Source organism: Methylobacterium sp. J-072 (genome assembly GCF_022829425.1).
In the GTDB taxonomy this organism is placed as follows: Bacteria; Pseudomonadota; Alphaproteobacteria; order Rhizobiales; family Beijerinckiaceae; genus Methylobacterium.
Genome location: NZ_JAKSYK010000096.1, coordinates 1 through 55,737, shown reverse-complemented (window position 1 = coordinate 55,737; position 55,737 = coordinate 1). Strand labels below are relative to the sequence as shown.

The window sequence follows — 55,737 nt, the reverse complement described above, 5'->3', positions numbered from 1 at the left end:
ACGATGACCGACGACACGCCCGCAGGACGGTCCCCGTCCCGCCGGACGCTCCTCATGGCTGGCCTCGGCGCTGCGGCGCTGCCCTTCGCGTCGCCGGCCGTGCATGCGGCGGCGCGCGAGGTGAAGATCAGCATGCAGCGTTCCTCGGTGCTGTTCACGGTCCTGAAGGTGAAGGGCACCCTGGCCGAGCGCCTGGCGCCCCTCGGGTTCACGCCGACCTGGCACCTGTTCACCAGCGTCACCGAGCCGATGAATGCCGGGGCGGTCGATATCCATGCCGACGTCGCCGACGCGGTGCCGATCTTCACCCAGTCTGCGCGGGCACCCCTGACCTTCTACGCCCGCGAGCGCGGTGCGCCGGCCGCCGAAGCGATCATCGTACCGGCGGATTCGCCGATCCGCACGGTCGCCGACCTCAAGGGCCGCACGGTGGGCGTCGCGCCGGGCTCCGGGAGCCACTACGTGCTGGCCGCGGCCTTGAAGCGCGCGGGCCTGCGCTTCGACGACATCCGACCGGCCTATCTTCAGGCGCCGGAGGGTGCCGCAGCGTTCGAGCGAGGCAGCCTCGATGCCTGGTCAATCTGGGACCCGTTTCTGGCTTTCGCCGAAGCCAAGCGCCCGGTGCGCACCATCGCGGACGGAACCGGGCTGACGAGCTACCACCGCTATTACTTGGTCAATGACAGCTTCGTCGCCGCGCATCCGGAGGTGGTCGCCACGGTGTATCAGGCGTTGGTCGAGGCGGGCCAGTGGGTGAAGGCCAATCCGGACGCGGCGGTGGCGCTGCTCACCCCCGTCTGGGGCGACCTGCCGCCCGCCGTCGTGGCCGCAGCCAATGCCCGGCGTACCTATGTGGTGGAGCCGGTGGAGCGGGCGCAGCTCGGCGAGCAGCAGGCGATCGCCGACACCTTCCTCGAAGCCAAGCTGATCCCGCGCCGGATCGACGCCACCGACGTCCGGATCTGGACGCCGCCGGCGGTGAGGGGCTGAGGCGATGGCCGACGCACCCCGTTTCGGCATCTGGGCCGCCGTCCACGGCTCCCGCGCCGCCCATCACGATCCCGACGAGCCGGACGACGCGAGCTGGGAGCGCAACCGCGCCCTTGTCCTTGAGGCAGAGGCCCTGGGCTTCGACTCGGTGCTGGTCGCCCAGCATACGATGAACCCCTACGACGCGAGCCGCGACCAGCTCGAAGCCTGGACCGCCGCATCCGCCCTGGCGGCGCTGACGACGCGGATCGAGATCATCGCCGCGATCAAGCCGGGGCTCTACCACCCGGTGGTGCTCGCCAAGATGGCGCTGCAGATCGAACACGTCAGCGGCGGCCGCTTCGCCCTGAACCTCGTGAATGCCTGGAACCGGGCCGAGTTCGAGCGGGCCGGCCTGCCGTTCCCCGCCCATGACGACCGCTACGCCTACGGGCGCGAGTGGATCGGCTTGGTGGACCGCCTGATGCGCGGCGAGCGCGTCACCTTTTCGGGCGCGCATTTCCAGGTCGAGGAGTACCAGCTTCGCCCCGCCGGCACCTATCGGCCGCGGCCAAAAATCTATCTGGGCGGTGAATCAGAGCCGGCCCGGGCGCTGGCGGCGGACCACGCCGATGTCTGGTTCATCAACGGCCAGCCGGTCAAGGATGTCCGCGGGCTGATCGGCGACGTGGCCCGCCGGCCAGCGGCCAACGGGCTCCTGCGCTACGGGCTCTCAGCCTTCGTCATCGCCCGCGAGACCGACGCGGGGGCGCAGGCCGAGCACGCCCGCCTCCTCGCCCTGGCACAGCGCGACGCTGCGTTGCGCGCCGATACCCGTGCCCGGACCGACACGGCGAGCGTCATGTTCGCCAAGGTTGACGCGGCGGCGACCCGCCACGTCGGCACCAACGGCGGCACCGCGGCCGGTCTGGTCGGCAGCTACGAGACCGTGGCGGCCCGGATCCGCGCCTTCCACGAGGCCGGCATCGACCTGTTCATGCTGCAGTTCCAGCCCTTCGAGGCCGAGATGCGCCGGTTCGCCGAGCATATCCTGCCGCGCGTCCGCTGACCTGCTCGGCCCGACCCTCCCGGTCTCGAGCAGGTGGCTTGGACGCCCGTCACCGGCCGTCGTTGATACATCCCGGTCCGTCACCCTTGGTATCGGATCAGGGTGTCACGGCCTAACCTCCCCTGTGGCCCGTTTGGCGCGTAACGACCGCGCTTAGCCGGCTCATGTGCCTGGCGCGAGCGATCGGGTCGGCTCGCTTCGGGGCTGATGGGCCGGTGTCGGGATTATGGACGGTCACCCGCTCGACCATCCCAGCAAACATTTCCTTCTGCGGAGCGGTGGGGATCGGCGACCGGGCGTTCACAAGGAAGATCGTCTCGGGCTGGCGCCACGGGAGCAAAAACTGATTGGTCCGATCTCTGAATCGCCGGATCGATCGGCGACGCCGCATCGACTTCTCGAGGCTGTGAGCGCCGGCCAAATCCGATCGGATCGGTTGGACACGGAAACGCTCATCGCGGCACTGCTCGCCGATGTCCCCGCCGAACGGCAGTCGGCGCAGGCCGTCGCGGCGGCGCTCGCCGCTTCGAAGCTGTGGCCGAAGGAATACGCGTTCCTTCAATCGTGGTTCGAGCCGAGCGACGCCACGCCCGGCACCAAAAAGCAGCGCGAGGAGGCCGTCCTGAGCGATATCATTCCCGCGCGGCGGGCGCGCTGGGCCGAGCTTCTCGCATGGACCGCCAAAGCGGCCGAAGACGAAGTCGAAGGCGAGGAATGCATCGCCTTCGCACTGGTCGCCCGCGAACTGCTCGGTGATCGCCCGCTCGCGGTCTGGATCGCGAAGAACACGGTCGCGGCATCAGCAAAACGTTAGCCACAGGTCTGCGGCAGGAACCGATGCCGACACCAGTGCTTGGCCCCTCGCTGGCGCTAGGATCAGTAGGAGGAACGATATGTCGAGCGACCACGAGAAACACCAGGACCTCCTCCGCGCCCTGAGAGCTTCACAGGGCCAGCGCGACGGCTCCTTCGACGAGGCGGTCACCCGCGCCTTCGAGCACGTCTTCGAACACCTCGGGCGCCTGAATTCGCATGTTTCCCTCGGCGGTCCCGAGGGCGAGGATCGTCATCTGAAGGCCGGCGAGTCACCGACGCTGCGATGATTGCAGGGCTGGGCTTCCAGATCAGCCTCGGCGACGGCATCGCGGTGACCGGCGAGTATCGGGGCCAGATCGGAGGCAACCTCCGCTCGCATGCCGGGACCGCATGCATGCAGCTGCGCTTTTGAGGGGGCCCGCGGCGCGTCTGCGCCGGGGTCGTGACTTGGGTGTCGAGACCGTGAAGCTCGACGCACCGGACGGATCGCGGTCAAACAGGCTCCGAGAAGCTTCTCGCTGCCCATGCACCGCGCGCCCGCCAACGCGGTCGTTCCGGCAGTTCAAACTTTTCTCACTCGGCGGCTCTGCCCGACCGGCGGACATCTGAGGGCGTCAGGCCGAAGCGCTTGCGGAAGGTGCGGTTGAAGTAGGACAGGTCGCCGAACCCGACATCGAAGGCGATGGCGCTGACGGGCCGGGCGTCCTCGATATCGGTGAGGCGCTGCATCGCCCGGTCGAGGCGGCGGCCGAGGACGAAGCCGGAGAAGGTCTCGCCCTCCGCCTGGAACATCGCCTGGACTTGCCGGCTGGAGATCTGCTGCGCCTGCGCGACCGCCTCCAGGCTCAGGTCCGGCCGGCCGAGGCGCTGCTCGACCTCGGCCTTCAGCGCCTGGATCCGCAGATCGCGCCGGCTCAGGCCGGGCGAGACCGTCACGGGGGCCGGCTCGCGCACCGTGAAGGCGAGGAGCTCGGCGAGATGCGCGCGGACGAGGTCCGCGATGCCGGCGGAGCCGACCGGGATCAGCCCCCGCAGGAGGCTCGCCCCGTAGACGGTCAGGGTCTGCAGGCCGGGATGGTCCCGGCCGATCCGCCGGACAAGCCCGGTCTCCAGCGCGGCGAGCGGGCCGGTCAGCCGATCCCGCTCGATCGCCAGGAGGTCGATCCGGTCGACGCCCAGCGCGTCGAAGACCGCGCCCCGGCTCGCGGCGACAAGCAGCGCGTCCCGGGAGCAGCAGGCGACGCTGCGGCCCCCCAAGGTCACCTGGAGGCGTCCGACCGCGGGCCGCACCAGCAGCAGGCGTTCGCCCGGACCCTCGTCGCGCCAGCGCCGGGACGGCTCGAACACCGAGGCGATGCCGAGATCCGGGACGAGGCGGATCGCCGTCCGACCCCGGAACGGGATGGAATCGGGGCCTTCGACCGTCCGCGGGACCGCGCCCCCTGCCGCATCACCGGATGCGGAGCGCGGCGGCGCGGTCATCGCGGTGCCGAGCATGGTTGTTCCATCATCGCCCCCCCGATCACCGTGTGGCTGCGCAGCAGTCCGCACGCGATCGCGCCAGAGTCCAAGCTGATCTGAGATCACCATGCTAGAGCCCCATGGCGATGTCGAGAGTTGTTCCGTCTTCGACTGGGCGTCCCGGCATCCGAAAGCGATCTGATATTAAATTAGACAAGTTTTAAACTGGACGTCGAGCGATCCTCTTGTGCGTTCTACGCGCGAGAGAGGGTTCGGCAGGTTCGGACGGCGTTCCAACGCGGACGCGCAGGGGTGGGTCTGACAATCATGCGTACGCTTCGTCTCGTCGCGATCCTCGGTGCGGGGACGGCCCTGGCCGGCGCGGCTCGGGCCGAGACGGCGGCCCCCGCCGTCGCCCTGGACGAGATTTCCGTAACGGCCACCCGCGCGCCGCGCCGGATCGAGGACGTGCCGCAGAGCGTCCAGGTCGTCGATCGCGACCAGATCCGCCAGCAGCTCGCCCTGACCCCGAACCCCTCGGCGGTGCTCTCGAAGCTGGTGCCGGGCTTCTCGGTGCCGAACGGGACGATCTCCAGCGCCTCCGAGAGCTTCCGGGGCCGCAATCTGCTCGTCCTGATCGACGGCGTGCCGGTGAACACGCCGCTGCGCGACGTCTCGCGCATCCTCAACCTGATCGACCTGAATTCGGTGGAGCGGATCGAGGTGGTGGCCGGCGCCTCCAGCCTCTACAGCGCGGGCGCCACCGGCGGCACTGTCAACTTCATCACCCGGCGCCCGACGGACGGGGCCCCGATCGTCACCGTGAACACGGCGATCCGGACCTTCACGGCCGATCCGGTCCACGGCGTCGCGCCCGAAACCTCGATCAGCGTGACCGGCAAGGTGCCGGACGGCGTCGATTACGCCTTCACCGGCTCCGGCCGATTCGCCACCCGCACCTATGACGGCAAGGGCCGGGAACTGCCCTCGGACGGCCAGCTCGGCCAGGGCGGCGGCGACCGCTTCCAGCTCGGCAACATCAACCTGCGGCTCGGCTACGACCTCGACCTCGCCAAGCGCGTCGAGTTCGGCCTCACCCAGATCCTGCTCAACCAGGATCCGCGCTACCTGACCGATTACAGCGGGGCCTTCGCCCGGCCGAACTACGCGCAGCCCTATATCGGCCTGCCGGTCGCCGAGGATACGCGCTCGCTCTACCTGCGCTATACGGACCGGGATACGCCGCTCGGCAGCCTCTCGATCCTCGGATTCTACAACGACATTAACAAGCGCTTCAATTATACGCAGTTCGCCTATCCGGCGAACCCGTTCGTCACCTACTCGTTCAATCCGACCGCGCCCACGAGCCTCGCCAACCAGACCGCGCTCGCGACCGAGCGCGGCGGCGTCAACCTCACTCTCGATACGGACCTCAGCGCACTCCTGCCCGGGATGAAGCTGACCTGGGGCTCCGACGTGATCACCGAATCCACCCGCCAGCGGGCGCGGGACGGCTCTGACGTGTTCACGCCTCTGCAGCAGAACAGCTATGCCGGCTTTGCCCTGCTCCAGCTGCCCATCGGCGAGCGGCTGACCGTGCGCGCCGGCATGCGCTACGAGCACTTCGACCTCGACGTGGCGGGCTTCACCCGGCCGACGACCTTCGCGGCGAGCGCGGCCCGCAACGCGCTGGGCTACTCGACCTTCGTGCTGCCGGCCCTCAACGTCACCGGCGGCAAATTCTCCTACTCGGCCCCGACCTTCAACGCGGGGGCGACCTTCAACCTCCTACCGGGCATCGATCTCTACGGCGGGTTCAGCCAGGGCTATGCGCTCGCCGATATCGGCGCCTTCACGCGGCGGGCCGGCCTGTCGCTGGCATATGCCTGCCCGATCACCCGTCCGTTCTGCCTGCCGGCGGGCACCACCATCGCGTATTCCAGCATCGCCCCGCAGGCCCAGATCGTGAACTCCTATGATTTCGGCATCCGCGGGCGGAGCGGGATCTTCTCCGGCAGCCTCGGCGGGTTCGTCTCGACCTCCGACGACGGCACGACCTTCGACCCCCTCACCAACCGGCTGAGCCAGCAGAAGGAGATGATCTACGGCGTCGAGTTCACCGGGAACGCGCAGGTCACCGAGCAGCTGAGCCTCGGCACCGTGCTCGGCTACCGCGAGGGCCGCTACGACACCAACAAGGACGGTCGTCTCGACAGCTACCTCCCGAACAACCGCATCGGCGCGCCCTTCCACGGCACGGTCTCGGGGACCTACCTGTTCGCGAACGGCGTCTCGCTCCGGGTGGAGGGCGAGGGCTTCAGCGGCCGCGACGCCCGCATCGACCTCGTCGGCACCCGCTACCGCCTCAAGGACGCGTTCACGGTGAACGCCGCGGTCGGCGCGCCGCTCGCCGGGGGCGAGCTCTACGCCTCCGTCGACAACCTGTTCGACCGCGCCTACTGGAACCCGACCGCGACCTCGGTGCGCAACCTGACCGTCTACGGGCTCGGGCGCACCGTCACCGTCGGCTATCGCCGGACCTTCTGAGGATGGTGGACCTCGAAGAGACCGGCGACCTCATGGTCCTGCGCTATCTCGGGCCGCCCGAGCCCGGCGACGAGGCCGCCTATCTCGACGCCCTGGAGCAGGTCGGGGCTCGGTCCGCGCCGTTCGCCCTGATCCTGGTGCTCGGCGGCATCGGCAAGCTCTCGGCCGCCGCCGAGCGGGCCCAGGCCGTCTGGTTCAAGCGCACCCGCGCCGATCTCGACCGGCGCTGCCGCGGCCTCGTGATCGTGCGGCCGGGCTTCGAGGAGGCGAGCGCCGATGTGTTCCGCCGGCTCTGGACCTTCCCGATTGCGATCGCGCCCGACGAGGCCGCCGCGCGGACCACTGTCCGGACCTACCTGGCATGAGCGCCGCCCCCTCGGTCCCCACCGCCGTGGCCGTTCCGGCCGCAGGCCGCCGCGAGCGGATGTCGCTCTTCGCGGTGCTCGCCGCCCTCTACATGGCGCAGGCGATCCCCTCCTACCTGATCGCCGCAGCGCTGCCGCCGATCATGCGCGAGTCCGGCGTATCCCGGGCGGCGATCGGCTACCTGAGCCTCCTGTTCCTGCCCCTCGTCCTGAAATTTCTCTGGGCGCCGCTGATCGACCGGGTGCGGCCCTTTGCGCGCGCCCACCGGGCGGGCTGGGTGGTGCTGACCCAGATCGGCGTGATCGGCTGCATCCTCGCGATGCTGCCGCTCGGCCCGACCAACGTGCCCGGGATCATCGGGATCGGCTTCCTCGCCGCGCTGCTGATCGCGACGCAGGACATCGCCACCGACGGCTACGCCGTGAAACGGCTGCGACCGGAGGATCGCGCCGTCGGCAACGCCATACAGGGCGGCTCGGTCGCCCTCGGGGTGGTGGTCGGCGGTACGCTGAGCCTCGTCCTCTACCACCATGTCGGCTGGGCCGGCATGCTGCTGACCGCGGCCGCCTTCTCGGTTCCGCCGCTGTTTGCCGCCTTCGCCATGCGCGAGGGGGCGCCCGAGACCGGCGCCGCCGCGCCGCGCCCCTCGATCCGGGCGTTCCTGCGACGGCCGGAGGTGCGCACGATCCTCTGGGTCGCGCTCACCTACCGGGTGAGCGAGGGGCTGGTGAAGGCGATGGAGGGGGCCTACCTCGTCGATGCGGGCGTGCCCCTCGACCAGATCGGCTACCTGTCCGGCGTCTCGGCGATGACGGCGGGGCTCGCCGGCTCCGGCATCGCGGCGCTGCTGGTCCGCCGCTACGGCACGGCCGCGACCCTCGGCCTGCTGGGCGGAATGCGGACCCTGTGCTTCGCCCTGTTCGCGGCGCATGCCCTCGGGGCCGTGGTCGGCCTGGGACCGCTCTTCGGCGCGGCCGGGTTCCAGACCCTGATCCGCTACATGGAGATCGTGGCGCTCTACAGCCTGTTCATGGCGGTCTCCTCGGCGGAGCAGCCGGGCACCGACTTCACGATCCTCGCCTGCGCACAGCTCGTGGTCTACCTCATCGGCGCGCTCATCTCGGGCAAGCTCGCCGACCTCCTCGGCTACGGCGCCCTGTTCGGTCTCGCGACGCTGCTCTCCGGCCTCGCCACCGTGGCGACCGTCCGCCTGCTCAGGCCCGGCCGCGCCGGTCAGGCGGCCGGATGACGGGGATCGTCCGGCCGAAGCCGCGCCGCGGCGGCGATCAGGGCGAGCCCCAGGGCCGCGCAGGTCCAGAACGGCAGCGCGGGCGCGATCCGGAACGCCGCGCCGCCGCACAGGGCGCCGATCCCCTGGCCGAGCACGTGGACGCTCGCGAGCCAGCCGGCGGCCGCGGCCTGAGCCTGCACAGGCACCCGGGCGACCAGGGCGGCGGTGTAGTGCGGGGTCGCCAGGGCGATGCCGGCGCCCGCCAGGACAGCCCCGAGCACGGCGAGCCAGGCTCCGGGCGCACAGGCGATCAAACCGGTGCCCACCGCGAAGCCCGCGAGCCCGAGGCCGAGATTGCGCCGCAGGTTCGGGCCGAGGCGCGGCACCAGGAGCAGCTGCGTCAGGATCATCGTCACCGCGACGAGGGCGAAGGTCGCGCCGGCCAGCCCCGCGGCACCCGCCGCATCGAGGCCGAAGCGTTGCTGCAGGAACAGGCCGAGCACGATCTGGATCTGACCGAGACCGAGCGTAAGGGCGAAGCCAATTCCCATGAGCGGCGCGGCCGCGCGCAGGACGCCATCGCGGCGCGCTTCGGCCGGCTTGGCCTTGGGGCGGCCGACAAGGTCGGGGGCGGCCAGCAGCAGCAACGGGCTCGCCGCCAGCGCAATCAAAGGCGCGGCCGTCCCGAAGATCCCGACGGTCGTCACCAGCGAGCCGAGGATGCGCCCCGCCGACAGCCCGGCGCCGAGCCGGCCGAGCGCCGCCGGGCGCGCCGCCTCCGACACCGCCGCCACGAGGGCGGCCTGGGCGTGTGGCATCACCCCGGCCGCGCCCGCCCCGTAGGCGATCCGCGACGCGACGAGCAGCGCTACGGCCGCCGCGGCGGGCAGGGCCGGCCCCGCGAGGGCGAGGGCGAACAGGCCGTGACCCAGCGCCATCAAGGCGGCGAGCGCCGCGAACAGCCGGCGCAGGCGCCAGCCGGTCCCCCAACGCCCCCAGGCGGGGGCGCAGACCAGGAACGCGACCGCCCCCGCGAAGGCGACGGCCCCGATCGCGGGTGCATCGAGCCCCGTGCGCTCGGCCATCACGGGCACCAGGGCGAGCACCGCCGACTGTCCGAACCCCACCGAGGCCGCGGCGAGCGATAGCCGCCCGGCCGCCCCAGACCCGGGAGCCTGCACGTCGATCGGAACCATGTCCCCTCCATAAGCCGGCGGATCCTATCCGGCCGATCGCGGGGCTGGCAATCATCGCGTCGCAATGTTAAAATAATTCCATAGTATGTCTTCGGCATTGCGCCGTACATCATCGTTGTTTATGCGATCTCTTGCGCGATGAAGAAAGTCGAATGATCGAACCCGACATCTCATGTGCCGACGTTGCTTGCCAGATATCGGCGCGCAGCTTCCTCAACAGCCTGATGCGGGAATGGGCCGGCTGGACCCTGGTGCCTGCCGGGGCGAGCGAGGGCGATCCGGGGCTTTCCCTGTTGCGCGTCCCGCTGCCGGGCCGGGCCTCGGTGGTCGAGATCGCGCTCACCCATGTCTCGTCCGTCGGCCAGCACGTGTTCCGGCTGCCGTTCCGTGAGCGGCGCGCCGGCCAGCCGCCCCGCATCATCGCCTTCGCCGAGTTCGCCGCCGCCGTCGCCAACGAGCCGGCCATCGTCGGGCCGGCCGCCCCGCAGGCGGCGCCGACCTTCCTGCGTCGGCTTTTCCAGAGCCTCGCGACCGTCGAGGATATTCTCGCCCACGCCCCCGCGCCCGGCATCTTCCTGAGGCGCGACCCCAGCTTCCGCGAAGCCGAGCGGGCGCTCCGCTTCGGCCATTCGGTGCACCCGACCCCGCGCAGCCGGGACGAGTTCACCCTCGCGGATTCGCGCGCCTTCGCGCCGGAATACGGACGGGGCTTTCCCCTGCGCTGGTGGTCGGCCGAGCCGGAGGCGGTCGTCCAGGGCTCCGCGCGGTCGGAAAGCGCCGCCGACCTCTGCGCGGGCCTCGCCGCGGAGGACCCCGCCTTCGATCCAAAAATCCGCGCCGCGAGCGAGGGCCGCGTGCTCCTGCCGATGCATCCGTGGCAGGCGGCCCGCCTCGCGCTCGATCCCGAGATCGACGCCCTGTTCCGCGCCGGACGCCTGCGCGACCACGGTCATGCCGGCGCGTTCTGGTACGCGACCACATCCCTGCGCAGCCTCTACGCGCCGCAGGCGCGCTTCATGCTCAAGCACTCGTTGAGCCTCAGGCTGACCAACTCGCTGCGCCTCATCAAGGACATCGAGTGCAAGCGCGGCCTCGTGGTCGACGCTGTGCTGCGCGGCCCGGTCGGCGCGGAGATCGCCGCGCGCTGGCCGAGCTTCCGCGTCCTCGGCGAGCCGGCCTATCTCGCGCTCCGCGGGGCCGATGGAGCGCTGCTGCCGCAGACGATCGTGGCGCTGCGCGACAACCCGTTCCGCGGGGCGGAGGAGCGGCCGGCCGCCGTGCTGGCCGCCCTCTGCGAGCTCTATCCCGACGGGCGGGGCAGCGCGCTGGCCGACACGATCCTGCGCATCGCCGAGCGGGAGCGCGCATCCGGGGCGGGCCCCGTCGAGGCCGTGGCCCTGCGCTGGTTCGAGCGCTTCCTCGCCGTCACCGTCGGGCCGATCCTTGAGATCCAGTGCACGCTGGGCCTCTTGTTCGGCGCGCACCAGCAGAACCTCGTCCTCGGGCTGGCGGATGGCTGGCCGGTCGAGACCTTCTTCCGCGACTGCCAGGGCACCGGCTTCGTGCGCGAATTCCTGCCAACGCTCCGCGAGGCCGCGCCCGGGCTCGACCTTGAGGCCGGGCACCTCCTCACCTCCGCGGAGGCCGCGCGGATCATGGCCTACTACCTCGTGGTCAACAGCGTCTTCGCCGTCATCGGGGCGATCGGCATTGCCGGGCTGGCGCCGGAGCAGGTCCTCACCCGGGCCTTGCGCCGTTGCGTCGAGGCGCTCGCCGAAAAGGACCTCCGGGACAGGACCTGCCTGCGCCTGCTGCTCGACGCCCCGGCCCTCGGGAGCAAGGGCAACTTCATGATCTGCTTTCGCAACATCAACGAGAACACCGACGTGACCGATCCCCTGGCGAGCTACGTGGATCTTCCGAACCCGCTCGTGGACCCGGCCGCCGGCGCGGAGGTCCGGCCATGACCCTGCGCGCCCGCATCGATACCGTCTCCAGGACAGCACCACTGGACGGCTGGACCGGGACGAGCCGCCACTGGCCCGTCGCCGGCGAGGATCTGACGGTCGAGAGCCTGCCGCGCGGCGCCCACACGGCTCGGCTGCGCGCCGCGCGCGCTGGCGATCCGATCGCCGAGGCGGAGCTGCGCTCCGGCTCGGACGAAGCCGTCCTCGCCCTGACCGGCGCCGCGGGGCGCCATCCCGCCGACGCGCCCCTCGTGGCGGCCCTGATCGAGGCCGCGTTCCAGCGCTGCCCGGATGCGCGAAGGCTGCGCGTCGCCGGGCTCGGTGGCGCACCGGCCCTGCTCGGCCTCGCGGCGGAGGTCGAGGCGGTTTCGGAGGCGCCCGACGCGATCGTGGAGCGCGCCCTGTTCTACCAACTCCCCCTGCTGTGGCTGACCGCCGGGACGCGGGCGGCCTACCCGCTGATCCGCTCCCAGGTCGGACCGCAGGATCGCCTGCCGCCCCTGCGCCCGCCGCAGCCGAACGGTCCGTTCTACCGGCGCTGGCTGCCGCATCTCGGCACGACCCTGTCGTTTCGCGCCATCGACCGGCGGCACGACCTCGCCCTGTTCCACGGCTGGATGAACCAGAAGCGCGTCGCCTATTACTGGGAGCTCGCGCAGAGCGAGGCGGAGCTGGACCGCTACCTCGCCGACCAGGAGGCCGACCCGCACCTGTTCGGGGTGATCGGCAGCTTCGACGACGTGCCGGTCGGCTATTTCGAGTTCTACTGGGCCAAGGAGGATCGGCTCGGGCCCTATTACGACGCCGAGGATTTCGACCGCGGCTGGCACGGGCTGATCGGCAATGTCGAGCACCTGGGACGGCCGAAGACGCTGGCCTGGTTCACGGCGGTCACGCACTACCTGTTCCTGGACGAGCCCCGCACCCGCCGGATCATGGGCGAGCCGCGGGCCACACACCGCAAGATGCTGAGCTACTGCACGGATGCCGCCTACGAGACGCTGAAGGAGTTCGACTTCCCCCATAAGCGGGCGGCCCTGGTCTGCTGCGAGCGCGCGCGCTTCTTCCGCGAGGTGCCGTTGTGAGCGCCGGCCCGCTGCCGGGCGGCGCGGCGGTGACGGCGCCGCTCTGGCTCGATCTCAACCGCGCGCTCATCGCCAAGACGATCGCCGAACTCGCCTTCGAGGAAGCGTTCGCGCCGGAGCCGACCGACCGGGACGGCACGCAGTGGCTGCTGCGCCTCGAGGGCGGGATCGCCTACCGCTTCGCCGCCGAGCGCCGGATCTGGGGCAACCTCGCGATCGATCCGGCCAGCCTGTTCCGCATCGCGGACGCCGTCGTCAGCCCGGCCGGCGACGCGGCGGGTTTCCTCGTGGATGCGAGCCGGACGCTCGCGATCGAGCCCGCCACCCTCTGCACCTATGCCGGAGAGGTGCTGAGCACGCTCGCGGCCGACGCCCGCATCGCCACGATCGGCCGGGACATGACCGGGCCGGATTTCCTCGCCTTGAGCGACCGCGTCCTGCAGGCCTATCTCGACGGCCACCCGAAGGCGCCCGCGAGCAAGGGGCGGATCGGCTGGGGGCTGGCCGATTTCGCGGCCTACGCACCGGAATTCCAGCCCGAGATCCGGTTGTTCTGGGCCGCGGCGGACCGCACCGCCTGCCGTCTCAGCCTGGAGCCCGGCCTCGCCGAGGCCGACCTCGTGGCCGATTGCCTTGACGGGCTCGAGCGCGCCCGGCTGGAGGCGGCCTGCGCCGCGCAGGGCGTCGATCCCGCGACCCACCTGCTCCTGCCGGTCCATCCCTGGCAGTGGGACAACAAGATCGCGCTGCACTTCGCGGGCGAGATCGCGGCCCGGCGCCTCGTCCCCCTCGGGATCTTCGGCCGCGCCTACCGGCCCCAGCAATCGCTGCGGACGCTCGCCTGCGCGGACGCGGACGGGCGCCTCGACGTGAAGCTCGCGCTCACGATCCTCAACACTTCGGCCTGGCGCGGGGTGCCGGGCAAGTACATGGCGATCGGCCCGGCCTTCTCGGCCTGGCTCGCGGACAAGGCCGCGCGGGACCCGGCGCTCGCCGGCACGGTGATCCTGCGCGAGCGGGCCGGCGCCTTCTATCCCCACCCCGTCTACGAGCGGATCGCGGACGCGCCCTACCAGTACCGCGAGATGCTCGGGGTGATCTGGCGGGAGGGCATCGCTGGCTTCCTCGAACCCGGCCGCTCGGCGATGATGATGGGCGCGCTCCTGAAGGCGGATGCCTCGGGCCGTCCGCTGATCTCCGGCCTGATCGCCCGCTCCGGCCTCGACCCGGAGGCGTGGCTGGAACGGCTGTTCGATCACGTCGCGGTGCCGCTCTACCATTTTCTCAGCCGCTACGGCGTCGGCTTCATCGCCCATGGCCAGAACGTGACGCTGATCCTGGAGGACGGCGTGCCCTGCGGCGTGGCGCTGAAGGACTTTCAGGGCGACGCCGACCTCGTGGACCAGGACTTCCCCGAGGCCGCAGACCTGCCGGCGGGGGTGCGGGAGACCCTGCTGCAGCGGCCGGCGGCGCATCTGCTGCAGCACCTGCAGACCGGCCACTTCGCCAGCCTGCTGCGCTTCGTCTCGGACGCGCTCCTGCGCAGCGACGGGCTGCCCGAGATTGCCTTCTACGGCGCACTCGCGCGGGCTCTGCGCCGTTATCAGGCCCGGCACCCCGACCTCGCCGACCGGTTCCGCCAGTTCGAGCTGTTCGCGCCGACCGTGCCGCGGATCTGCATCAACCGCGTGCGGCTCAGCCTCGGCTACGGCGACTCCAACCTGCGACCGGTGCCGCGGCTCGGCAGCCCGCTGATCAACCCGCTCCATCGCGCAGAAGCCGCCGCGCTGGATGAGGCCGGCATCGCGAACGACATCCGGACAGGCATACAGGCAGGATCCCGCGCATCATGACGGACCGCCCGCTCGACCTCGCCGGTATCGGCATCGGCCCGTTCAACCTGAGCCTCGCGGCGCAGCTCGACGCGGTCGACGATCTCGACGCGCTGTTCTTCGACCGGGCGCCAGCCTTCGACTGGCACCCGGGCATGATGCTCCCGGACGTCGCGCTGCAGACCTCGTTCCTCAAGGACCTCGTCACGGCGGTGAATCCGACGAGCCCCTGGAGCTTCCTGGCCTATCTCGTGGCGCAGAAGCGCTTCTACGAATTCCTCAACGCCGAGTTCGAGGCGGTGCCGCGGCGGGAATTCGCGCAGTACCTCGCCTGGGTCGCGGCCCGGCTGCCGAGCCTGCGCTTCGACACCGTGATCCGCGAGATCCGCTTCGAGGGACGGGCCTTCCGCCTCGATAGCGACCGGGGAACCGTGCGCGCCCGCAACCTCGCCCTCGGGGTCGGGCTGCAGCCGTGCCTTCCCGCCTTCGCGGAGAAACTCGACCCGCGCGACCATGTCCACAGCTCCCAAGCCGCCTTCGTCCTCGACCGGATGGCGGGCAAGCGGGTCGCGGTGATCGGCGGCGGCCAGAGCGGCGCCGAGATCGTGCTGAACCTGCTGAACCGGGATGCGGACGCCCCCGCCGCGCTCACTTGGATCAGCCGGCGCCCGAACTTCCAGCCGATCGACGCGACCCCGTTCACGAACGAGCTGTTCACGCCCGGCTACGTCGACAGCTTCCACGCCCTGCCGGAGGCCCGCCGCCGCGCCACGGTGGCACGCCAGAAGCTCGCGGGCGACGGCATCTCCGCCGCGACCCTGCGGGCGATCTATCAGCGCCTCTACGGGCTCCGGCACCTCGCCGAGAAACCGCTCGCCACGAGCCTGCTGCCCCACCGCACCGTGCTCGATGTCGATCGGGTGGGCGGCTACCGCCTGATCATGCGCAACGGCTTCGACGGGGGCATCGAGGTCGCCCATGCCGACCTCGTCATCCTGGCCACGGGCTACCGCTACACGCTGCCGCCCTGCCTCGACCCGCTGCGCGACCGCCTGACCCTCGACGCGGACGGCCGGCCCGAGATCGGCGCCGACTTCGCCGCGTCCTGGGACGGTCCGGCAGGGCACCGCATCTTCGTCCTCAACGGCGGCCTCGTGAGCCACGGCATCGCGGAGCCGCAACTCAGCCTCATGGCTTGGCGCAGCGGTGTCATCGTCAACGCCCTGGCGGGGCGCCCGGTCTTCGAAATCGCTCCGCCGGCGCCCCCGCTGACGTGGTCCACCACGCACCCCGGGCGGGTGTTTCACGAGGGCGAAGGCTGCCTGTAGAGCTGGAGGCCCCCGGTTTGGTGAACGTTAGCGGGCTTGGCTGAACGATGGCTCGGGTAACAGATCCCCGGCCGGGTCTCCTGTTCGTCAGCAACGGGAGAACGGTAACCGAGCGCCGAATGCCTGCGCAGCGGGTTATGGAAGCCGTCTCCGTAGCCGAAGCAGGCTATCCTGATCTCGGCCTGCAAGCGGAAACGGCGGCGAGCGAGCAACGCGCATTCGAGGCTTGAGAAGCCCTTCGACAGGCTCAGGATGAGGTCGACCTTCTGGACGCTCACCAATCACTCGCGACACCCACGAACATCTCGATATCGCAGGCCTCGTCCGACCCAGCGCTATCCGATCCCGCCGTTCGCGCAACGCCAGCGTCGCCGACCAGTTGGCGCCACGACCCTAAGCTTGCCGAAGAAGCCGATGGCGTGGGCTAGGCTCGCATCCACCACGAGGCCATTGCAGCTCTCGATAAGGGCGGGGCCGAAGACGCACAGCGAGGCTGCACTCTCGCGGGTCATCGGTGTCGAGCGATCGCTTGAACTGCCCCTAGCCCTTGATGCTGAAGCGCACCCGCCGCTTGGTACTGCCCGCCCGCTGGAACAGTTGGTAGCGCTCGGCCTGGTCGTTTGCAGGGGGGCTCACGATACGACCCTGTCTGGTCATTGCAGTGCGGAGGACTGGGCTAGACCTACGCTAGGCTGCTCCGAGCGCCCAGCAAACTGTTACGCCCACACACAATTTTCTTGGCTGCGCTAGGCCTGACTTAGGACTTAAAGCCGAAAATTGCAGAGGACGAGGCAAACAAAAGCCCCGCTAAGTGCTTAGCGAAGCTTGGGACTTATTGGTAGCGAGGGAGGGATTTGAACCCCCGACACAAGGATTATGATTCCTCTGCTCTAACCAGCTGAGCTACCCCGCCACGAGCCGCGCGCGCCCCGAGAGGCCGCAACCAGCGGGCGGGGTATAGAAAGGGCGGGCGCGGGCTGTCAACGGTTCTCTGCGCCGAATTTGGGGGTGCCGGGGGCGCTTCGCTGCGCGGGGACTTCGACGGAACCGCGGATGAACCGATACGCTGCGAAGAATCCGGCGGCGAAGACCGCGCCGCCCAGCCAAGTCGCCGTTGGGGCGAAATCCGGCCCGGCCAGGCTCAGGGTCGAGGATCGTCCGGAGGCCGCATCAATTACGGTTAGGCCGATCCCGACGAAACTCTCGCCGACTAGGAAACCGGAGGCGATCAGCACGCCTCGGCGGCGGGAGGCCTCCAGGGTCTCGGGATCGGCGCCGCGGCGGCGCAGGGCGCGCAGGCACAGGAAGCCGAGCAGGCCGCCGAGCCCAATGGTCATCTCGACCGACAGCGGCAGGTACATGCCGATGCCGACGGTGAGCGCCGGGAAGCTGAACGCCCGGCGCTTGAGCGCGACTTCGAGGCCGACCATCACGGCGCCGAGGCCGCAGCCGATCAGCAGCATCGGCCAGGGCAGGGTGCGGGCCACGATGCCGTCGGCGACCTGGGTGACCAGCGAGGCCTGCGGCACGGTGAGCGCGAGCGCCGGGTCCATGTCGGGCCGGGGCAGGGAGCCGACGAAGCCGTAGGCGCCGTAGAGCAGCGACAGCAGCGGCACGATCACCAGCGAGCCGACGGTGACGCCGACAATCAGCACCACCTGCTGGCGCCAGGGCGTGGCATCGACGATCTGGCCGGTCTTGAGATCCTGCAGATTGTCGTTGGCGATGGAGCAGGCGGTGATGATCACCGAGGCCGCGAGCAGCACCAGCGCGACGGTGACGCGCCGCGCCCCCGGGTCCTCGGCTGGACCGAGGAGCAGCGGCAGCAGCGCGGCGCCGACCATGGCGGTGAGGATGCCGATCCCGGAGATCGGGCTGGTCGAGGAGCCGAGCAGGCCCGCGAGGTAGCCGCAGACCGCCGCCATGGCGGCACCGAACACCAGGCAGAACAGCAGGCCCGCCGCCACCACGGCGGCGAGCATCGGACCGGCGATGCCGAGATTGGCCGCGAATCCGGCAAACAGCGCGCCGAGCGGCAGGCACAGGGCCAGCGCCACCCCGCCGACCAGGAGCAGCGGCAGGTCGCGATCCTGCCGGGCGGCGGCGCGGGCCGGATTGCCGGCCGCCAAGGCCGACCGGATGCTCCGGGCGATCGGCCGGACGAGCGTCGCCACGGTCCAGAACCCACCCACCGCAATGATGCCGGCGCCGACGAGCCGGACCTGCCCGGACCAGACCGCCTGGGCGGCCTCGCCGGGCGACAGGCCCGGCTGGGGCGTCAGGGCGGTCAGCACCGGGACCATGATGCCCCAGGCGATCACCACGCCGGTCAGCAGGGCGAGGCACGCCCCGATGCCGACCAGATAACCGACTCCGACCAAGGCCAGGGAATAGCCGCTGCCGATGCTGAACACCGCACCGCCAAAACTGACAGCGGTGAGCACGCCCTCGGCCAGGATGCGCAGGCCGCTGGTGGCGAAGGCGACGAGGCCGGAGCCGGCCGCGGCCATCAGCAGGGTCGTGAGGCCGCGCTCGCCGGTCTCGGCATGGCCGGCGCGCAGAACCTCGGCGGCGGCCACGCCCTCGGGGTAGGGGAGGTCGCTGCCCGTGACCAGCGCCCGGCGCAGGGGGATCGAGAAAGCCACCCCGAGCCAGCCGCCGATCAGGCAGACCAGGCTGGTCTCCCAGAACGGGAAGCCGTGCCAATGTCCGATCAGCACCAAGCCTGGCAGGACCAGGATGACGTTGCACAGGGTGCCGGCCGCCGAGGCCTGGGTCTGGACGATGTTGGTCTCGAGGATGCCGGCGCCGCCGACGAGCCGCAGGGCACCCATCGCGATCAGCGCGGCCGGGATCGAGGACGAGAAGGTCATCCCGGTCTTCAGGCCGAGATAGATGTTGGCGGCCATGAAGACGATGGTGATCAGCGCGCCGAGCACGAGGCCCCGGGCCGTGATTTCCCGCCCGTGCCCGCCCGCCGGGGCGCCCGCGTCCCTGACCGCCATTGCGCCCCCATTGCCGGCGCATGCGGCCGGACATTTGTCCCAGGATGAACGATAACCCGATGGCCCGTGCGGCGCCGCCCCTCTATCTTGCGACACGTGGCCCCGCTCGGGGGCCGTGCCGAAGCGGAGCGTTCGATGACACGCCTTGCCAGTACCGGTTTCGCCGCCCTCCTCGCATTCACCGTGCCGCTTGCCGTCTCCGGCGCCCGCGCGGCGGGGGAGAGCATCACCTACAAGGCCGCGCTGAGCGGCGGCAGCGAGGTCCCGGCGACCGATTCGAAGGGCACCGGCGCGGTCACGGCGACCTATGATCCGGCCACCAAGCGCCTGAGCTGGAACGGCACCTATGGCGGCCTGACCGGCCCGGTCACAGCCGCGCATTTCCACGGCCCAGCTCAAGCCGGCGCCAATGCCGGCGTGCTGGTGCCGGTGACGGCCACCAGCAGCCCGTTCTCCGGCGAGGCGACCCTGGACGATTCCAAGGCCGCCGACCTCGAAGCCGGCAAGCTCTATTTCAATATTCACACCGCCGCGAATCCGAAGGGCGAGATTCGCGGGCAGGTGGAGCGGGCGCGGTAGGGTTCAGGGCTGGCGCCGCTCGGTAGTGTATCTCCGGTCGAGGCGCCGGGGCCCGCTTCCGTTTGGGAGAGGGACTGGGTGGGGATGCGACCTCTTCGGAAGAGCCTGATCCCCCACCCCAATCCTCTGCGGCACGGGCGACCATGTTCACACGTCGTCTTCCGGATGAGGGCATCGGCTTGACCCAAGCGCGTCTCCCTCCCCCTCTATGGGGGATGGTGGGCCGGCCGTCAGGCCGGGTCGGGAGAGGGGATCCCGGCTTCTGAAAAAGTCAGAGCCGACGTGCGAGCCGGAGCTTTGTTCTGAACCGTAGCTCCCCTTTCCGACTTGCTTCTCGGGCCTACCTCCCCCGCGGAGGGGCTAGCGGATTCACAGATCGAGTTCGTCCCTTTTTGCGCGACGGCCCCTGCTTCGGCTCCAGCATCGATGCGGGTATCCCCTCGCCCCGCTTGCGGGGAGAGGGCTTCGGCGACCTTGTCGTCGCCGAAGCGAGGCGGCAGCCGAAGGTGAGGGGGCGGTTCCGAACGCGCGCCTCGTCCGGAACCACCCCCTCACCGCCGCTCCGGCTTCGCCTGCGCTTCCCACACGGACGACGAGGTCCGTGTGGGCCTCTCCCCGCAAGCGGGGCGAGGGGACCCGCGCTTCGTCCGCAGATGTGGGAGCATCGTAGCGCAGAGGGGGGGGGGAGGGCGCGCAGCCTTTCCGGAGCGACTCTTTTTTCATGGTGCGCATCGTCCGTCGCGCGTTGAAAGATCGAACACCCCACACCGCAGGATGAGGGCGGAGTTGAGCATATCCGCAGGGTTACAGCGGTCCTCCGTCATTGCGAGCGTGCGGCTATGCGGATGCCCCCACCGCATTTCCCACATCCGGCAACATTTTCACCGCCCACCCGGTGACCCCTCCGGCAAATGATGCTTAGGCGGATCATCCCGAGTCGCCGGAGAAGCCGATGAAGCAGATCGAGGCCATCATTGCGTGGACGCCCGCCCGCTGGGTGGAGCTGCGGCCCGAGACGGCCGGGCAGGTGGTGGTGCTGCCGGTGCCCGACACGGACGGCGCGGCGAAGCGCTACATCATGCAGGCGGGCGCGTGTTCGCCGGCGCTGGCCGGCCTGTCGGAGGAGGCCCGAATCGCGCGGCTGTTCATCGACTTCCAGACGATCGTCGTACGCGACGGCATCGACCCGCAGACGGCCCACCGCGCCTTCCTGGCAATCGACGAGTACCGGTTTCGGATCGCGCCGGACACCGAGGGCGCTGCGTTCGAGGATCCGCCCGAGGAGGATTGAGGCCCACCCGATCCGGGGGTGGCTGGCTTCCGGAACGATGCTCTACAGCAGCGTTTCTGATCCGATCTCCTGGACGATGCTGGAGGCACCCGCGATGCGGGAGACGGTCCGAAGCCGTAGGGTCATGCCGTCATCGCGACGACCGTTCGAGGGCCGCTGCCTGGTGCATTTTTGGATGGAGGAGAGCGATCGGGATTTCTCGACGGCGCATATCGACCGTAACGGTCCGTGCGAGCTCGAAGCGGCCTTGACGGCAAGAAGGCGGTTCTCAAACCAAGCGTTTTTCGGATCGCTTCATGGTGCTTACTTTGATGGCGCGAGACGTAAGATTGATCATGCGCCGCATTGGTAGGATTCATTTGCAAACCGGCGATCAAATTAGGCATGAAGATTTCTCATTTAGTTCCAATTCTATATAGCCGACGTACATAATTATGGACTTAGATATCGGATCGTGTAAAACTTTGCAACGAACAATAATTTTGTTAAAAAAATCTCGACACGACCGACGATTGTCGAAAACTTTACTTATATGTCTAGACTTATGCGGACGTAGATCCTGTTGCAATGCATCATTTTATGTGAAATCTTCCAGAAATATCTTGGGAGCTAGGGTCGAGGTAAATCATTCCTAAGCAACGGAGGCAGACATGAAGCAGATCGAGGCCATCATCGTGTGGACGCCGGCCCGTTGGGCAGGCTTGAAACCGGAGACGGCCGGGCAGATCGCCGTGGTGCCGGCGACGGACAATGCCAGTGTGTCGAAGCATTATGTGATGCGGGCGGGTGCGGACCCATCCGGGCTGGCAACCCTCTCGGAGGAGGGGCGAATCGCGCGGTTGTTCATCGATTTCCAGACGATCGTGACGCGCGACGGCATCGATCCGCAGGCAGCTCACCGTGCGTTTCTTGCCATTGAAGAGTACCGGCTCCACCTTGCGCCGGACACGGAGGGCGCCCAATTTCGGGATTCGCCCGAAGAGGCGTCGAGCGTCGGGATCGAACGCCAGCGTGCCTGAGATCGGATCCGGCATGAGGCGCTGACGGAAGCACAGACCGCGCGAACCAATGGCGGTCGCGCTGCGCTCTTTTCCAGTCGCAGGCCGGACCGGCAGAATGCAATCCGCCCATAGCGGAGTCCAGACCGGCGCTCGCGCAAGCGTGAGAATAACGAATACACATCCCCTGGATGCCGCCCTATCTTCCGGTTGTGTCCTGACACCGCCGGAGGCCGGCCATGCCCGTATCCCGTCGTGCCGTGCTCGCGGCCGCCGCCCTCGCGCCGCTCGCCGGGCGCCTGTCCTGGGCGGCCGAGCCGCTGATCCGACGGCCGATCCCCTCCACCGGCGAGATGCTGCCGGCGATCGGCATCGGCACCTCGCGGCGTTACGAGGTCGAGCCCAATCCTGAGGCTGTGGCGCCGCTCAAGGCCGCCGTGCAGAGCTTCGTGTCGCTCGGCGGTTCGGTGATCGACACCGCGCCGAGCTACGGCACCGCCGAGGATGTGCTCGGCCTGATCCTGGCCGAGCCGGGGCTGCGCCAGAAGATCTTTCTGGCCAGCAAGGTCGATACCCAGGGCCGCGACGCGACGCTGGCCGAGTTCGAGCGCTCGTTGAAGCGCATGAATGTCGAAAACCTCGACCTCGTGGCGGTTCACAACCTGATCGATGTGAACGCGAATCTGGCGGTGCTGCGTGACCTGAAGGGGTCCAAGCGGATCCGCTACGTCGGCGTGACCGTCTGGCGGGACGGCCAGCTCGACGCGCTCGAGGCCGTGATGAAGCGCGAGACCCTCGACTTCATCCAAGTGAATTACGCCATCGACAACCGGGCCGCGGCCGAGCGCGTGCTGCCGCTCGCCGCCGAGAAGGGCGTGGCCGTGATGACCAACGTGCCCTTCGGCCGGGACCGCCTGTTCAAGGCGGTGCAGGGCAAGGAGCTTCCGCCGGTGGCGAAGGATCTCGGCTGCACCAGCTGGCCGCAGGTGTTTTTGAAATACGTGCTCGGCCATCCGGCCGTGACCTGCCCGATCCCCGGCATGGCGAAGGTGGCCTATGTCGAGGACAACCTCGCCGCCGCCCGGGGCCCGCTTCCGGACGCGGCCCAGCGCAAGCAGTTGGAGACGTTTATCGATGCGGTCTGATCGCACCACGCGGCGCGCTGCGCTCGCCCTCGCCGCCGGCCTTCTCACGGCTTCCGCGATACCGGCCCTGGCCCAAGAAAATCCCCAAAAAATCCGGATCGGGGTGATCGGGGCCGGGAATATCGGCGGCACGATCGGCACGCTCTGGGTCAAGGACGGTCACGAGGTGATGTTCGCCTCGCGCCACCCCGAGACCCTGGCGCCGATGATCGCGGAGCTCGGGCCGAAGGCCAAGGCCGGGACACCCGAGGAGGCGATCAAGTTCGGCGAGGCGGTGTTCGTGGCGGTGCCCTACAAGGCCTATCCCGATCTCTCGAAGGATCTCGCGGCCTCGCTCGCCGGCAAGGTCGTGCTTGATGCCGGCAACGCCACGCAGAAGCGCGACGGCGCGCTCTACGACGAGGTCCAGGCGAACGGCATCGGGACGACCTCGGCCAAGTATTTCCCGGGCGCGAAGCTGGTCCGGGCGTTCAACGCGGCCAACTACAAGGTCTTCGCCAAGGCGGGCGCCGATGGCGGCAAGGACCGGCCGGGCGGCCGCATGGCGATCCCGATCGCGGGCGACGATGCCGCGGCCGTGAAGGTGGCCGAGGGCCTGGTCCGCGATGCCGGCTTCGACCCGGTGGTGGTCGGTCCGCTCAAGGATGCCGACAAGTTCGCCATGGGGTCGTCCGGCTTCGGCCACGAGGCGACCGCGCCGGAGCTGCGCGAGAAGCTCGGGCTGGGGAAGTGACGGGGGAAACCACGCCGCTTCTCCCTCCCCCCTCTGCGGGCTATCGGATTCACACATCCCCGGATGTGGCGCGGGTCCCCTCTCCCGTGCGGGAGAGGGACAGGGTGAGGGATGCGCGTTTTCCGGAAAGACCTGGTCCCTCACCCCAACCCTCTCCCGCACGGGAGAGGGGGCGCGTCGCGGCTTTCGCAAGCCGATCTGTGAACATCGTGGCCTCTGCGGGGGAGGGTGGCTCCTGCGTCAGCAGGGGTCGGGAGAGGGGCAGCGCGACGCTTCAGGGTTTCACGCGTGTCGTGCCCTTTCCGGACACGGCGCTCCCCTCTCCCGACCCCCTTCGGGGGCCACCCTCCCCCGCAGAGAGGGGAGGGAAGAAACATGGCTGAGGCTTCGACTCCCCGTGGCCCACTCGCGCGCCTGATCGATATCCGCCCCGGCGAGGGCCAGGCCCTCGCCTGGTCCTGGGCCTACATCTTCTCGATCCTGGCCGCCTATTACGTGCTGCGCCCGATCCGAGACCAGATGGGCGTAGCCGGGGGCATCGAGAACCTGCCCTGGCTGTTCACCGCGACCCTGGTCGGCATGCTCGCCCTGAACCTGCCCTTCGCCTACTTGGTGAAGCGCATGCCGCGGGCGCGGTTTGTGCCGATCACCTACCGGTTTTTTGCGGCCAACATCCTGGCCTTCGCGCTGACCCTGTACTTGGCGCCGCCGGAATGGGGGATCTGGATCGGGCGGGTGTTCTTCGTCTGGCTGTCGATCTTCAACCTGTTCGTGGTCTCGATCTTCTGGGCCACCATCGTCGACGTGTTCTCGAACGAGCAGGGCAAGCGCCTGTTCGGCTTCATCGCGGCCGGGGCGACGCTCGGCGCCATCACGGGCTCGGCCACCACGGCGATCCTCGCCAAGAATGTGCCGACCTGGGGCCTGATGCTCTGTGCGGTGGTGCTCCTGGAAGCCGCGGTGTTCTGCATGCGCGGGCTCGCCGCCTTGTCGGCCCGGCTCCATGCGGTGCCGGGCAGCGGCGAGACCGCCAACGACGGCCAGGACCGCACCATCGGCGGCAGCGTGCTGGCGGGCGTCACCCGCACCCTGGCCTCGCCCTACCTGCTCAACATCTCGCTGTTCCTGCTGCTGTTCTCGGTGACCTCGACCTTCCTGTATTTCGAGCAGGCCGGCATCGCCAAACGCAGCTTCCCGGACCGGGGCGCCCAGACCGCGTTCTTCGCCAGCGTCGACCTGGCCGTGAACGTGCTGACCCTCGGCGTGCAGCTGTTCCTGACCGGACGGATCGTCAAGCGCCTCGGCGTTGGGATCACGCTCGCCCTGCTGCCGGCCTTCAGCGTGCTGGGCTTTGCCGCGCTGGCGGTCTCGCCCACCATCAGCGTGATAGTGGCGTTCCAGGTCCTGCGCCGGGCGGGCAATTTTGCGATTGCCCGCCCGATCCGGGAGGTCCTGTTCACCGTGGTCCCCCGGGAGGACCGCTACAAGGCCAAGAGCTTCATCGACACCGTGGTCTACCGCCTGGGCGATCAGGTCGGCGCGTGGTCGTTCACCGGCATCCAGGGGCTCGGGTTCGGCAGCACCGGCATCGCCGGGGCGGCGGTGCCGCTCTCCGTCGCTTGGCTGCTCAACAGCCTCTGGCTCGGCCGCGCTCAGGACCGGCGTCGGGCTTCGCGGGATGCGGAGACGGTCGCGCCGGCAGCGGAACCGCTCGCCTCGCGTTAAGCGGCGGTTTACCATGACGCGCGAGATCTCCGGATCGGCTCAGCCGGAGGGACGAGGCGGCATGACACGCGCGGCGCAGCCGGTTCCGGGCTCAAACATTCTCGCCCTTGCGCTGCTCGTGCTGCTGACGGCCATGCCGGGGCCGGCCTTCGCGGAGGAGCCGCTGTTCATCCGCATCCGGCCGACGCCGGAGGGCGACCGCACCGCCCGCGAGGCCCTGTGGGCGCGTCGTCAGGCCCATGCCCGCGCAGTCATCGAATCCGTCTGCACCGGCTGCCTCGGCGCCTGGAAACCGGCGGATGCCGCGCCGGTGCCTGCGACCCCTGGCCCCGCGCAGGCCAGGATTGCGGACCTGACGGCACCGTCAGGGCTTGAAACCGACCCCGGCTCCGGGGCATCCGGGCCAGCTTCCGATCCATCGCTTCCCGAGAGGCAACCATGACGCAATCGCATCCGACCAGCGGCGCCGAGCCCGAAGTCGATTGCCCCGTGAGCCTCGAGGTTCTGGGCGAGGTCTACCGGGCCGACGAGTTCGACCTGCCGATGATCCTGGAGCAGATCCAACCGCTGAAGCGCGCCCAGCTCGCCGCCTACCTCTACGGCAAGAGCCACATGCACAAGCTCGGCCTGAAGGTCGCCCGGTCCTGCGACCGGGAGGACTTGATCCGGGTCGCGGGCGAGATCGGCTCGGTGATCCACGGACAGGCGCATCTGAAGCCCGCCAAGCCGGCGCCGACCGTCGCGCCGGAGCTGCGCGCCAAGACCCTGCCGGGCCAGAAGAAGGTCAGCCTCGCGGGCGCGCCGGCCAAGCCCGCGATCAGCCTAGGCGGCTCGGCCAAGGTCCGCAACTTCGATTGACCAAGTCGCCGTTGGCGCACGCCTTGCGCGGCGATCCCCAGCCTGAGACGGGCGCATGCGTTGCGTGCGCCCCGGCCTTCGGATAATCGCCCGCGATGAACACCGACCACGACAAGATCCTGATCGTCGATTTCGGCTCTCAGGTGACCCAGCTCATCGCCCGGCGGGTGCGCGAAGAAGGGGTCTATTGCGAGATCGTCCCCTTCACGAAGGCCGAGGCCGCGTTCCGCGAGCAGAAGCCGAAGGGCGTGATCCTGTCCGGCGGCCCCGAATCGGTGACCGTCGAGGCGAGTCCCCGGGCGCCGCAAGCGGTCTTCGCTTCGGGCGTGCCGGTCTTCGGGATCTGCTACGGCCAGCAGACCATGGCGGCCCAGCTCGGCGGCGCGGTCGAGGGTGGGCATCATGCCGAGTTCGGCCGGGCCGAGGTCGAGATCCTGGCCGATTGCCCGCTGTTCAACGGCGTCTGGCACAAGGGCGAGCGCTACCCGGTCTGGATGAGCCACGGCGACCGGGTCACCAAGCTGCCGGACGGCTTCTCCACGGTGGCGATCTCCAAGAACGCGCCGTTCGCGGCCGTGGCGGACGAGGCCCGCAACTACTACGCGGTGCAGTTCCACCCCGAGGTCGCCCACACCCCGCACGGCGCCCTGCTAATCCGCAACTTCGTGCGCGACATCGCCGGCTGTTCCGGCGACTGGACCATGGGCGCCTATCGCGAGGAGGCGATCGCCAAGATCCGCGAGCAGGTCGGCTCCGAGAAGGTGATCTGCGGCCTGTCGGGCGGCGTCGATTCCGCCGTCGCGGCGGTGCTGATTCACGAGGCGATCGGCGACCAGCTCACATGCGTGTTCGTCGATCACGGGCTGCTGCGCCTCGGCGAGGCCGAGCAGGTCGTGGCCCTGTTCCGCGACCACTACAACATCCCGCTGGTCCACGTGGAAGCGAGCGGGATGTTCTTGTCGGCGCTTGAGGGCGTCAGCGACCCGGAAGTCAAACGAAAGACCATCGGCCGCCTGTTCATCGATGTGTTCGAGGCGGAGTCGAAAAAAATCGGTGGGGCGGCGTTCCTGGCGCAGGGCACGCTCTATCCGGACGTGATCGAGAGCGTGTCCTTCACCGGCGGCCCATCGGTGACGATCAAGAGCCACCACAATGTCGGCGGCCTGCCCGAGCGCATGAACATGAAGCTCGTGGAGCCGCTCCGCGAACTGTTCAAGGACGAGGTCCGGGTGCTGGGCAAGGAACTCGGCCTGCCGGACGCCTTCGTCGGCCGTCACCCGTTCCCGGGCCCGGGCCTCGCCATCCGCTGCCCCGGCACGATCACGACGGAGAAGCTCGAGGCCCTGCGCAAGGCCGACGCGATCTATCTCGACGAGATCCGCCAAGCCGGCCTCTACGACACGATCTGGCAGGCCTTCGCGGTGATCCTGCCGGTGAAGACGGTGGGCGTGATGGGCGACGGCCGCACCTACGACCACGTCTGCGCGCTGCGCGCCGTCACCTCGGTGGACGGCATGACCGCCGATTTCTACCCGTTCGACATGGCCTTCCTGGGCCGGGTCGCGACCCGGATCATCAACGAGGTGAAGGGCATCAACCGGGTGACCTACGACATCACCTCGAAGCCGCCGGGTACGATCGAGTGGGAGTGACGGGCGAGGGTCGCGAACCGGTCAGCAATGATTCCGGGAAGCGCATCAGTAGCGATCACCGTCCCGCATCGATCGCACGCAATCGACCGCGCTCTGGGGTTGGGGCGGCATCGCTGCCGTCAGCGATTGAAGCTGCGCGGCATCAATAGGCTTGCGCGGCCGCGTCAGATTGAGATCGGCACCGACAAACGGCGAGCATCGAAGAGCCGATAGAAGTCCGCCCTTGCCCGAAATCCCGCCGGCGATCGACTCGCTGACAGACGCTCTCAAAGCGGAGGCTGCGGGCGTGTCCTCCGCCAATCGTCTGGCAAGCGACCGTATCAAATCGCGATCTGCATCGCGGCCGACGACCTGGAAACGAGTCAAACCGCGTTCGCTTAGACGCGTGTGATCGTTCTGAACGAGGTCTTTCCGAACCTTGCCCATGGCCGCCTCCAATCTGTTCTCGATCGCTATAATCCCTCCGGCCGGTTGAACAGAGGAAACGCTGCGGCCAGCCTCTTACCGCCCATCCAACAGCAGCTCGGCCGCAAGAACCCACATGGTCAGCGCGATCACGCCTTCGAGCACGCGCCACGCGGCCGGCTTGGCGAATAGGGGCCGGAGGATCGCGGCGCCGTAGCCCAGCGAGAAGAAGAACGCGACCGAGGCCGTCATCGCGCCGGCCGCGAAAGCGGGTTCCTGGCCCGGGAAGCGCGTCGAGATCGAGCCGATCAGCAGGAGCGTGTCGAGATAGACGTGCGGGTTGAGCCATGTCAGCGCGAGACAGGTGGCGAGGGTCCGCCCGAGGCCGGCGGCGGATCCCGGGGCGGGTTGCAGCGCCTCCGTGGCCGCCAAGGCCGACCGCAGGCTGCGGGCCCCATACCAGATCAGGAAGGCCGCGCCGGCATACAGCATCGCGGGCCGCAGCCAGGGGGCGAGGACCACGATGCTCCTGAAGCTGGTGATGCCCACCAGGATCAGGAGCGCGTCGGAGGCCGCGCAGGTGGCGCAGACGAGCGCGACATGCTCGCCGCGCAAGCCTTGCCGAAGCACGAACGCGTTCTGCGCGCCGATGGCGAGGATCAAGCCGCCGCTGACGGAGAGACCGGTTAGATAGACTTCGAGCACGCGGTGTCGCTTATCAAAGGTTGAAGGTTCGCGCCGTCATCACTTCTCCACTCCGTCATTGCGAGCGCAGCGAAGCAACCCAGTGTGGCGCCACGGTTTCAAAGGTCGCGCTGCCCTGGGTTGCTTCGCTTTGCTCGCAATGACGGTGAGGGTGGCCGATCCGTAGGAGCGGAGGGGGCAGCAGAAGCGCCATGACTTTTAGCAGGCACGCAAAGGCGATTGCGCACCAAGCGTCATACGAAGCGCCTTCCGCACGGATTGCTCACGGCGCGCAGAGAACCGGCTCCAGGGCCGCCATGGCCGGCCGGTAGGCCGCGAGGTGCAGGCCGTCGCGCAGAGTGCCGGGCTTGGCGTAGCCGGTCTCGCCGTCCCGGAGCGACGCGAACGGGTCCGCGAAGGTGCAGGTCAGGCGGGCGCACAGGGCGCGCAGACGCTGCGAATAATCCGGCACGGCAGCGGCATCGAGGAAGCGGCTGCTCTCGCGGCCGATCGGGGGGAGGGCGGTGACGACCACGCGCGGGCTCACGGCCTGGAGCCGCTTCACGATCGCCTCCACGGTCGCCTCGAACCGCGCGGCCGCCTCGGCCGAGCGCGGAGTGTTCTTCAGCAGGATGTCGTTGGTCCCGATCGTCACAGCGGCCGCTTTCGGCCTGTGCCGGAACGTCAGGCCGGAGAGGTGATCGAGATAGGCGGCGGCGGTGGCGCCGCTGAAGCCGCCGTTGACGAAGTCTACGCCGCACGGTCGCTGACTCCCGGGCTGCAACTCCACCTGGGAATCGCCGGCCCAGAAGACGTAATCGGGCGGCGCTTCGTCCAGGCTGACCTGGACGGCGATGCCGCGCATCACCGCGTAGGCGCGGGCATCGGCGGCGGGCCTGTGCAGGGACCAGCCCGCGAGCCCTCCGAGCGCCAGCAGGGCCGGGACGGCGAGGACCGCGAAGAGCCGTCGCCTCACGGCTCGGCGCCGGCGCGATCGACGCGTGCCTCGGGACGCGAATCGGTCGACGCGTAATAGGGTTTGATGTCGAGGAGGGGTGTGCCGTCGAGGCAATCGAGGCCCCGCACCCTCAGGGTGTCACCCGCGCGCTCGATCAGCTCGACCACCGAGAGGGCGATCGGATTCGGGCGGGCTGGGGAGCGCAGCGCGAAGGTGCCGCGCGGCCCATCGGCGTGGCGCGGCTGCTGCACCACGAGGCCGCGGGTCGCCTGGTCCATCCAGTAGAGCAGGATCAGGTGCGTGCAGCCCGTGATGGTGCGCAGGCCGGGCCGGTAAGCCGAGTCGACTTCGACGGTACAGATGTCATCAGTCTGCAGGCCGTTCTTCGGGCAGTCCCGGCGCGTCTGCCAGGGCGTGCGCAGCCGGCCGATGAAGTGGAGGCCGGCGTCGAAGTCGGCGGGCAGGGCCGCCATTTCCTCGCCGGGACGAATCCCGAACTCGTCCGCGCTCAAGGAACCTCCGCGCCCTCGCATCCCGCGCCGGTTCTCGGGCAAGAGCCGTCCGGCCGCAAGCCCAGGTCCTACGCCCGGGTCGCGCGCCCGGTCGGGCCGGTGTAGAGCCGAGCCCAGGACGGGAGGCTTCATGATCGAGCGGGAATTGCGGCCGATGCAGGCCGTCGCGGATGCGGGCAGCGCGGTCGACCGGCTGGTCGAGCTCTACGACGGCGCGGCCGGCGCCCTGCGGCAGGCGCTGGAGCGCTACCTCGCGGGCGGCCCGCCGCCGGACGCCACCGAGCGCCTCGCCTTCCGCTATCCCGAATTGCGGATCAGCTACCGCGCCGCCGGGCCGCTGCCGCGGGTGCGCCGCGCCACCGCCAAGCTCCAGGCCGCCGGGACCTACGCCACCACGGTGACGCACCCGGCCTTCTTCCGCGATTATCTCACCCGGCAATTGCAGCCGCTGATCGACGATTACGGCATCCAGATCGAGGTCGGCCTGAGCGCCCAGGAGATTCCCTATCCCTACGTGCTGGAGGCGGGGCTCGATGCCGGCGGGCGTGCCGTCGACGGCGCGGAACTCGCCACCTACTTCCCCGTCCCGCTCTTGTCGCTAGTGGGCGACGAGATCGCCGACGGCACCTTCGACCTGATCGACGGCGAGCCGCTGCCGCTGGCCCTGTTCGATGCGGTGCGGGTCGATTACTCCCTGCGCCGCCTGGTCCACTACACGGGCTGCGACTGGCGCGACGTCCAGCCCTGGATCCTGCTGACCAACTATCACCGCTACGTCGACCAGTTCGTCCGCCACGGGCTGGAGCGGCTGGCGTCGGGCGAAGAAGGCTTCGAGCGGCTGGTCCTGCCCGGTGGCCTCTCGGTGAGCCGGGCGGAGGCCGCCACGGCCGATCCCGCCGCGGTGATCGCGGCCTCGCCCTGGCACCGCCACCAGATGCCGGCCTATCACCTCGTCGCCCGGGGGGCGGACGGGACCATGCAGGGCACGACCCTGGTCAATATCGGCGTCGGACCCTCGAACGCGAAGACGATCACCGACCATCTCGCGGTGCTGCGCCCGGATTGCTGGCTGATGGTCGGCCATTGCGGCGGCCTGCGGCAGTCGCAGACCATCGGCGACTACGTGCTCGCCCACGCCTATCTGCGCCGGGACCGGATCCTCGATGAGCTGGTGCCGCCGGACGTGCCGGTGCCGGCGCTCGCCGAGGTGCAGGTCGCGCTTCAGAGCGCTGCCGCCTTGGTGACCGGCGAACAGGCCGACGCGCTCAAGCGCCGCCTGCGCACCGGAACGGTCGTCACCTACGACGACCGCAACTGGGAATTGCGGTTCAGCCAGGAGCGGCGGCGGATCAACCAGTCGCGCGCCATCGCGGTCGACATGGAGAGCGGTACCGTGGCGGCCCAAGGCTTCCGCCTGCGCGTGCCCTACGGCGCGCTGCTCTGCGTCTCCGACAAGCCGCTCCACGGCGAGATCAAGCTGCCCGGCGCCGCCAATGCCTTCTATGACCGGGCGGTCTCCGAGCACCTGCGGGTCGGGCTGGCGGCCCTCGACGCCCTCCGCGCCGACCGGCACGGGCTGCATTCGCGCAAGCTGCGCAGCTTCGACGAGCCGCCGTTCCGGTAAAGTGCGTTCACTCGTGAATACGGCCCAGCTTTCGCCGCCTTCGGTGCTGAACTGCCAAGCAGCGACGGACTGACACGCCATCATCAATCATCGAACGTGGATACGTTGGATCTATGGGACGTTGAAAAGTCATACTCCTCTCAAGGATTGGACTTTTCGATGAAGCGCTTTGCTCTCGCATCGACTGCACTCTTGGCGGCTTTCGCCTTCGTTCCCGCGAGCGCCGACGCCCGCGGCTTCGGCGGCGGCGGTGGCTTTCACGGCGGCGGCGGCGGTTTCCATGGCGGCGGCTTCGGCGGCGGTGGGTTCCGGGGCGGTGGACTCGGTGGTGGCGGACTTGGCGGTGGCGGACTTGGCGGTGGCGGTTTCCGCGGCGCCGGCCTGGGTGGCGGCGGGTTCCGCGGCGCGGGTGTCGGCGCACCGGGGATCACTGGCGGCCGGGGCTTCGGCGGCGGCGGTTTCCAGCGCGGCGGCTCCGTCTATGGCGGGCGCGGCGTGATCGGAAACCGCGGCTTCGCGGGTCGTGGCTACGCGAATCGCGGCTATTACGGGCGTGGCTATGGCGGCGGGTACGGACGCGGCCTGGGTTACGGCCTGGCGGGCGTCGGCCTCGGGTTGGGTGTCGGCTACGGCCTGAGCGGGTTCGGCTACGGCTACGACGATAGCTGCGCCGGCGGATATGGCTACGGCTACGATCCGGCCTATTGCGGCACCTACGGCTACGGCTACTGAGCGCCGCACCGTCCAAAACGGCATCTCGATGAAAAAGCCCGGTCAGCAATGGCCGGGCTTTTTCTCGTCTGGTTCAGTCTCCCGGCCTCGTCAGCCTTCGTCCCACGCGAAGGCTATGTCGCAGACTCCCGAATTGCGAACCGTTCCAAACCGGCCCATGCCCGCGTCAGGTCGCGGCGTGGGAGGGTCGGATGAGCGGGGAGGCGATTGTTCCGGCGACAGCCGCCCTGCTGGTCCTGTGCATGGGCCTCTGGGCGACGGCCCTGCTGCCGGAGATCGTGACGGCGCTCGCCTTCTTCGGGCTGGCGATGCTGCTGCGTCTCGGCAACCCGGCGACGGTCTTTTCCGGCTTCTCGGCCTCGGCCTTCTGGCTGGTCCTGTCCGGCATGGTGGTGGGCCAGGGCATGACCCGAACCGGTCTCGGCGCACGCATGGCCCGGGCGCTAGCCACGCGCCTGTCGGATTCCTACGCGCATTTCATCGCCGGCCTCGTGACCTTGAGCTTCCTCATCGCCTTCGTGATGCCGTCGAACCTGGGCCGGATCGCCCTGATGATCCCGGTGACGCTGGCGCTCTGCGACGGCTTCGGTCTGGCGCGCGGCCGTCCGGGACGGACCGGCGCGGTCCTGGCGGTGGGCGTGGCGACCCCGATCCTGTCCGCGGCGATCCTGCCGGCCAACGTGCCGAACCTGGTCATGGCCGGCTCGGCCGAGCAGGTGCTCGGCCTGCACCTCTCCTACCTGTCCTATTTCGTCCTGCACGCACCGGTTCTGGCCCTGGTGAAGGGCGTGATGCTGGTGGCGCTGATCGTGCGCCTGTTCCCAGACCGGCTCAGCCCCGACGCCCAGGCCCTGCCGATCCTGCCGCCGGTCTCGGCCGCCGAGCGGCGCCTCGCAGTGATCCTGGCCTGCACCCTGGCCCTCTGGATGACCGACAGCCTGCACGGGCTCGCCCCGGCCTGGGTCGGGCTCGCCGCCGCGGTGATCTGCCTGTTGCCGCGGGTCGGCGTGCTGCCTCCGGAAGCGTTCCAGCAGGTGAACCTGCGGACCTGCTTCTACATCGCGGCCCTGCTCGGCCTCGTGGCCCTGGTCAACGAGACCGGGCTCGGGGCGCGGCTCGGCCATGGGCTGCTCGCGGTGGCGCCGCTCAGCCCCGACGCGCCGACCCAGAACTTCGCGGTGCTCACCGGGATCAGCACGCTTCTGACGCTGCTGGTCACCGCCAACGGCGCACCGGCTTTGTACACGGCGCTCGCGGGCGAGATGACGAATGCCAGCGGCCTCTCGCCCCTGGCCGTCGTCTCGATCCAGGTGATCGGCTATTCGACCTTGTTCTTCCCCTACCAGGCACCGCCGATCGTGTTCGCCAGCGAGCTCGGCGGCGTGCGCCTGCGGGACGCGACGCGACTCACCCTGGCCTTCGGCCTGGCCTCGCTCGTGATCGCGGCGCCCCTCGATTACGCCTGGTGGCGCTTGCTGGGCCAACTCAAGTGACAGATCCGCCGCGCTATCAACACGCGCCCCACTGTGCGGCGCAGCATGACACATTGCGGCTTGCGCCCGCAGGCACTAGCGCTACCACCAGATTAGAGACGGTCCAGTTCGCAGCTGCGAGGCTTCAACCCAATGGCACCCACCGCCCGCCCGACCGTGGCACAGCCGCTTTCACCGCATCTCCAGATCTATCGCCTGACCTGGACGATGGCGATGTCGGTGTTTCACCGTCTTACCGGCATCGCGCTTTACGGAGGCACTGCCTTGGTGGCGATCTGGCTCGTGGCGCTTGCTTCAGGACCGGTCGCCTATTCCTACGTCGCCTGGTTCTTCGGCTCGCTGATCGGCCGGCTGATCTTGTTCGCCTACACCTGGGTGCTGATGCACCACATGCTCGGCGGCCTGCGCCATCTGGTATGGGATACCGGTGTCGGGTTCGACCGGGAGAAGCGCCTGAGCATGGCGCGCATGACCCTGATCGGGTCCGTCGCGCTCACCGTCGTCATCTGGGCGGTCGCCCTTCTGGTCCGCTGAGGGGAGGCCGGCATGGCTAAGGAAGAGATCCGCCAGGACACCCGCGTCTCCATCCGCACCCCGCGGGCCCGCGTCCGCGGCCTCGGCGTCGCCCATCACGGCGCCGGCCATTGGTGGCAGCAGCGGGTGACCGCGGCGGCGAACGTCGTCCTGATGCTGGCCTTCGTGGTGATCGTCGCCAGCATGGCCGGCCGGGGCTACGTCGAAGCGACGCACCTGATCGCCAAGCCCCTGGTCTCGATCATCCTGATCCTGGCGCTCCTGTCGGTGACGATCCACATGCGGATCGGCATGCAGGTGGTCATCGAGGATTACGTGCACGGCCAGGGCACGAAGATCGCCGCGGTGTTCGCCAACAACGCCTACGCGGTCCTGGTGGCCGTGGCCTGCCTCTACGCGGTCCTGCGCATCGGCTTCGGACAGCCGGCCTGAACCCCGCCATCACGCATTTCGAGGAGCCGATCATGGCCGCCAACGGCACCAACGGCAGCGGGCCTGCCTACACCATTCACGACCACGCCTTCGACGTCGTGATCGTCGGCGCCGGCGGCGCGGGCCTGCGCGCCACGGTCGGCTGCTCGGAGGCCGGCCTGCGCACCGCCTGCATCACCAAGGTGTTCCCGACCCGCTCGCACACCGTGGCGGCGCAGGGCGGCATCTCGGCCTCGCTCGGCAATATGGGGCCGGACGATTGGCGCTGGCACATGTACGACACCGTGAAGGGGTCGGACTGGCTCGGCGACCAGGACGCGATCGAGTACCTCGTCCGCAACGCCCCCGCCGCCGTCTATGAGCTGGAACACTGGGGCGTGCCCTTCTCCCGGACGGAAGAGGGGAAAATCTACCAACGGCCGTTCGGCGGCATGACCACCGATTACGGCAAGGGCACCGCCCAGCGGACCTGCGCGGCGGCCGACCGCACCGGCCACGCCATGCTGCACACCCTCTACGGGCAGGCGGTGAAGAACCAGACCGACTTCTTCATCGAGTACTTCGCCCTCGACCTGATCATGGACGAGGACGGCCGCTGCCGCGGCGTCATCGCCCTCGACCAGGCCACCGGCGAGATCCACCGGTTCCGCGCTCAGCAGACCATCCTGGCCACCGGCGGCTACGGCCGCGCCTACTTCTCGGCGACCTCGGCCCATACCTGCACGGGTGACGGCAACGCCATGGTGCTGCGCGCCGGCCTGCCGCTCCAGGACATGGAGTTCGTGCAGTTCCACCCGACCGGCATCTACGGCGCGGGCTGCTTGATCACCGAAGGCTCACGCGGCGAGGGCGGCTACCTGACCAACTCCGAGGGCGAGCGCTTCATGGAGCGCTACGCCCCCTCGGCGAAGGATCTCGCCTCGCGTGACGTGGTCTCGCGCTCCATGACCATGGAGATCCGCGACGGCCGCGGCGTCGGCAAGAACAAGGACCACATCTACCTGCACCTCGACCACCTCGACCCGAAGATCCTGCACGAGCGCCTGCCCGGCATCTCGGAATCCGCAAAGATCTTCGCGGGCGTCGACGTGACCAAGGAGCCGATCCCGGTCATCCCGACCGTGCACTACAACATGGGCGGCATCCCCACGAACTATCACGGCGAGGTGCTGACGCTGCGCGATGGCAACCCCGACACGGTGGTGCCTGGCCTGATGGCGATCGGCGAGGCGGCCTGCGTCTCGGTCCACGGCGCCAACCGCCTCGGCTCCAACTCGCTGATCGACCTCGTGGTGTTCGGCCGCGCCGCCGGCAAGCGCTGCGCCGAGATCGTCGAGCCGAACGGCCGGGCCCAGGAACTGCCCAAGGGCGCCACCGACAAGGCACTCGAGCGCCTCGACCGCTTCCGCAACGCCAACGGCTCGACGCCGACCGCGGAGCTGCGCGCCGAGATGCAGAAGACGATGCAGAACAACTGCGCCGTGTTCCGCACCGGCGAGGTGCTGGAGGAGGGCAAGGGCCTGATCCACAAGGTCTGGAACGCCGCCGCCGACGTGAAGATCACCGACCGGTCGCTGGTCTGGAATACCGACCTCCTGGAGACCCTGGAGTTCGACAACCTGATCGGCCAGGCGGTGGTGACGATGGAATCGGCCGCCAACCGTAAGGAATCCCGCGGCGCTCACGCCCGCGAAGATTTTCCGGACCGCAACGACAAGGAGTGGATGAAGCACACCCTCTCCTGGCTCGACGAGGGCCGGCACCAAGTCAACATCGATTACCGGCCGGTGCACACCTACACGATGTCGAATGAGATCCAGTACATCGAGCCGAAGGCGCGGGTGTACTAACATCCGAGCGAGGAGCGATCGTCATGAGCGACACGACACGGCGCATCACCGGCTTCTCCCGCATCACCGTCGATCCACGGGTGATGGGCGGGAAAGCCTGTATCCGTGGGATGCGCGTCACCGCCTCCATGATCCTCGGCAACCTTGGGGCTGGTGTCACGATGGAACGGCTCCTCGAGATGTACCCGTATATCGATCGGGAGGATGTGCTCGAAGCTATCCGTTATGCGGCTTGGCTCGCCTCGGAACGCGCGATCACCACCTCTGCCGTGACATCGGAGGAGGCGGCGTGAGATTCGTCGTCGATGTGAACCTGTCGCCGGAATGGGCACAACTCCTGACCGAGCAGGGTCACTCCGCCGTACATTGGCGGAACGTCGGAGCCGTCGACGCCCTCGACGACGATATCCTCATCTGGGCGGCCGAGGATGATCGGACTGTCTTCACGGCCGATCTGGACTTCGGTGCCGCAGTCGCGACCCGCGGGCTGAAGGCGCCCAGCGTCGTGCAGCTACGGCTCGACAACACCGACCCGTTGGTGGTCGGCACTTCGGTTCTCCAATCCATCGCCGCGGCCGGTGAAGCTCTGGTTGGCGGCGCAATCCTCACGATCGAACCGGGCCAAACCCGCCTGCGGCCCGGTTTGGGCACGATCGCCATCGACGGATAAGACTTATGGCCCAGTTCAACCTTCCGAAAAACTCCCAGATCACCCCGGGTCGCACCTGGGCCCCGCCGCCCGGCGCCAAGAACCTGCAGACCTTCAAGATCTACCGCTGGAACCCGGATGACGGGGCCAATCCGCGGATCGACACCTATCAGGTCGACCGGGACGATTGCGGCCCGATGGTCCTCGACGCGCTTTTGTGGATCAAGAATAAGGTCGACTCGACGCTGGTCTTCCGCCGCTCCTGCCGCGAGGGCATCTGCGGCTCCTGCGCCATGAACATCGAGGGCCAGAACGCGCTCGCCTGCACGATGGGCATCGACGAGTGCAAGAGCCCGGACAACGCCCTGCCGGTCCTCACCCGCAAGGACAAGGACGGCGCGGTCCGGATCTACCCGCTGCCGCACATGCCGGTGCTGAAGGATCTGGTCCCGGACCTGACCAACTTCTACGCCCAGCACGCCGCCATCGAGCCCTGGCTCCAGACCGAGACACCGGCCCCCGAGAAGGAGTGGCGCCAGACCCCCGAGGACCGATCGAAGCTCGACGGCCTGTACGAGTGCATCCTGTGCGCGTGCTGCAGCACGTCGTGCCCGAGCTACTGGTGGAACGGCGACAAGTTCCTCGGCCCGGCGGCCCTGCTCCAGGCCTATCGCTGGCTGATCGATTCGCGCGACGAGAACACCGGCGACCGGCTCGACTCTCTGCACGATCCGTTCCGGCTCTACCGCTGCCACACGATCATGAACTGCGCCAACACCTGCCCGAAGAACTTGAACCCGGCCAAGGCGATCGCCGAGATCAAGAAGATGATGGTCGAGCGGGTGGTCTGACCGCGGGACGGTGAGGCGCGCCGGCCACACCGGGGCGAAAAGGCGGCTCCTCCGCAGCGGAGTCGGCGGCGGCCGGGACAGCCGCCTTGCGGTCAGCGCATTTGGCACCGAGTCAGGGGCGAAGCGTCATTGCGCGCTATCCCAAGCCTGATCCGAAGTGGTCCGATGCTGCGCCCGAGCCTGCCGACCTTCGCTGCCCTTTGCCTGAGCGCCACCCTGGGTGCCTGTGCCACGACCCGTCTGGAAAGCCCGCGGGGCCGGGCGCCCTCGCAGGCGTCCCTCGACGCGGTCCAGGCGGTCCCGTCGGGGACCGTGACCGCGGCGCCGCTCGCGCCGCCGCCCGGCGCGACCGCGAGCCCCGACGCGCCGCCGCCACCCGGTGCCCAGGCCAATGCGGCACCCAACACGCCCACCGTCATCGCCGAGCCGGTGGCGCCGCCCGCGCCGCCGCCGCCGGTGGTCACGAGCGGCCGCGCCTCGGTGGTCGGCAGCTGGGACGCCAAGGACGCCACCGGCGCGAGCTGCAAAGTCACTCTGTCGAGCGCGCCGGCCCTCGACCTGTACAAGGCTTCGGCCTCCGGCTGCCCCAACAAGGACCTCGCCCGGGTCTCGGCCTGGGATTTCCGCGATGGCGAGGTCTATCTCTACCAGCCCGGCGGCACCGTGGCGGCGCGTCTGCGCCAAGGCGGCGGATCGCTGGACGGCGCGCTGACCAAGTCGGGCGCCACGCTCGCCCTGGTGCGCTGATCGCGTAGAGCCCGGCCGCGGGTCCGGCCGGGTCGCCGGCTTCGCGACGAGAGGCGGATCCTGAATAGGGAATCTTTTCGGCGAAGCCGGCGCCGCGACGACCGCGCGCGCTTGGCGGGCGGCGGCCCATGCTTACATGTGGGCTTCCCGTAGCGGTGCGCCCCCAAAGACATGGTTTTGAATTGGCTTGAGCGCCGGGTCGATCCGTTCGCGCCCTTCGACGAGACGCGCACCCCGCCGCGGACAGTCCTGGGTTTCGCCTGGTTCTACCTGCACCCGATCCGCGCCGCCCTGGTGGCCCTGTTCGTCATCGCGGTGATCGCCGGGACGGTGGAGGCCTCGCTCTACCTGGTGATGCGCTGGTTCATCGACCTGCTCGCCACGGCCGACCGGGCCACCGTGCTGTCGGACCACGCGGTCGGGTTGGGCTTGGTGCTGCTGCTGGTCGGGGTGGTGCGGCCGATCACGATCTGGCTGCACGAGCTGCTGTCCAACCAGCTGATCGTGCCGCAATCCACCAGCCAGATCCGCTGGCGGGCGCATCTCTACACCCTCGGGCATGCGCTCTCGTATTTCCAGGGCGACTTCTCCGGTCGCCTCGCCAACCGGGTCGTGCAGGTCGGCCCCGCGGTGCGGGAACTCGCCGTCGTGTTCATCGACACGCTGCTCTACGTGGCGATCTACGCCGTGACCGCGGTCGGCCTGTTCGGCTCGATCTCGCCCTGGCTCGCCCTGCCGGTGCTGATCTGGATCGGCGCCTATGCCGCCCTGACGACGTGGTTCGTGCCTCGGGCCCGCGCCCGCTCTCACAAGACCGCCGACACCCGCTCGGTGCTGATCGGCCGCATCGTCGACAGCTACACCAACATCCTGACCGTGAAGCTGTTCGCCCGGGACCGCGAGGAGCGGGCGACGGTGCGCGACGCGGTCGAGGTCCACACCGACGCCTACCTGTACCAGTTCCGGCTGGTGACGCTGACGACCAGCCTTCTTGGGATCCTCAACAGCACGCTGCTGATCGCGACTGGCGCCGCCTGCCTGATCCTCTGGCGGAGCGGTGGGATGACCACCGGTGAAGCCTCGGCCGGCCTCGCCCTGATCCTGCGGCTTCTCGCCATGTCAGGCTGGGTGATGCAGACCGTCCGCGGCGTGTTCGAGAATGTCGGCGTGATCCAGGAGAGCATGCAGACCATGGCGCGCCCACATGCGCTGGTCGATACGCCGGACGCCCGCGAACTGGTGGTAGCCGGCGGCGAGATCCGGTTCGAGAATGTCGGCTTCCATTACGGACGCGGCGACGCCACCGTGATCGAGGACTTCACCCTGACGATCCGCCCCGGCGAGAAGGTTGGGCTCGTCGGAATCAGCGGCGCGGGCAAGTCCACTCTCGCGAGCCTGCTGCTGCGCCTCTACGAGGTCGAGAGCGGCCGCATCCACGTGGACGGCCAGGACATCGCCACGGTGACCCAGCAATCGCTGCGCGAGGCGATCGCCATGGTCAGCCAGGACACCTCCCTGCTGCACCGATCGATCCGCGAGAATATCGGCTACGGCCGCCCCAACGCCACGCAGGCGCAGATCGAGCGCGCCGCCCGGCTGGCCCATGCGGACGGGTTCATCGCCGACCTCGTCGACCACAAGGGCCGCCGGGGCTACGACGCCCAGGTCGGCGAGCGCGGGGTCAAGCTGTCCGGCGGCCAGCGCCAGCGCATCGCCATCGCCCGGGTGATGCTCAAGGACGCGCCGATCCTGATTCTCGACGAGGCGACCTCGGCCCTCGACAGTCAGGTCGAGGCGGCGATCCAGGATTCCCTCGACACGCTGATGGCTGGCAAGACCGTGGTGGCGATCGCCCACCGGTTGTCGACCATCGCGGCCCTGGACCGCCTGGTGGTGATCGACCGCGGCCGAATCGTCGAGGAGGGCACCCATGCCGAACTCGTCGCCCGGGGCGGCGTCTATGCCGGCCTGTGGGCGCGTCAGTCGGGCGGTTTTCTGGATGACGGCACCACCCGCCTCGACACCACCGCGGCATAGCGGAGCAGCCGAGGCGACATCCGGCAACATATGACAACGATCGTGACCTAACCGCGTCACCGTGGCTGATCCGGCAGCTTGACTTGGGGGTGGCAGACGGTCTCTTTGCTCAGATTAGAACGATAATGCTTTGATCGCGGCCTGGCCGGAACATCAGGGCAGGGCGCCTGCGGCCCTCACGTCAACGCACGGAGTTCCGAATCTTGGCGACCACCACCGCTCCCGCCAGCCGGGATAGCAGCTCTCACGAGGGCAGCCGTCGCGACTTCCTGTTCCTCGCCACGGGCGCCGGCCTCGCGGTCGGCGCGGCCTCCGTGGTTTGGCCGCTGATCTCGTCCATGGCGCCCGACGCCGAGACGATCGCGGCCGGCGCGCCGATCGACGTCGACCTGACGCCGATCCAGGACGGCCAGATCGTCAACGTGTTCTGGCGCGGCAAGCTGATCTTCGTGCGCAAGCTGACGGCCAAGGAGGTGACCGACATGCAGGCGGTCCCGCTCTCGGCGATGATCGATCCGGCAGCGTTCCCGACCCGGGTCAAGAACGGCCACGATCAGTGGCTGATCGTGTACGGCAACTGTACGCATCTCGGCTGCGTGCCGATCGGCCACCAGGGCAACTTCGAGGGCTGGGCCTGCCCCTGCCACGGCTCGCAGTTCGACGCGGTCGGGCGCGTCCGCCACGGGCCTGCGCCGATCAACCTGCCGATCCCGCCCTACGCCTTCGAGACGGACACCAAGATCCGGATCGGCGAGGGCGGCAAGGAAGCGGCGTGAGAGGGACGCGGACATGAGCGGAACTGCCAGCACCTACGTCCCGAAGAGCCGCGTCGCCAAGTGGTTCGAGGCCCGGCTGCCGATCGCCGGCCTCGTGCACTCGTCCTTCATCGCCTACCCTGTCCCCCGGAACCTCAACTATTTCTGGACCTTCGGGGCGATCCTGGCGGCCTTCCTGGGGATCCAGATCATCACCGGCGTCTGGCTGGCGATGCATTACGAGCCGTCGGCGACCGGCGCGTTCAACTCCGTTGAAAAGATCATGCGCGACGTGAATTACGGTTGGCTGCTGCGCTACGCGCACGCCAACGGCGCGTCGATGTTCTTCGTGGCCGTCTACGTCCACATGTTCCGGGCGCTGTATTACGGGTCCTACAAGGCCCCGCGCGAAGTGCTCTACATCCTCGGCGTCATCATCTACCTGCTGATGATGGCGACCGCCTTCCTGGGCTACACGCTGCCCTGGGGCCAGATGAGCTTCTGGGGCGCCACCGTCATCACCAACATCCTGGCGGCGATCCCGGTGGTGGGCGACACCATCCAGACCCTGCTCTGGGGCGGCTACTCGGTCGGCAACCCGACCGTGAACCGGTTCTTCTCGCTGCACTACCTGCTGCCCTGGATGATCGCCGGCGTCGTCGTGCTCCACGTCTGGGCGCTGCACGTCACCGGCCAGAACAACCCGGCCGGCATCCCGATCAAGTCGGGCAAGGACGCGGTCCCGTTCACCCCCTACGCCACCGTGAAGGACGTGTTCGCCACCTGCGTGTTCATGATCCTGTTCTCGTGGTTCCTGTTCTACCAGCCGAACTATCTCGGCCACGCCGACAACTACATCGCCGCCAATCCCGCGGTGACACCGGCGCATATCGTGCCGGAATGGTACTTCCTGCCGTTCTACGCGATCCTGCGCGCGGTCCCGAGCAAACTCGGCGGCGTGATCCTGATGTTCTCGGCGGTGATCATCCTGGCCTTCGCGCCGTGGCTGGATTGGTCGCGGGTGCGCTCGTGCAACTACCGGCCGATCTACCGCCAGTTCTTCTGGGTGTTCATCGGCGCGACCTTCCTCCTGGGCTGGCTCGGATCCCAGCCGCCGGAGGGGGGCTACGTTCTCGCGTCGCAGATCTGCACCGCCTATTACTTCGCCCACTTCCTGCTCGTCATGCCGCTCTGTGGCCTGTTCGAGACGCCGAAGGCGCTTCCGGCCTCGATCCTGGAAAGCGTGACCGGGCCGGGCAAGCAGGTGAGCGGCTCCGGCATGCCGGCGGGCGCCGCCGCCGCTCCGACGACGAAGGGCTGACGGCAGGACCATGATGATGCGTCGCGTCCTCTCGACCACCGCCGCCTTCGCGGTCGCGGCCCTGCTCACCGGGGCTGCACCGGCCTCCGCCCAGGAAGGGCATGGCGGGCCGATCCCGGGCCGGGTCAACTGGAGCTTTGCCGGCACGTTCGGCCGGTTCGACACCGCGCAGCTGCAACGCGGCTTCCAAGTCTACAAGGAAGTCTGCTCGGCCTGCCACTCGATGAAGCTGGTCGCCTTCCGCAACCTCGCCCAGGACGGCGGCCCGGATTTCTCGGCCGCGCAGGTCAAGGCCCTGGCCGCGACCTACCAGGTGAAGGACGGCCCGAACGATTCCGGCGAGATGTTCGACCGGCCCGGCCGCCCGGCCGACACGTTCCCGCCGCCCTTCCCGAACGACCAGGCCGCGGCGGCCGCCAATGGCGGCAAGGCCCCGCCGGACTTCTCGGTGATCGCCAAGGCGCGGACCTTCTCCCGCGGCTCGCTGTACTTCCTGACCGACTGGCTGCCGCTCATCGGGTATTCGGAGCAGGGGCCCGACTACATCCACGCGCTGCTCAACGGCTACGAGGAGGCCCCGAAGGACTTTTCGGTGCCCGATGGCGGCCACTACAACAAGTATTATCCCGGCCACATCATCGCGATGCCGCCGCCGATCACCGATGGGCAGGTCACCTACGCCAAGACTGACGCCGGCCAGCCCGTGGTCCCCGAGACGGTGGACCAGTACGGCAAGGACGTCGCGGCCTTCCTGATGTGGGCGGCCGAGCCGCACATGATGGACCGCAAGGCTCTGGGCTTCCGGGTGATCCTGTTCCTGATCATCCTGTCGGGGCTGCTCTACTACGTGAAGAAGAAGGTCTGGGCGGATGTCGGCGGCGAGGTCCACGGCCTCCAGCCGGAGCTGCACAAGACGTTCTAAGCCGATCCAGCACCGACTTTGCCAGATGGGCCTCCTGCGGGAGGCCCATCTTTTTTGTGCTGTGGCCGCGTGCTACCGCTCGGCGAACGCAAACGGCGACCTCTCGGCGACACCGATCTTACCCGACCACCTCATCCTGAGGTGCCCGCGCATGCGGGCCTCGAAGGAGGGCTCCAGGGATCGTCATGGGTTCTGGAGGCTCCTTCGAGGCCTCCGCTTCGCTCCGGCACCTCAGGATGAGGTGCTTGGATGGGATATGCGGCACTCCGACAGCGTCGCGGAGACAATGGGACAGCAGAATGACGGCAGCGGTGCTCGGGGTGATGGGCGGGTCCGGCGTCTACGATCTGCCGGGGCTCGAGGACGTGCGCGAGGAACGCGTCGCCTCGCCCTGGGGGGACCCCTCGGATGCCCTGCGCATCGGGCGGATCGGCGACACCAAGGTCGTGTTCCTGGCTCGCCACGGACGCGGCCATCGCCTGTCGCCGTCGGGCATCAACTACCGCGCCAATGTCGACGCGCTGAAGCGGGCCGGCGTCACCGACCTCGTCGCCCTATCCGCCTGCGGGTCGTTCCGCGAGGAGTTGCCCCCGGGCCTGTTCGTGCTGGTCGACCAGTTCGTCGACCGCACCCACGGCCGCGCCTCGTCATTCTTCGGCGATGGCTGCGTCGCCCACGTCTCGCTCGCCCACCCGGTCGGCCCGGGGCTGCAGGCGCGGATCGCCAACGCCGCCCAGGCGGAGGGCGTCGCGGTCCATCGCGGCGGCACCTATGTCTGCATGGACGGGCCGCAATTCTCCTCACTCGCCGAATCCCGAGCCTACAAGGCGCAAGGGTTCGACGTGATCGGCATGACCAACATGCCCGAGGCCAAGCTCGCCCGCGAGGCCGAGATCACCTACGCGACCATCGCCATGGTCACCGACTACGATTGCTGGCACCCCGGCCACGACGCCGTGGACGTCGCCGCGGTGATTGCGGTCGCCCGAACCAATGCCGACACGGCCGCCCGGCTGGTGGCGCGGCTCGCCCGCGACTTCCCGGCCGAGCGCGAGCCCTGCCCAGCGGGCTCGCACCGGGCGCTCGACGGCGCGATCATGACCGCGCCAACCGCCCGCGATCCGGCGCTGCTCGCCAAGCTCGACGCGGTGGCCGGGCGGGTGCTGCGCCCGTAAAGCGCCGCCCTGCGCAGCGCGGGGTACCGCCCTGCACCCCGCCAAAGGGCGACAGCCCTTCGGAAACCCATGTTTTGCGCCCGTCCCAACGACGATCCTTGCGATCGCCGAAGAACAGGCTCTAGAAGGCCTTCGGGGCTCCAGCCGCCCCGCCACAAAGTCCGAAATACATGCGCAGCGCCTCCATCAGCCGGAAGACCGCCGAGACCGATATCGCGGTCAGCGTCGGCCTTGACGGGACCGGCCAGTCGAAGATCGCCACCGGGATCGGCTTCCTCGACCACATGCTGGACCTGTTCGCCCGGCACGGCCTGTTCGACCTGGACGTTAAGGTCGACGGCGACCTGCATATCGATCAACACCATTCCGCCGAGGATTGCGGCATCGCGCTGGGCCAGGCCTTCGCCAAGGCCCTCGGCGACAAGCGCGGGGTGACGCGCTACGCCGATATCCACCTGCCGATGGACGAGGCGCTGACCCGGGTCTGCGTCGACATCTCGGGCCGGCCGTTCCTGGTGTTCCGCACCACCTTCCGGGTGGAGAAGATCGGGCAGTTCGACACCGAGCTGGTGCGCGAGTGGTTCCAGGCCTTCGCGATGAATGCCGGGCTGACGCTGCACGTCGAGACCCTGTACGGCGACAACGCCCACCACATCGCCGAGAGCTGCTTCAAGGGGCTGGCCCGCGCCTTGCGGAAGGCGGTGGCGATCGACCCGCGCGAGGAGGGCCGCGTTCCCTCCACGAAGGGCTCCCTGTAAGACCATCGTTTCGTCGCGCTCTTTAAGACGGCCGGTCCCGCCGTCGCCGAGCGCTCTCACCGGGAGTCCCGCGATGCGGATGCGCAGCTACACGCTCCACTTGCCGGCCGATGCGCGGCCGGGCGAGTCCATCGGCCTGGACCGGGCCGTGCTCGTGCGGGACGGCTTCGCGTGGTCGGCCTTCGCGTTCAGCGTTCTGTGGTTCCTGTTCCATCGCCTCTGGATCGCAGCGCTGATCGTGTTCGCGGGTCTCCTGGCGCTGGCAGGCGTCGGCCATCTGCTCGGGCTGCCGCCCGGGATCGCCACGATCGTCACCCTGCTGGCCTCCTGGCTGATCGGCCTCGAAGCGTCGAGCCTGCGCCGCTGGACGCTCGCCCGCCGGGGCTGGCCGACCCGGGATGCGGTGATCGCCGCCACACCCGAGGAAGCCGAGGCCCGCGCCCTCGGTCGATGGCTCGACGCCACCGCGACGGCGCCGCGCGCGCCGTTCCCGGCCGGCCCGGCCCGGCGCACCGAACCGGTGATCGGCCTGTTCCCAGCCCAGGAAGTCGCCCGGTGACGCTTTTCCCATCGAGACGCGCATGAGCACCGAGACGGTCGCGATCATCGATTACGGATCGGGCAACCTCCATTCCGCCGCCAAGGCGTTCGAGCGCGCCGCCCGGGAGAGCGGACGCGACACACGCATCTGCCTGACCTCCGACCCAGAGGTGGTAGCCGCCGCCGACCGTGTCGTGCTTCCGGGGGTCGGCGCCTACGCGGATTGCCGGCGCGGGCTCGATGCCGTCCCCGGCATGGTCGAGGCGATGATCCAGGTCGCGCAGGTCGCCGGCCGGCCGTTCCTCGGCATCTGCGTCGGCATGCAGCTGCTCGCGAGCCGCGGGCTGGAATACGAGACGACGCCGGGTCTCGGCTGGATCCCGGGCGATGTCGCGCCGATCCGCCCCTCCGATCCGGCCCTCAAGATCCCCCATATGGGTTGGAACACCCTGCGGCTGGCCCGCGACCACGCGCTGCTCGCCGGCATTCCCACCGGCGCGGACGGCCTGCACGCCTATTTCGTGCACAGCTTCGCGCTCGCCGCGGAGCGCCCGGAGGACGTGGTGGCGCAGGCCGAGTACGGTGGTTCGGTCACCGCGATGGTCGCCCGCGGCAACATCGCCGGCACGCAGTTCCACCCGGAAAAGAGCCAGCGCCTCGGCCTGGCGCTCATCGCGAACTTTTTGAACTGGCGCCCTTGAGCGCGGTTCGGCTTCGACGAGAAGGAAGACAGCACCCGTGATCCTATACCCGGCGATCGACCTGAAGGAGGGACGCTGCGTCCGCCTCATCCAGGGGGACATGGCCCAGGCCAAGATCTTCGGCGACGATCCGGCCGCCCAGGCCGCGACCTTCGAGGATCAGGGTTTTCCGTGGCTCCACGTGGTCGATCTCGACGGCGCCTTCGCGGGCGCGCCGCGCAACGCCGCCGCGGTGGACGCGATCCTGGCCCGCGTGAAGATCCCGGTGCAGCTCGGCGGCGGCATCCGCGAGATGAAGACGCTGGAAGGCTGGCTCGCCAAGGGCGTCGCCCGGGTGATCATCGGCACCGCCGCCGTGCGCGATCCCGAATTCGTCCGGGAGGCGGCGCGCCTGCATCCCGGCAAGATCGCGGTGGGCATCGACGCCAAGGACGGCCGCGTCGCCGTCGAGGGCTGGGCGCAGACCTCCAGCATGACCGCGGAAGAGCTCGGCCGCCGGTTCGAGGACGCGGGCGTCGCGGCGATCATCTACACCGACATCGCCCGCGACGGGATCCTGAAGGGTCTCAACGTCGAGATGACGCTGGCGCTGGCCCAGGCCGTGCGGATCCCGGTGATCGCCTCGGGCGGCCTCGCCTCGATCGACGACGTGCACCGCCTGCTCCAGCCCGATTGCGCCCTCATCGCCGGCGCCATCACCGGGCGGGCGCTCTACGACGGACGCATCGACCCGCAGGCGGCGCTCGCCGCGATCGCGCAGGCGCGCGGCCCGGCGGCGTGATAGGCTTGCCCCGTCGGTGTAGGTCGCCTCGGGAGGCTTCGATGACGACGTTGAAGACTGGGCTCGCCCCAGCCGGCACGGCCTACGAGGACGATTTTTACACCTGGACGCAAGAGCAGGGCGCTCGTTTGCGCGCTGGCGACCTTTCCGGCCTCGACCGCGAGAATCTTGCCGAGGAGATCGAGAGCTTGGGCAAGAGCCAGTTCGCGAGCCTGGTAAGCGCTCTGCGCGTGGTGCTGCTGCACATGCTCAAGATCGACCACCAGCCCGCGAAACGCACCCGCAGCTGGGCGATCTCGATCGCGTCCCATCGCGTCCATGCGGTCGATGAGTTGGACGAAAGCCCAGGACTGAAGGTTCGCTTGAGCGAAGCCATCGAGAAAGCCTACCGCCGCGCTCGGCTCGAGGCTGCAAAAGAGACCGGTCTGCCGCTGAAACGCTTCCCAGAGACCTGCCCCTACACGTATCAGGACATCATGGATCGGCCGTTCGCGATCGATCCCGAATCCTGATCGGACCGCCGAGGGCTCGTGCTCAAAACCCGCATCATCCCCTGCCTCGATGTGAAAGACGGCCGCGTCGTGAAGGGCGTCCGCTTCGAGGGGCTGCGCGATGCGGGTGATCCGGTCGAGGCGGCGAAGGTCTACGATGCGGCCGGGGCCGACGAGCTGTGCTTCCTCGACATCACCGCGAGCCGCGAAGCCCGGGGCACCCTGCTCGACATCGTCAGCCGCACCGCCGAGGCCTGCTTCATGCCGCTGACCGTCGGCGGCGGCGTGCGCACCGTCGAGGATGTCCGCGCCCTCCTGCTGGCCGGCGCCGACAAGGTCGCGATCAACACCGCCGCCGTGAAGGACCCGGACCTCGTCGCAAGGGCGGCGGAAAAGTTCGGCGCGCAGTGCATCGTGGTGGCGATCGACGCCAAGCGGGTTTCCGGCGCCGGTGAGCCGGCCCGCTGGGAAATCTTCACCCATGGCGGCCGCGAGCCGACCGGGATCGATGCGGTCGCCTTCGCCCGGCTGGTCGCCGAAAAGGGTGCGGGCGAGTTGCTGGTGACCTCCATGGACAAGGACGGCACCCGCTCCGGCTACGACCTGGCGCTGACGCGGGCGATCAGCGACGCCGTGACCGTGCCGGTGATCGCCTCGGGCGGGGTCGGCGGTCTCGACGACCTCGTGGCCGGCGTGGCCGAAGGCGGCGCCAGCGCGGTTCTGGCCGCTTCGATCTTCCATTTCGGGCAGGCGACCATCGCTGAGGCCAAGGCCCATATGGCAGCCGCCGGCCTGGCCATGCGCCTCGACGGCCCGGCCTCATCCGCGAGGACGCCCCTGTGAGCAGCACCCTTCTGACCAATGCGACCCTCCTCGACCCGGCGACGGGCCGCGAGACGCGCGGCGCCGTGCTGGTGCGAGACGGCCGCATCGCCGACATCGCCGAGGGTGCCCCGCCCGGCGCCCCAGCCGAGGCGGCGCGGATTGATTGCCGCGGCCGGGTCCTGACCCCGGGGCTGATCGACATGCGCGCCTTCGTGGGCGAGCCCGGCGCCGAGCATCGCGAGACCCTGGCCTCGGCCAGCGCCGCAGCGGCGGCGGGCGGCGTCACCACGCTGGTCTGCATGCCCGACACCAACCCCGTGATCGACGGACCGGCGATCGTCGACTTCGTGCTCCGCCGCGCCCGGGACACCGCGAGCGTCCATGTCCTGCCCGCCGCCGCGATCACCAAGGGTCTGGCCGGCAAGGAGATGACCGAGTTCGGGCTGCTCAAGGAAGCCGGCGCGGTGGCGTTCACCGACGGGCTGCACGCGGTGGGCAACGCCCAGGTGATGCGCCGCGCCCTGACCTACGCGCGGGATTTCGACGCCCTGCTGATGCAGCATGTCGAGGATGCCGACCTCGTCGCCGAGGGCGTGATGAACGAGGGCGAGCTTGCCTCGCGCCTCGGGCTGATGGGCATCCCCCGCGAGGCCGAAACCGTGATGCTGGAGCGCGACATCCGCCTCGTGCGGCTGACCGGCGCCCGTTATCACGCCGCGATGATCTCCTGCGCCGATTCGGTGGAGATCGTGCGCCGGGCCAAGCAGGATGGGTTGCCGGTAACCTGCGGCGTCTCGGTGAACAACCTCGTGCTGAACGAGAACGACATCGGCCATTACCGCACCTTCTGCCGGCTCTCGCCGCCGCTCCGCGACGAGGCCGACCGGCACGCGGTGGTGCAGGCTCTCAACGAGGGCGTGATCGACGTGGTCGTCTCCGACCACAATCCGCAGGATGTCGAGACCAAGCGCCTGCCCTTCGCGGAAGCCGCGGACGGGGCGCTCGGAATCGAGACCCTGCTCGGCGCGTCCCTGCGCCTGGTCCATACCGGCGACCTCGCGCTGAACAGGCTGATCGCGGCGCTGACCGTGAACCCGGCCCGGATCCTCGGGCGCGAGGCCGGCCGGTTGGCGGTCGGCGCACCGGCCGACCTCGTGCTGATCGATCCAGACCTGCCCTACGTGCTCGACAAGCGCCAGCTGAAATCCCGCTCCAAGAACTCGCCCTTCGACGAGGCGCGTCTCCAGGGCGCCGCAGTGCTGACGCTGGTCGACGGCCGGATCGTCCACGCCATCGACGATCTCGCGGCGGCGGCCTGATGCTCCAGGATCTCGCGACGCCGGCCGCCCTCGGCGGCCTCGCCCTCGGCTACGCCCTCGGCTCGATCCCGTTCGGGTTGATCCTCACGCGATTTGCCGGACTCGGTGACGTGCGGGCGATCGGCTCGGGCAATATCGGCGCGACCAACGTGCTGCGCACCGGCCGGAAGGGCCTCGCCGCCGCGACCCTGCTCGGCGACGCCCTGAAGGGGACGGCGGCCGTGCTGATCGCCCGGCAGTTCCTCGGCGAGGGCCCGGCCCTGGCCGCCGGGTTCGGCGCCTTCCTCGGCCACCTCTTCCCGGTCTGGCTCGGCTTCAAGGGCGGCAAGGGGGTGGCGACCTTCATCGGCGTGCTGCTCGCCTTCAGCCCGCCGGCTCTGGCCGCCTTCGCGGCGATCTGGCTCGGCCTCGCCTTCGCGCTGAAATATTCCTCGCTCGCCGCCCTGGCGGCCTCGGCAGCGACGCCGCTGGTGCTGTGGGCGCTCGGCGCGCCGGCACAAGCTGTGCTGTTCCTGCTGCTCGGCCTGCTGCTATGGTGGAAGCACGCTCCCAACATCCGGCGACTCGCGGCCGGCACCGAAGGGCGTATCGGCCAGAAGGGCTAGTAGCGCGCCCGATGGCGCGACGCTGGGGGGCGTCATGCAGCTCACCGATGCCCAGCGCCTCGACTGGCTGCGGTTGATCCGCACCGAAGGGATCGGCCCGCGCAGCTTTCGGACCCTGATCAACCGCTTCGGCGGCGCGGCTGCCGCCCTCGACGCCCTGCCGGACCTGACCAAGCGCCAGGGCCGGCGCATCGAGCCGCCGAGCCGGGCTCAGGCCGAGGATGAGGTCGCCGCCCTGGCGCGCCTCGGGGGACGCCTGCTCGCCACCGGCGAGGCGGATTACCCGCACCTGCTCCAGCGCGCCGACGCGGCTCCGCCGCTCATCGCGCTGCGGGGCGATCCAAGAATCCTGAACCGCCCGGCGGTCGCCCTGGTCGGGTCGCGCAACGCCTCGACCGCGGGCCTCGCCTTCACCGAGCGGCTGGCCCGCGGCCTCGGCGAGGCCGGGCTCGTCGTGGTCTCGGGCCTTGCCCGGGGGATCGACGCGCGGGCCCACAAGGCCAGCCTCCACACCGGCACCGTGGCGGTGATGGCCGGGGGCCAGGACCGGATCTATCCGGCCGCCCACGCTGCCCTGGTCGACGCGATCCTGGGGGAGGGCGGGGCGGTGCTGGCCGAGATGCCCATGGGCTGGGAGGCGCGGGGCCGCGACTTCCCCCGGCGCAACCGGATCATCTCCGGCTTGGCCTACGGCACGATCGTCGTCGAGGCGGCGCGCCGCTCCGGTTCGTTGATCACGGCGCGCTACGCCCTCGAGCAGAACCGCGAGGTCTTCGCTGTCCCGGGCTCACCCCTGGATCCGCGGGCGGAGGGAACCAACGACCTGATCCGCCAGGGGGCCACGCTGGTCGCCGAGGTGCACCACGTCCTCGACGTGATCGGCCCGATCATCGAGCGCGGTCCCGATCCTGACGCCGCCCCCGCCCGGCAAAGGCCGGACCTCGCCGAGCAGGCGGATTTCTGGGACGAGATCGACCTGGAAGGGCGCGCGATCCTGCCCGATGGCTCGACCGGCCCGGATCTCCATGCCGATTCGCCAGCCTCTGAACCAAGCGAACCGACCGACGAGCGCGAGAGGATCATCGCGCTGCTCGGGCCGAGCCCGGTCGGCACCGACGAACTCGCGCGCAGCGCCGGGGTCGGCGCCCGGGTGGTGCAGACCGTGCTGCTGGAGCTCGAGCTCGACGGCCGGATCGAACGGCACGGCAGCGGGGCGGTCTCGATGGTCAGTCGCTGACCGGGTCGGCGTCGGTATCGGCGAGGTTGCGCATCACGTCGAGGCAGCCCTGCAGGATGTAGGCGGCGGCGAGCTTGTCCACGAGCTGGCCCCGCCTTGCCCGCGAGGCATCCGCCTCGATCAGCGCCCGGGTCACCACGGCGGTGGACAGGCGCTCGTCGAAGAACACGTGCGGGATGTCGATGATCGGCTTGAGGTTGCGCACGAAGGCGCGGGTCGACTGAACCCGAGGCCCCTCGCTGCCATCCATGTTCAGCGGCAGGCCGATCACCAGCCCGCCGACCGCGTGCTGCCGGCAGAGCGCGGCGAGGCGCTGCGCATCCGGGGTGAACTTCACCCGCCGGATCGTCTCGAGCGGCGACGCGATCTGGCGGCCGAGATCCGACAGGGCGAGCCCGATCGTCTTGGTGCCGAGATCGACCCCGATCAGGCGCGCGCCACCGCGCGATGCGGCCGCGAAGGTGCGGATCTCGTCGAAATTCATGGTTTGGCCCTACGCCAGCCCGGCGCCCCGCGCCAGGGTGGCTTCCGAGATCCCCTCGAACCGCGCGGGGAGGGGCGTCGCGCCGGGTCCCAGGACCAGGGCGGCGGAGGGTCCCGTCACCCGGGTGAAGAAGTCGGTGAGGTTCTCGCCGCCGAAGCGCACGGTCTCCAGGTCGGGGGCGAGCAGCCAGATATCGTATTCCTCCCCTGTCCCGGCGACATCCCAGAACAGGAAGCTGCCGTCCTCGCCGGCGCCGAAGAAGCAGGCGCGCTCGATCACCGCCGGATCGCCATCCTCGACATCGAAGCGGTGTGGCTCGCCGCCATCCTCCAGCATCGCCACGGCGTTGCCGACGCTGATGGCGATCACCCCGGCTTGCGTGGCCAGATCGCTGGCCTCGAACGGCGCCGGCACGGCGATCCGGAACTGCTCGGCCGCCAAGCCGATGCCGCAGGCCTCGCAGAAGCTGCGGTAGGAGGCGGGCAGGGGGAAGCCCAGCTCCGCGGCGGCGCGGTCGAGATCCGCCGGTTGCGCCAAAAAACCCGCCGACAGGCTCGTGAACACCTGCTCCCACATCGAACCCACTCCACCGTCCACAGCCTTAACCCTATCCGCAGATCGACACGGATGCGCGCGCAGCCGTTCGCGAATAGGGAGGTTAAGGCTTCGTTAATCCACTGTTCGGGTATCGCCATGTCGACGATCGGCCAGCCCAGCGCTCCGACTCCGCCTCGCCGCAAGCAGACCATGAGCCGCAAGCAGTGCTGGATGCTGCTTCTGGCCTTCGAGGTCCTGGTCTTCGGCGTTTCGCAATCGGTCTTCAGGCCCGTTCGTCAGGCCGGGATCACCATCGAGATGTCGGTCACGCCGAACCACGTGGTGACCTGATCCCGCCTGATCTGACTGGAACTCTTCCCACAGCGCGCCCAAACGAACCACCGCCCGCGTTGCGGCGCGTCGAAGCGCAGTGCTATAGCCCGGCGCGGCGCCGGGGATGCCTCCCGGGCAGGGACGAACGGGACGGCATGTCGGTCGACGAGAAGACGGTTCGGCGCATCGCGCATCTGGCGCGGATCGCGGTCACCGACGACGAGGTCGGTCCGCTGCAGGGTGAGCTGAACGCCATCCTGGCCTTCGTCGAGCAGCTCGGCGCGGTGGACGTGTCCGGCGTCGAGCCGATGACCTCGGTCACCCCGATGGCGATGAAGAAGCGCGAGGACGTGGTCACCGAGGGCGGCCGCGCCGCCGAGGTGGTCGCCAACGCCCCCGAGACCGAAGACAATTACTTCCTGGTTCCGAAGGTCGTCGAGTAGGCTGCTTCCGGCCTTCGACGAAGCACCAATTCTGGCGGGCATGCGCGCGGCGGCGCGCGCGAGGACGTGAACAGCGTGGATCCGAACGAACTCACCCTGGCCGAGGCGCGCGACGCCCTCAAGGCGAAGCGGATCTCGGCCCGCGAGCTGACCCAGGCGCATCTCGACGCGATGGCCAAGGCCCGCGTGCTGAACGCCTTCATCCGCGAGACGCCCGACCACGCCCTCAAGATGGCGGACGAAGCGGACCAGAAGATCGCCGCCGGCGCGGCGCGTCCGCTGGAGGGCATCCCGCTTGGGATCAAGGACCTGTTCTGCACCGAGGGCGTCACCACCACCGCCGGCTCCAAGATCCTCGAAACCTTCGTGCCGCATTACGAATCCGCCGTCTCGGCCAACCTGTGGCGGGACGGCGCGGTGATGCTGGGCAAGCTGAACCTCGACGAGTTCGCCATGGGCTCGTCCAACGAGACCAGCGCCTACGGCAACGTGGTCTCGCCCTGGCGTCGGAAGGGCTCCGATGCGCCGCTGGTGCCGGGCGGATCCTCCGGCGGCTCGGCCGCGGCAGTCGCGGCGCGGCTGTGCCTGGGCGCCACCGCCACCGATACCGGCGGCTCGATCCGCCAGCCGGCCGCCTTCACCGGCACGGTCGGGATCAAGCCGACTTACGGCCGGTGCTCGCGCTGGGGCACGGTGGCCTTCGCCTCCTCCCTCGATCAGGCCGGTCCGATCGCCCGCACGGTGCGCGATTGCGCGATCCTGCTCGGCTCGATGGCCGGCCCGGATGCCCGTGACACGACCTGCGTCGACCTCCCGGTGCCGGATTTCGAGGCCGCGGTTAGCCGCGGCGTGAAGGGCCTGACCATCGGCATCCCGAAGGAGTACCGGGTCGACGGCATGCCGGCCGAGATCCAGAAGCTCTGGGATGACGGCGCGGCCTGGCTGAAGGATGCCGGCGCGACGATCAAGGAAATCTCGCTGCCGCACACCTCCTCGGCGCTGCCGGCCTACTACATCGTCGCCCCGGCCGAGGCGTCCTCGAACCTCGCCCGCTACGACGGCGTCCGCTACGGCCTGCGCGTGCCCGGCAAGGACATCGCCGGGATGTACGAGAACACCCGCGCCGCCGGCTTCGGCCGCGAGGTCAAG

57 protein-coding genes, 1 tRNA gene and 1 pseudogene are annotated in these 55,737 nt (G+C 69.3%); 47 read left to right on the top strand and 12 right to left on the bottom strand.

The window, feature by feature from the left end:
• The first annotated feature begins 54 nt into the window (after positions 1–54).
• The 3 genes from MKK67_RS10720 to MKK67_RS10710 all read left to right on the top strand — a co-directional run bounded on the left by MKK67_RS10720 (position 55) and on the right by MKK67_RS10710 (position 2,852).
• Entirely contained in the window at positions 55–990 is a 936-nt protein-coding gene (locus tag MKK67_RS10720; protein ID WP_409568387.1) for an ABC transporter substrate-binding protein, read from the top strand.
• Positions 991–994: 4 nt separating this feature from the next.
• Positions 995–2,038, top strand: a complete 1,044-nt coding sequence (locus MKK67_RS10715) for an LLM class flavin-dependent oxidoreductase (protein WP_243964079.1) — start codon at positions 995–997, stop codon at positions 2,036–2,038.
• A gap of 226 nt (positions 2,039–2,264) precedes the next feature.
• The gene (locus MKK67_RS10710; protein ID WP_243964077.1) at positions 2,265–2,852 is read left to right on the top strand and encodes a hypothetical protein; all 588 of its coding nucleotides are present in this window, start codon (positions 2,265–2,267) and stop codon (positions 2,850–2,852) included.
• Positions 2,853–2,982: 130 nt separating this feature from the next.
• On the opposite strand, the gene MKK67_RS32880 is transcribed toward MKK67_RS10710, so the two are convergent.
• A complete protein-coding gene (locus tag MKK67_RS32880; protein WP_409568386.1) occupies positions 2,983–3,108 on the bottom strand; it encodes a hypothetical protein in 126 nt (41 codons plus the stop codon).
• Between the two features lie 29 nt (positions 3,109–3,137).
• Between MKK67_RS32880 and MKK67_RS32585 the strand changes: the two genes are divergently transcribed.
• Positions 3,138–3,266, top strand: a complete 129-nt coding sequence (locus tag MKK67_RS32585) for a hypothetical protein (RefSeq protein WP_279601555.1) — start codon at positions 3,138–3,140, stop codon at positions 3,264–3,266.
• 161 nt (positions 3,267–3,427) lie between these two features.
• Here the strand turns inward: MKK67_RS32585 and MKK67_RS10700 are convergent, their stop codons facing one another.
• The gene (locus MKK67_RS10700; protein ID WP_243964072.1) at positions 3,428–4,351 is read right to left on the bottom strand and encodes a helix-turn-helix transcriptional regulator; all 924 of its coding nucleotides are present in this window, start codon (positions 4,349–4,351) and stop codon (positions 3,428–3,430) included.
• 291 nt (positions 4,352–4,642) lie between these two features.
• Here MKK67_RS10700 and MKK67_RS10695 point away from each other — a divergent pair, with 291 nt between their 5' ends.
• The 3 genes from MKK67_RS10695 to MKK67_RS10685 are packed head-to-tail and all read left to right on the top strand — an operon-like array spanning position 4,643 to position 8,477.
• On the top strand, positions 4,643–6,862 hold the full coding sequence (locus MKK67_RS10695; protein ID WP_279601554.1) for a TonB-dependent receptor: 2,220 nt from the start codon (positions 4,643–4,645) through the stop codon (positions 6,860–6,862).
• Positions 6,863–6,864: 2 nt separating this feature from the next.
• Positions 6,865–7,227 (top strand): hypothetical protein, encoded by a 363-nt coding sequence (locus MKK67_RS10690; protein ID WP_243964071.1) that lies wholly within the window; start codon positions 6,865–6,867, stop codon positions 7,225–7,227.
• The gene (locus MKK67_RS10685) at positions 7,224–8,477 is read left to right on the top strand and encodes an MFS transporter (protein ID WP_243964069.1); all 1,254 of its coding nucleotides are present in this window, start codon (positions 7,224–7,226) and stop codon (positions 8,475–8,477) included. The genes MKK67_RS10690 and MKK67_RS10685 overlap by 4 nt, the downstream gene beginning before the upstream one ends.
• Here MKK67_RS10685 and MKK67_RS10680 read toward each other — a convergent pair.
• The gene (locus MKK67_RS10680) at positions 8,462–9,655 is read right to left on the bottom strand and encodes an MFS transporter (protein WP_243964067.1); all 1,194 of its coding nucleotides are present in this window, start codon (positions 9,653–9,655) and stop codon (positions 8,462–8,464) included. The two genes, MKK67_RS10685 and MKK67_RS10680, sit on opposite strands and share 16 nt — an antisense overlap.
• 152 nt (positions 9,656–9,807) lie before the next feature.
• On the opposite strand from MKK67_RS10680, the gene MKK67_RS10675 reads away from it, so the two are divergent.
• Genes MKK67_RS10675 through MKK67_RS10660 form a run of 4 tightly spaced genes read left to right on the top strand, consistent with a single transcriptional unit; the run spans position 9,808 to position 15,867 of the window.
• Positions 9,808–11,622, top strand: coding sequence for an IucA/IucC family protein (locus tag MKK67_RS10675; protein ID WP_243964065.1), 1,815 nt, complete (start codon positions 9,808–9,810; stop codon positions 11,620–11,622).
• A complete protein-coding gene (locus MKK67_RS10670; protein WP_243964063.1) occupies positions 11,619–12,707 on the top strand; it encodes a GNAT family N-acetyltransferase in 1,089 nt (362 codons plus the stop codon). The genes MKK67_RS10675 and MKK67_RS10670 overlap by 4 nt, the downstream gene beginning before the upstream one ends.
• On the top strand, positions 12,704–14,560 hold the full coding sequence (locus MKK67_RS10665; protein ID WP_243964061.1) for an IucA/IucC family protein: 1,857 nt from the start codon (positions 12,704–12,706) through the stop codon (positions 14,558–14,560). Before MKK67_RS10670 ends, MKK67_RS10665 begins: the two co-directional genes overlap by 4 nt.
• Complete coding sequence (locus tag MKK67_RS10660; protein ID WP_243964059.1) at positions 14,557–15,867, top strand: lysine N(6)-hydroxylase/L-ornithine N(5)-oxygenase family protein; 1,311 nt, start codon at positions 14,557–14,559, stop codon at positions 15,865–15,867. Before MKK67_RS10665 ends, MKK67_RS10660 begins: the two co-directional genes overlap by 4 nt.
• On the opposite strand, the gene MKK67_RS10655 is transcribed toward MKK67_RS10660, so the two are convergent.
• The 3 genes from MKK67_RS10655 to MKK67_RS10645 all read right to left on the bottom strand — a co-directional run bounded on the left by MKK67_RS10655 (position 15,843) and on the right by MKK67_RS10645 (position 18,872).
• Entirely contained in the window at positions 15,843–16,145 is a 303-nt protein-coding gene (locus tag MKK67_RS10655) for a hypothetical protein (protein WP_243964162.1), read from the bottom strand. The two genes, MKK67_RS10660 and MKK67_RS10655, sit on opposite strands and share 25 nt — an antisense overlap.
• A 558-nt stretch (positions 16,146–16,703) precedes the next feature.
• Positions 16,704–16,780, bottom strand: a tRNA-Met gene (locus MKK67_RS10650).
• Positions 16,781–16,847: 67 nt separating this feature from the next.
• Positions 16,848–18,872, bottom strand: a complete 2,025-nt coding sequence (locus tag MKK67_RS10645; RefSeq protein ID WP_243964050.1) for an OPT family oligopeptide transporter — start codon at positions 18,870–18,872, stop codon at positions 16,848–16,850.
• 135 nt (positions 18,873–19,007) lie between these two features.
• Here MKK67_RS10645 and MKK67_RS10640 point away from each other — a divergent pair, with 135 nt between their 5' ends.
• From MKK67_RS10640 to guaA, 9 genes are all read left to right on the top strand, one after another.
• Positions 19,008–19,451, top strand: a complete 444-nt coding sequence (locus MKK67_RS10640; protein ID WP_243964042.1) for a CHRD domain-containing protein — start codon at positions 19,008–19,010, stop codon at positions 19,449–19,451.
• A 952-nt stretch (positions 19,452–20,403) separates the two neighbouring features.
• Positions 20,404–20,742: a hypothetical protein gene (locus tag MKK67_RS10635; RefSeq protein ID WP_243964040.1), complete on the top strand. Its 339-nt coding sequence runs from the start codon at positions 20,404–20,406 to the stop codon at positions 20,740–20,742.
• 650 nt (positions 20,743–21,392) lie between these two features.
• Positions 21,393–21,761, top strand: coding sequence for a hypothetical protein (locus tag MKK67_RS10630; protein ID WP_243964038.1), 369 nt, complete (start codon positions 21,393–21,395; stop codon positions 21,759–21,761).
• Positions 21,762–21,979: 218 nt separating this feature from the next.
• The gene (locus tag MKK67_RS10625) at positions 21,980–22,885 is read left to right on the top strand and encodes an aldo/keto reductase (protein WP_243964036.1); all 906 of its coding nucleotides are present in this window, start codon (positions 21,980–21,982) and stop codon (positions 22,883–22,885) included.
• Positions 22,875–23,618, top strand: coding sequence for an NADPH-dependent F420 reductase (locus MKK67_RS10620; protein ID WP_243964034.1), 744 nt, complete (start codon positions 22,875–22,877; stop codon positions 23,616–23,618). Before MKK67_RS10625 ends, MKK67_RS10620 begins: the two co-directional genes overlap by 11 nt.
• Before the next feature lie 375 nt (positions 23,619–23,993).
• Positions 23,994–25,343, top strand: coding sequence for an NTP/NDP exchange transporter (locus MKK67_RS10615; RefSeq protein ID WP_243964032.1), 1,350 nt, complete (start codon positions 23,994–23,996; stop codon positions 25,341–25,343).
• A gap of 13 nt (positions 25,344–25,356) precedes the next feature.
• A complete protein-coding gene (locus MKK67_RS10610) occupies positions 25,357–25,785 on the top strand; it encodes a hypothetical protein (RefSeq protein WP_243964030.1) in 429 nt (142 codons plus the stop codon).
• Positions 25,782–26,201: a hypothetical protein gene (locus MKK67_RS10605; protein WP_243964028.1), complete on the top strand. Its 420-nt coding sequence runs from the start codon at positions 25,782–25,784 to the stop codon at positions 26,199–26,201. Before MKK67_RS10610 ends, MKK67_RS10605 begins: the two co-directional genes overlap by 4 nt.
• Positions 26,202–26,296: 95 nt before the next feature.
• Positions 26,297–27,853 (top strand): glutamine-hydrolyzing GMP synthase, encoded by a 1,557-nt coding sequence (guaA, locus tag MKK67_RS10600; protein ID WP_243964026.1) that lies wholly within the window; start codon positions 26,297–26,299, stop codon positions 27,851–27,853.
• A gap of 45 nt (positions 27,854–27,898) precedes the next feature.
• On the opposite strand, the pseudogene MKK67_RS32765 reads toward guaA, so the two are convergent.
• From MKK67_RS32765 to tsaA, 4 genes and pseudogenes are all read right to left on the bottom strand, one after another.
• Positions 27,899–28,021 (bottom strand): annotated as a pseudogene (locus MKK67_RS32765) (type II toxin-antitoxin system prevent-host-death family antitoxin); the annotation flags it as partial.
• Between the two features lie 333 nt (positions 28,022–28,354).
• A complete protein-coding gene (locus tag MKK67_RS10590) occupies positions 28,355–28,963 on the bottom strand; it encodes a LysE/ArgO family amino acid transporter (protein ID WP_243964019.1) in 609 nt (202 codons plus the stop codon).
• A 262-nt stretch (positions 28,964–29,225) separates the two neighbouring features.
• Positions 29,226–29,918 carry an SGNH/GDSL hydrolase family protein gene (locus MKK67_RS10585; RefSeq protein WP_243964017.1) on the bottom strand — a complete coding sequence of 231 codons (693 nt, stop codon included), beginning with the start codon at positions 29,916–29,918 and terminating at the stop codon, positions 29,226–29,228.
• Complete coding sequence (tsaA, locus tag MKK67_RS10580; protein ID WP_243964010.1) at positions 29,915–30,433, bottom strand: tRNA (N6-threonylcarbamoyladenosine(37)-N6)-methyltransferase TrmO; 519 nt, start codon at positions 30,431–30,433, stop codon at positions 29,915–29,917. The genes MKK67_RS10585 and tsaA overlap by 4 nt, the downstream gene beginning before the upstream one ends.
• A gap of 109 nt (positions 30,434–30,542) precedes the next feature.
• On the opposite strand from tsaA, the gene MKK67_RS10575 reads away from it, so the two are divergent.
• From MKK67_RS10575 to dprA, 24 genes are all read left to right on the top strand, one after another.
• Positions 30,543–32,036, top strand: coding sequence for an AMP nucleosidase (locus MKK67_RS10575; RefSeq protein ID WP_243964001.1), 1,494 nt, complete (start codon positions 30,543–30,545; stop codon positions 32,034–32,036).
• Positions 32,037–32,195: 159 nt separating this feature from the next.
• Positions 32,196–32,768 carry a hypothetical protein gene (locus tag MKK67_RS10570; protein ID WP_243963992.1) on the top strand — a complete coding sequence of 191 codons (573 nt, stop codon included), beginning with the start codon at positions 32,196–32,198 and terminating at the stop codon, positions 32,766–32,768.
• A gap of 191 nt (positions 32,769–32,959) precedes the next feature.
• Positions 32,960–34,261 carry an SLC13 family permease gene (locus MKK67_RS10565; RefSeq protein WP_243963990.1) on the top strand — a complete coding sequence of 434 codons (1,302 nt, stop codon included), beginning with the start codon at positions 32,960–32,962 and terminating at the stop codon, positions 34,259–34,261.
• A gap of 132 nt (positions 34,262–34,393) precedes the next feature.
• The gene (gene sdhC, locus MKK67_RS10560) at positions 34,394–34,795 is read left to right on the top strand and encodes a succinate dehydrogenase, cytochrome b556 subunit (RefSeq protein ID WP_243963988.1); all 402 of its coding nucleotides are present in this window, start codon (positions 34,394–34,396) and stop codon (positions 34,793–34,795) included.
• A gap of 12 nt (positions 34,796–34,807) precedes the next feature.
• The gene (gene sdhD / locus MKK67_RS10555; RefSeq protein WP_007564302.1) at positions 34,808–35,227 is read left to right on the top strand and encodes a succinate dehydrogenase, hydrophobic membrane anchor protein; all 420 of its coding nucleotides are present in this window, start codon (positions 34,808–34,810) and stop codon (positions 35,225–35,227) included.
• 32 nt (positions 35,228–35,259) lie between these two features.
• Positions 35,260–37,077: a succinate dehydrogenase flavoprotein subunit gene (gene sdhA, locus MKK67_RS10550; protein WP_243963979.1), complete on the top strand. Its 1,818-nt coding sequence runs from the start codon at positions 35,260–35,262 to the stop codon at positions 37,075–37,077.
• Positions 37,078–37,100: 23 nt separating this feature from the next.
• Positions 37,101–37,370 (top strand): DUF433 domain-containing protein, encoded by a 270-nt coding sequence (locus MKK67_RS10545; RefSeq protein ID WP_243963963.1) that lies wholly within the window; start codon positions 37,101–37,103, stop codon positions 37,368–37,370.
• Positions 37,367–37,747, top strand: coding sequence for a DUF5615 family PIN-like protein (locus MKK67_RS10540; RefSeq protein ID WP_243963955.1), 381 nt, complete (start codon positions 37,367–37,369; stop codon positions 37,745–37,747). The genes MKK67_RS10545 and MKK67_RS10540 overlap by 4 nt, the downstream gene beginning before the upstream one ends.
• A gap of 5 nt (positions 37,748–37,752) precedes the next feature.
• Complete coding sequence (locus MKK67_RS10535) at positions 37,753–38,577, top strand: succinate dehydrogenase iron-sulfur subunit (protein WP_243946827.1); 825 nt, start codon at positions 37,753–37,755, stop codon at positions 38,575–38,577.
• Positions 38,578–38,742: 165 nt separating this feature from the next.
• On the top strand, positions 38,743–39,324 hold the full coding sequence (locus MKK67_RS10530) for an AprI/Inh family metalloprotease inhibitor (RefSeq protein ID WP_243963952.1): 582 nt from the start codon (positions 38,743–38,745) through the stop codon (positions 39,322–39,324).
• Positions 39,325–39,495: 171 nt separating this feature from the next.
• Positions 39,496–41,361, top strand: a complete 1,866-nt coding sequence (locus MKK67_RS10525) for an ABC transporter ATP-binding protein (protein ID WP_243963945.1) — start codon at positions 39,496–39,498, stop codon at positions 41,359–41,361.
• 203 nt (positions 41,362–41,564) lie between these two features.
• A complete protein-coding gene (petA, locus tag MKK67_RS10520; RefSeq protein ID WP_243963932.1) occupies positions 41,565–42,137 on the top strand; it encodes a ubiquinol-cytochrome c reductase iron-sulfur subunit in 573 nt (190 codons plus the stop codon).
• A 13-nt stretch (positions 42,138–42,150) separates the two neighbouring features.
• Entirely contained in the window at positions 42,151–43,437 is a 1,287-nt protein-coding gene (locus tag MKK67_RS10515; protein ID WP_243963922.1) for a cytochrome b, read from the top strand.
• Positions 43,438–43,450: 13 nt separating this feature from the next.
• A complete protein-coding gene (locus tag MKK67_RS10510; protein WP_243964153.1) occupies positions 43,451–44,359 on the top strand; it encodes a cytochrome c1 in 909 nt (302 codons plus the stop codon).
• A gap of 299 nt (positions 44,360–44,658) precedes the next feature.
• Positions 44,659–45,534, top strand: a complete 876-nt coding sequence (locus MKK67_RS10505; protein WP_243963918.1) for an S-methyl-5'-thioadenosine phosphorylase — start codon at positions 44,659–44,661, stop codon at positions 45,532–45,534.
• 170 nt (positions 45,535–45,704) lie between these two features.
• Positions 45,705–46,292 carry an imidazoleglycerol-phosphate dehydratase HisB gene (gene hisB, locus MKK67_RS10500; protein ID WP_243963916.1) on the top strand — a complete coding sequence of 196 codons (588 nt, stop codon included), beginning with the start codon at positions 45,705–45,707 and terminating at the stop codon, positions 46,290–46,292.
• Between the two features lie 73 nt (positions 46,293–46,365).
• Positions 46,366–46,851, top strand: a complete 486-nt coding sequence (locus MKK67_RS10495; protein WP_243963915.1) for a DUF2628 domain-containing protein — start codon at positions 46,366–46,368, stop codon at positions 46,849–46,851.
• 22 nt (positions 46,852–46,873) lie between these two features.
• Positions 46,874–47,533, top strand: coding sequence for an imidazole glycerol phosphate synthase subunit HisH (hisH, locus tag MKK67_RS10490; protein ID WP_243963913.1), 660 nt, complete (start codon positions 46,874–46,876; stop codon positions 47,531–47,533).
• 37 nt (positions 47,534–47,570) lie between these two features.
• Entirely contained in the window at positions 47,571–48,314 is a 744-nt protein-coding gene (gene hisA / locus MKK67_RS10485; protein WP_243963911.1) for a 1-(5-phosphoribosyl)-5-[(5-phosphoribosylamino)methylideneamino]imidazole-4-carboxamide isomerase, read from the top strand.
• Between the two features lie 41 nt (positions 48,315–48,355).
• A complete protein-coding gene (locus MKK67_RS10480; protein WP_243963910.1) occupies positions 48,356–48,826 on the top strand; it encodes a DUF29 domain-containing protein in 471 nt (156 codons plus the stop codon).
• Between the two features lie 18 nt (positions 48,827–48,844).
• Entirely contained in the window at positions 48,845–49,648 is an 804-nt protein-coding gene (gene hisF, locus MKK67_RS10475; protein WP_243963909.1) for an imidazole glycerol phosphate synthase subunit HisF, read from the top strand.
• Positions 49,645–50,949 (top strand): dihydroorotase, encoded by a 1,305-nt coding sequence (locus tag MKK67_RS10470; protein ID WP_243963908.1) that lies wholly within the window; start codon positions 49,645–49,647, stop codon positions 50,947–50,949. Before hisF ends, MKK67_RS10470 begins: the two co-directional genes overlap by 4 nt.
• A complete protein-coding gene (gene plsY / locus MKK67_RS10465) occupies positions 50,949–51,554 on the top strand; it encodes a glycerol-3-phosphate 1-O-acyltransferase PlsY (RefSeq protein WP_243963907.1) in 606 nt (201 codons plus the stop codon). The genes MKK67_RS10470 and plsY overlap by 1 nt, the downstream gene beginning before the upstream one ends.
• Positions 51,555–51,588: 34 nt before the next feature.
• The gene (dprA, locus tag MKK67_RS10460; protein WP_243963906.1) at positions 51,589–52,791 is read left to right on the top strand and encodes a DNA-processing protein DprA; all 1,203 of its coding nucleotides are present in this window, start codon (positions 51,589–51,591) and stop codon (positions 52,789–52,791) included.
• On the opposite strand, the gene ruvX is transcribed toward dprA, so the two are convergent.
• Both ruvX and MKK67_RS10450 read right to left on the bottom strand, forming a co-directional pair.
• Entirely contained in the window at positions 52,781–53,275 is a 495-nt protein-coding gene (gene ruvX, locus MKK67_RS10455; protein WP_243963905.1) for a Holliday junction resolvase RuvX, read from the bottom strand. The two genes, dprA and ruvX, sit on opposite strands and share 11 nt — an antisense overlap.
• A 9-nt stretch (positions 53,276–53,284) precedes the next feature.
• Complete coding sequence (locus tag MKK67_RS10450) at positions 53,285–53,851, bottom strand: SMI1/KNR4 family protein (RefSeq protein WP_243963903.1); 567 nt, start codon at positions 53,849–53,851, stop codon at positions 53,285–53,287.
• 117 nt (positions 53,852–53,968) lie between these two features.
• Between MKK67_RS10450 and MKK67_RS10445 the strand changes: the two genes are divergently transcribed.
• From MKK67_RS10445 to MKK67_RS10435, 3 genes are all read left to right on the top strand, one after another.
• A complete protein-coding gene (locus MKK67_RS10445; protein ID WP_243963901.1) occupies positions 53,969–54,163 on the top strand; it encodes a hypothetical protein in 195 nt (64 codons plus the stop codon).
• A gap of 137 nt (positions 54,164–54,300) precedes the next feature.
• Positions 54,301–54,588 carry an Asp-tRNA(Asn)/Glu-tRNA(Gln) amidotransferase subunit GatC gene (gatC, locus tag MKK67_RS10440; protein ID WP_243963899.1) on the top strand — a complete coding sequence of 96 codons (288 nt, stop codon included), beginning with the start codon at positions 54,301–54,303 and terminating at the stop codon, positions 54,586–54,588.
• A gap of 75 nt (positions 54,589–54,663) precedes the next feature.
• Positions 54,664–55,737, top strand: a 1,074-nt coding sequence (locus tag MKK67_RS10435) for an amidase (protein WP_243963897.1), incomplete at its 3' end; no start/stop codon positions are given.

Bases quoted from the DNA above. Each gene is read 5' to 3' on its own strand.
- MKK67_RS10450 (WP_243963903.1), bottom strand. From the start codon at position 53,851: ATGTGGGAGCAGGTGTTCACGAGCCTGTCGGCGGGTTTTTTGGCGCAA.
- MKK67_RS10670 (WP_243964063.1), top strand. From the start codon at position 11,619: ATGACCCTGCGCGCCCGCATCGATACCGTCTCCAGGACAGCACCACTG.
- MKK67_RS32880 (WP_409568386.1), bottom strand. From the start codon at position 3,108: ATGACGATCCTCGCCCTCGGGACCGCCGAGGGAAACATGCGAATTCAG.
- MKK67_RS10570 (WP_243963992.1), top strand. From the start codon at position 32,196: ATGAAGCGCTTTGCTCTCGCATCGACTGCACTCTTGGCGGCTTTCGCC.
- MKK67_RS10565 (WP_243963990.1), top strand. From the start codon at position 32,960: ATGAGCGGGGAGGCGATTGTTCCGGCGACAGCCGCCCTGCTGGTCCTG.
- MKK67_RS10700 (WP_243964072.1), bottom strand. From the start codon at position 4,351: ATGCTCGGCACCGCGATGACCGCGCCGCCGCGCTCCGCATCCGGTGAT.
- hisB (WP_243963916.1), top strand. From the start codon at position 45,705: ATGCGCAGCGCCTCCATCAGCCGGAAGACCGCCGAGACCGATATCGCG.
- plsY (WP_243963907.1), top strand. From the start codon at position 50,949: ATGCTCCAGGATCTCGCGACGCCGGCCGCCCTCGGCGGCCTCGCCCTC.
- gatC (WP_243963899.1), top strand. From the start codon at position 54,301: ATGTCGGTCGACGAGAAGACGGTTCGGCGCATCGCGCATCTGGCGCGG.
- MKK67_RS10575 (WP_243964001.1), top strand. From the start codon at position 30,543: ATGATCGAGCGGGAATTGCGGCCGATGCAGGCCGTCGCGGATGCGGGC.
- MKK67_RS10525 (WP_243963945.1), top strand. From the start codon at position 39,496: ATGGTTTTGAATTGGCTTGAGCGCCGGGTCGATCCGTTCGCGCCCTTC.
- ruvX (WP_243963905.1), bottom strand. From the start codon at position 53,275: ATGAATTTCGACGAGATCCGCACCTTCGCGGCCGCATCGCGCGGTGGC.
- sdhC (WP_243963988.1), top strand. From the start codon at position 34,394: ATGGCACCCACCGCCCGCCCGACCGTGGCACAGCCGCTTTCACCGCAT.
- guaA (WP_243964026.1), top strand. From the start codon at position 26,297: ATGAACACCGACCACGACAAGATCCTGATCGTCGATTTCGGCTCTCAG.
- MKK67_RS10690 (WP_243964071.1), top strand. From the start codon at position 6,865: ATGGTGGACCTCGAAGAGACCGGCGACCTCATGGTCCTGCGCTATCTC.
- MKK67_RS10660 (WP_243964059.1), top strand. From the start codon at position 14,557: ATGACGGACCGCCCGCTCGACCTCGCCGGTATCGGCATCGGCCCGTTC.
- MKK67_RS10710 (WP_243964077.1), top strand. From the start codon at position 2,265: ATGGACGGTCACCCGCTCGACCATCCCAGCAAACATTTCCTTCTGCGG.
- MKK67_RS10495 (WP_243963915.1), top strand. From the start codon at position 46,366: ATGCGGATGCGCAGCTACACGCTCCACTTGCCGGCCGATGCGCGGCCG.
- MKK67_RS10685 (WP_243964069.1), top strand. From the start codon at position 7,224: ATGAGCGCCGCCCCCTCGGTCCCCACCGCCGTGGCCGTTCCGGCCGCA.
- MKK67_RS32585 (WP_279601555.1), top strand. From the start codon at position 3,138: ATGATTGCAGGGCTGGGCTTCCAGATCAGCCTCGGCGACGGCATCGCG.
- MKK67_RS10515 (WP_243963922.1), top strand. From the start codon at position 42,151: ATGAGCGGAACTGCCAGCACCTACGTCCCGAAGAGCCGCGTCGCCAAG.
- MKK67_RS10640 (WP_243964042.1), top strand. From the start codon at position 19,008: ATGACACGCCTTGCCAGTACCGGTTTCGCCGCCCTCCTCGCATTCACC.
- MKK67_RS10695 (WP_279601554.1), top strand. From the start codon at position 4,643: ATGCGTACGCTTCGTCTCGTCGCGATCCTCGGTGCGGGGACGGCCCTG.
- dprA (WP_243963906.1), top strand. From the start codon at position 51,589: ATGCAGCTCACCGATGCCCAGCGCCTCGACTGGCTGCGGTTGATCCGC.
- MKK67_RS10535 (WP_243946827.1), top strand. From the start codon at position 37,753: ATGGCCCAGTTCAACCTTCCGAAAAACTCCCAGATCACCCCGGGTCGC.
- tsaA (WP_243964010.1), bottom strand. From the start codon at position 30,433: ATGCGAGGGCGCGGAGGTTCCTTGAGCGCGGACGAGTTCGGGATTCGT.
- MKK67_RS10625 (WP_243964036.1), top strand. From the start codon at position 21,980: ATGCCCGTATCCCGTCGTGCCGTGCTCGCGGCCGCCGCCCTCGCGCCG.
- MKK67_RS10545 (WP_243963963.1), top strand. From the start codon at position 37,101: ATGAGCGACACGACACGGCGCATCACCGGCTTCTCCCGCATCACCGTC.
- MKK67_RS10630 (WP_243964038.1), top strand. From the start codon at position 21,393: ATGAAGCAGATCGAGGCCATCATCGTGTGGACGCCGGCCCGTTGGGCA.
- MKK67_RS10480 (WP_243963910.1), top strand. From the start codon at position 48,356: ATGACGACGTTGAAGACTGGGCTCGCCCCAGCCGGCACGGCCTACGAG.
- MKK67_RS10605 (WP_243964028.1), top strand. From the start codon at position 25,782: ATGACGCAATCGCATCCGACCAGCGGCGCCGAGCCCGAAGTCGATTGC.
- MKK67_RS10715 (WP_243964079.1), top strand. From the start codon at position 995: ATGGCCGACGCACCCCGTTTCGGCATCTGGGCCGCCGTCCACGGCTCC.
- MKK67_RS10720 (WP_409568387.1), top strand. From the start codon at position 55: ATGGCTGGCCTCGGCGCTGCGGCGCTGCCCTTCGCGTCGCCGGCCGTG.
- MKK67_RS10610 (WP_243964030.1), top strand. From the start codon at position 25,357: ATGACGCGCGAGATCTCCGGATCGGCTCAGCCGGAGGGACGAGGCGGC.
- MKK67_RS10645 (WP_243964050.1), bottom strand. From the start codon at position 18,872: ATGGCGGTCAGGGACGCGGGCGCCCCGGCGGGCGGGCACGGGCGGGAA.
- MKK67_RS10505 (WP_243963918.1), top strand. From the start codon at position 44,659: ATGACGGCAGCGGTGCTCGGGGTGATGGGCGGGTCCGGCGTCTACGAT.
- sdhD (WP_007564302.1), top strand. From the start codon at position 34,808: ATGGCTAAGGAAGAGATCCGCCAGGACACCCGCGTCTCCATCCGCACC.
- MKK67_RS10510 (WP_243964153.1), top strand. From the start codon at position 43,451: ATGATGCGTCGCGTCCTCTCGACCACCGCCGCCTTCGCGGTCGCGGCC.
- sdhA (WP_243963979.1), top strand. From the start codon at position 35,260: ATGGCCGCCAACGGCACCAACGGCAGCGGGCCTGCCTACACCATTCAC.
- MKK67_RS10680 (WP_243964067.1), bottom strand. From the start codon at position 9,655: ATGGTTCCGATCGACGTGCAGGCTCCCGGGTCTGGGGCGGCCGGGCGG.
- MKK67_RS10445 (WP_243963901.1), top strand. From the start codon at position 53,969: ATGTCGACGATCGGCCAGCCCAGCGCTCCGACTCCGCCTCGCCGCAAG.
- MKK67_RS10620 (WP_243964034.1), top strand. From the start codon at position 22,875: ATGCGGTCTGATCGCACCACGCGGCGCGCTGCGCTCGCCCTCGCCGCC.
- MKK67_RS10675 (WP_243964065.1), top strand. From the start codon at position 9,808: ATGATCGAACCCGACATCTCATGTGCCGACGTTGCTTGCCAGATATCG.
- hisH (WP_243963913.1), top strand. From the start codon at position 46,874: ATGAGCACCGAGACGGTCGCGATCATCGATTACGGATCGGGCAACCTC.
- MKK67_RS10635 (WP_243964040.1), top strand. From the start codon at position 20,404: ATGAAGCAGATCGAGGCCATCATTGCGTGGACGCCCGCCCGCTGGGTG.
- MKK67_RS10615 (WP_243964032.1), top strand. From the start codon at position 23,994: ATGGCTGAGGCTTCGACTCCCCGTGGCCCACTCGCGCGCCTGATCGAT.
- MKK67_RS10530 (WP_243963952.1), top strand. From the start codon at position 38,743: ATGCTGCGCCCGAGCCTGCCGACCTTCGCTGCCCTTTGCCTGAGCGCC.